Source organism: Oceanicola sp. 22II-s10i (assembly GCF_002210105.1).
In the GTDB taxonomy this organism is placed as follows: domain Bacteria; phylum Pseudomonadota; class Alphaproteobacteria; order Rhodobacterales; family Rhodobacteraceae; genus Pseudooceanicola.
On the sequence record NZ_AQQU01000009.1, the window covers coordinates 112085 to 168566 of the forward strand.

The 56482-nt window shown below is 67.7% G+C and carries 53 protein-coding genes and 1 other RNA gene (2 of these 54 cut by a window edge); 19 read left to right on the top strand and 35 right to left on the bottom strand.

The window, feature by feature from the left end; translation table 11 throughout:
- From ATO6_RS19575 to ATO6_RS19635, 13 genes are all read right to left on the bottom strand, one after another.
- Nucleotides 1–20, bottom strand: partial view of an ABC transporter permease gene (locus ATO6_RS19575; protein ID WP_088625734.1) — the beginning only. 949 nt of this gene lie to the left of the window's left edge; 20 of the gene's 969 nt are visible here — the first part of the coding sequence; it begins with the start codon at nucleotides 18–20; its stop codon lies off the left edge, out of view.
- 3 nt (nucleotides 21–23) lie between these two features.
- Complete coding sequence (locus ATO6_RS19580) at nucleotides 24–647, bottom strand: LysE family translocator (protein ID WP_088625735.1); 624 nt, start codon at nucleotides 645–647, stop codon at nucleotides 24–26.
- A gap of 2 nt (nucleotides 648–649) precedes the next feature.
- A complete protein-coding gene (locus ATO6_RS19585) occupies nucleotides 650–1744 on the bottom strand; it encodes an ABC transporter permease (RefSeq protein ID WP_088625736.1) in 1095 nt (364 codons plus the stop codon).
- A gap of 57 nt (nucleotides 1745–1801) precedes the next feature.
- The gene (locus ATO6_RS19590; RefSeq protein ID WP_088625737.1) at nucleotides 1802–3406 is read right to left on the bottom strand and encodes an ABC transporter ATP-binding protein; all 1605 of its coding nucleotides are present in this window, start codon (nucleotides 3404–3406) and stop codon (nucleotides 1802–1804) included.
- A gap of 100 nt (nucleotides 3407–3506) precedes the next feature.
- Nucleotides 3507–4502, bottom strand: a complete 996-nt coding sequence (locus tag ATO6_RS19595; protein WP_088625738.1) for a BMP family protein — start codon at nucleotides 4500–4502, stop codon at nucleotides 3507–3509.
- Nucleotides 4503–4660: 158 nt separating this feature from the next.
- Complete coding sequence (locus tag ATO6_RS19600; protein WP_088625739.1) at nucleotides 4661–5074, bottom strand: GNAT family N-acetyltransferase; 414 nt, start codon at nucleotides 5072–5074, stop codon at nucleotides 4661–4663.
- Nucleotides 5064–5648 (bottom strand): tRNA (adenosine(37)-N6)-threonylcarbamoyltransferase complex dimerization subunit type 1 TsaB, encoded by a 585-nt coding sequence (gene tsaB, locus ATO6_RS19605; RefSeq protein WP_088625740.1) that lies wholly within the window; start codon nucleotides 5646–5648, stop codon nucleotides 5064–5066. The genes ATO6_RS19600 and tsaB overlap by 11 nt, the downstream gene beginning before the upstream one ends.
- Nucleotides 5638–6201 carry a NifU family protein gene (locus tag ATO6_RS19610; protein WP_088625741.1) on the bottom strand — a complete coding sequence of 188 codons (564 nt, stop codon included), beginning with the start codon at nucleotides 6199–6201 and terminating at the stop codon, nucleotides 5638–5640. The genes tsaB and ATO6_RS19610 overlap by 11 nt, the downstream gene beginning before the upstream one ends.
- A 135-nt stretch (nucleotides 6202–6336) precedes the next feature.
- On the bottom strand, nucleotides 6337–6978 hold the full coding sequence (locus ATO6_RS19615; RefSeq protein ID WP_176441019.1) for an MSMEG_1061 family FMN-dependent PPOX-type flavoprotein: 642 nt from the start codon (nucleotides 6976–6978) through the stop codon (nucleotides 6337–6339).
- A 126-nt stretch (nucleotides 6979–7104) separates the two neighbouring features.
- A complete protein-coding gene (locus ATO6_RS19620; RefSeq protein WP_254919214.1) occupies nucleotides 7105–7554 on the bottom strand; it encodes a DUF2267 domain-containing protein in 450 nt (149 codons plus the stop codon).
- 9 nt (nucleotides 7555–7563) lie between these two features.
- The gene (locus tag ATO6_RS19625) at nucleotides 7564–8085 is read right to left on the bottom strand and encodes an alpha/beta fold hydrolase (protein ID WP_088625744.1); all 522 of its coding nucleotides are present in this window, start codon (nucleotides 8083–8085) and stop codon (nucleotides 7564–7566) included.
- Entirely contained in the window at nucleotides 8082–8537 is a 456-nt protein-coding gene (locus ATO6_RS19630) for a universal stress protein (RefSeq protein ID WP_088625745.1), read from the bottom strand. The genes ATO6_RS19625 and ATO6_RS19630 overlap by 4 nt, the downstream gene beginning before the upstream one ends.
- A 70-nt stretch (nucleotides 8538–8607) precedes the next feature.
- Entirely contained in the window at nucleotides 8608–8949 is a 342-nt protein-coding gene (locus ATO6_RS19635) for a hypothetical protein (protein ID WP_088625746.1), read from the bottom strand.
- A gap of 126 nt (nucleotides 8950–9075) precedes the next feature.
- Between ATO6_RS19635 and rnpB the strand changes: the two genes are divergently transcribed.
- The 5 genes from rnpB to ATO6_RS19655 all read left to right on the top strand — a co-directional run bounded on the left by rnpB (nucleotide 9076) and on the right by ATO6_RS19655 (nucleotide 11512).
- Nucleotides 9076–9470, top strand: an RNA gene (rnpB, locus tag ATO6_RS19640) — RNase P RNA component class A.
- Nucleotides 9471–9655: 185 nt separating this feature from the next.
- On the top strand, nucleotides 9656–9769 hold the full coding sequence (locus tag ATO6_RS25505) for a HupE/UreJ family protein (RefSeq protein WP_176441027.1): 114 nt from the start codon (nucleotides 9656–9658) through the stop codon (nucleotides 9767–9769).
- A gap of 12 nt (nucleotides 9770–9781) precedes the next feature.
- Entirely contained in the window at nucleotides 9782–10066 is a 285-nt protein-coding gene (locus ATO6_RS19645) for a HupE/UreJ family protein (protein ID WP_176441020.1), read from the top strand.
- Nucleotides 10041–10232: a hypothetical protein gene (locus ATO6_RS19650; RefSeq protein WP_088625747.1), complete on the top strand. Its 192-nt coding sequence runs from the start codon at nucleotides 10041–10043 to the stop codon at nucleotides 10230–10232. Before ATO6_RS19645 ends, ATO6_RS19650 begins: the two co-directional genes overlap by 26 nt.
- 119 nt (nucleotides 10233–10351) lie before the next feature.
- On the top strand, nucleotides 10352–11512 hold the full coding sequence (locus ATO6_RS19655) for a sialidase family protein (protein ID WP_088625748.1): 1161 nt from the start codon (nucleotides 10352–10354) through the stop codon (nucleotides 11510–11512).
- Between the two features lie 44 nt (nucleotides 11513–11556).
- Here ATO6_RS19655 and ATO6_RS19660 read toward each other — a convergent pair whose 3' ends face one another.
- Nucleotides 11557–12264, bottom strand: coding sequence for a hypothetical protein (locus ATO6_RS19660; protein WP_141102044.1), 708 nt, complete (start codon nucleotides 12262–12264; stop codon nucleotides 11557–11559).
- A gap of 52 nt (nucleotides 12265–12316) precedes the next feature.
- Here ATO6_RS19660 and ATO6_RS19665 point away from each other — a divergent pair, with 52 nt between their 5' ends.
- Both ATO6_RS19665 and ATO6_RS19670 read left to right on the top strand, forming a co-directional pair.
- The gene (locus ATO6_RS19665; protein ID WP_176441021.1) at nucleotides 12317–12910 is read left to right on the top strand and encodes a TetR/AcrR family transcriptional regulator; all 594 of its coding nucleotides are present in this window, start codon (nucleotides 12317–12319) and stop codon (nucleotides 12908–12910) included.
- A 205-nt stretch (nucleotides 12911–13115) separates the two neighbouring features.
- Nucleotides 13116–13547 carry a hypothetical protein gene (locus ATO6_RS19670; RefSeq protein WP_141102045.1) on the top strand — a complete coding sequence of 144 codons (432 nt, stop codon included), beginning with the start codon at nucleotides 13116–13118 and terminating at the stop codon, nucleotides 13545–13547.
- 74 nt (nucleotides 13548–13621) lie between these two features.
- On the opposite strand, the gene urtE is transcribed toward ATO6_RS19670, so the two are convergent.
- The 9 genes from urtE to ATO6_RS19715 all read right to left on the bottom strand — a co-directional run bounded on the left by urtE (nucleotide 13622) and on the right by ATO6_RS19715 (nucleotide 24157).
- Nucleotides 13622–14317 carry an urea ABC transporter ATP-binding subunit UrtE gene (gene urtE / locus ATO6_RS19675; RefSeq protein ID WP_088625752.1) on the bottom strand — a complete coding sequence of 232 codons (696 nt, stop codon included), beginning with the start codon at nucleotides 14315–14317 and terminating at the stop codon, nucleotides 13622–13624.
- A gap of 4 nt (nucleotides 14318–14321) precedes the next feature.
- Nucleotides 14322–15062, bottom strand: coding sequence for an urea ABC transporter ATP-binding protein UrtD (urtD, locus tag ATO6_RS19680; protein ID WP_088625753.1), 741 nt, complete (start codon nucleotides 15060–15062; stop codon nucleotides 14322–14324).
- Nucleotides 15059–16288, bottom strand: a complete 1230-nt coding sequence (gene urtC, locus ATO6_RS19685; RefSeq protein ID WP_088625754.1) for an urea ABC transporter permease subunit UrtC — start codon at nucleotides 16286–16288, stop codon at nucleotides 15059–15061. The genes urtD and urtC overlap by 4 nt, the downstream gene beginning before the upstream one ends.
- A gap of 160 nt (nucleotides 16289–16448) precedes the next feature.
- On the bottom strand, nucleotides 16449–18407 hold the full coding sequence (gene urtB, locus ATO6_RS19690) for an urea ABC transporter permease subunit UrtB (RefSeq protein WP_088625755.1): 1959 nt from the start codon (nucleotides 18405–18407) through the stop codon (nucleotides 16449–16451).
- Nucleotides 18408–18485: 78 nt separating this feature from the next.
- Complete coding sequence (urtA, locus tag ATO6_RS19695; protein WP_254919217.1) at nucleotides 18486–19748, bottom strand: urea ABC transporter substrate-binding protein; 1263 nt, start codon at nucleotides 19746–19748, stop codon at nucleotides 18486–18488.
- A 421-nt stretch (nucleotides 19749–20169) separates the two neighbouring features.
- Entirely contained in the window at nucleotides 20170–20913 is a 744-nt protein-coding gene (locus tag ATO6_RS19700) for a proteasome-type protease (protein ID WP_088625757.1), read from the bottom strand.
- Nucleotides 20914–20955: 42 nt separating this feature from the next.
- Nucleotides 20956–21756, bottom strand: coding sequence for a transglutaminase family protein (locus ATO6_RS19705; protein WP_088625758.1), 801 nt, complete (start codon nucleotides 21754–21756; stop codon nucleotides 20956–20958).
- Between the two features lie 26 nt (nucleotides 21757–21782).
- Nucleotides 21783–22724, bottom strand: a complete 942-nt coding sequence (locus ATO6_RS19710; RefSeq protein WP_088625759.1) for an alpha-E domain-containing protein — start codon at nucleotides 22722–22724, stop codon at nucleotides 21783–21785.
- 5 nt (nucleotides 22725–22729) lie between these two features.
- Entirely contained in the window at nucleotides 22730–24157 is a 1428-nt protein-coding gene (locus ATO6_RS19715) for a circularly permuted type 2 ATP-grasp protein (RefSeq protein ID WP_088625760.1), read from the bottom strand.
- Nucleotides 24158–24427: 270 nt separating this feature from the next.
- On the opposite strand from ATO6_RS19715, the gene ATO6_RS19720 reads away from it, so the two are divergent.
- From ATO6_RS19720 to ATO6_RS19730, 3 genes are read left to right on the top strand one after another with little or no spacing between them, the layout of a single operon-like run.
- Nucleotides 24428–27769 carry a DUF2126 domain-containing protein gene (locus tag ATO6_RS19720; RefSeq protein ID WP_088625761.1) on the top strand — a complete coding sequence of 1114 codons (3342 nt, stop codon included), beginning with the start codon at nucleotides 24428–24430 and terminating at the stop codon, nucleotides 27767–27769.
- A gap of 6 nt (nucleotides 27770–27775) precedes the next feature.
- On the top strand, nucleotides 27776–30205 hold the full coding sequence (locus tag ATO6_RS19725) for a circularly permuted type 2 ATP-grasp protein (protein ID WP_088625762.1): 2430 nt from the start codon (nucleotides 27776–27778) through the stop codon (nucleotides 30203–30205).
- Nucleotides 30206–30209: 4 nt separating this feature from the next.
- Nucleotides 30210–31106 carry a transglutaminase family protein gene (locus ATO6_RS19730; protein ID WP_088625763.1) on the top strand — a complete coding sequence of 299 codons (897 nt, stop codon included), beginning with the start codon at nucleotides 30210–30212 and terminating at the stop codon, nucleotides 31104–31106.
- On the opposite strand, the gene ATO6_RS19735 is transcribed toward ATO6_RS19730, so the two are convergent.
- On the bottom strand, nucleotides 31094–32047 hold the full coding sequence (locus tag ATO6_RS19735; RefSeq protein WP_176441022.1) for an alpha/beta hydrolase: 954 nt from the start codon (nucleotides 32045–32047) through the stop codon (nucleotides 31094–31096). The two genes, ATO6_RS19730 and ATO6_RS19735, sit on opposite strands and share 13 nt — an antisense overlap.
- Before the next feature lie 126 nt (nucleotides 32048–32173).
- Here ATO6_RS19735 and ATO6_RS19740 point away from each other — a divergent pair, with 126 nt between their 5' ends.
- A complete protein-coding gene (locus ATO6_RS19740) occupies nucleotides 32174–32854 on the top strand; it encodes an isochorismatase family protein (protein ID WP_088625765.1) in 681 nt (226 codons plus the stop codon).
- On the opposite strand, the gene ATO6_RS19745 is transcribed toward ATO6_RS19740, so the two are convergent.
- The gene (locus ATO6_RS19745; protein ID WP_088625766.1) at nucleotides 32851–33780 is read right to left on the bottom strand and encodes a hypothetical protein; all 930 of its coding nucleotides are present in this window, start codon (nucleotides 33778–33780) and stop codon (nucleotides 32851–32853) included. The genes ATO6_RS19740 and ATO6_RS19745 overlap by 4 nt on opposite strands.
- 185 nt (nucleotides 33781–33965) lie before the next feature.
- Here ATO6_RS19745 and ATO6_RS19750 point away from each other — a divergent pair, with 185 nt between their 5' ends.
- Nucleotides 33966–35744 (top strand): autotransporter assembly complex family protein, encoded by a 1779-nt coding sequence (locus ATO6_RS19750; protein WP_088625767.1) that lies wholly within the window; start codon nucleotides 33966–33968, stop codon nucleotides 35742–35744.
- Complete coding sequence (locus ATO6_RS19755) at nucleotides 35744–39853, top strand: translocation/assembly module TamB domain-containing protein (protein WP_088625768.1); 4110 nt, start codon at nucleotides 35744–35746, stop codon at nucleotides 39851–39853. The genes ATO6_RS19750 and ATO6_RS19755 overlap by 1 nt, the downstream gene beginning before the upstream one ends.
- Nucleotides 39854–39856: 3 nt before the next feature.
- Here the strand turns inward: ATO6_RS19755 and ATO6_RS19760 are convergent, their stop codons facing one another.
- Both ATO6_RS19760 and ATO6_RS19765 read right to left on the bottom strand, forming a co-directional pair.
- Nucleotides 39857–40663 (bottom strand): DUF2189 domain-containing protein, encoded by an 807-nt coding sequence (locus ATO6_RS19760; RefSeq protein ID WP_088625769.1) that lies wholly within the window; start codon nucleotides 40661–40663, stop codon nucleotides 39857–39859.
- A gap of 83 nt (nucleotides 40664–40746) precedes the next feature.
- The gene (locus tag ATO6_RS19765) at nucleotides 40747–41940 is read right to left on the bottom strand and encodes an N-acetylmuramoyl-L-alanine amidase (protein WP_254919215.1); all 1194 of its coding nucleotides are present in this window, start codon (nucleotides 41938–41940) and stop codon (nucleotides 40747–40749) included.
- Nucleotides 41941–42097: 157 nt separating this feature from the next.
- Between ATO6_RS19765 and ATO6_RS19770 the strand changes: the two genes are divergently transcribed.
- Nucleotides 42098–42463, top strand: a complete 366-nt coding sequence (locus ATO6_RS19770; RefSeq protein ID WP_088625771.1) for a hypothetical protein — start codon at nucleotides 42098–42100, stop codon at nucleotides 42461–42463.
- On the top strand, nucleotides 42460–43308 hold the full coding sequence (locus ATO6_RS19775; protein ID WP_088625772.1) for an alpha/beta fold hydrolase: 849 nt from the start codon (nucleotides 42460–42462) through the stop codon (nucleotides 43306–43308). Before ATO6_RS19770 ends, ATO6_RS19775 begins: the two co-directional genes overlap by 4 nt.
- Nucleotides 43309–43642: 334 nt before the next feature.
- Here ATO6_RS19775 and ATO6_RS19780 read toward each other — a convergent pair whose 3' ends face one another.
- The 5 genes from ATO6_RS19780 to ATO6_RS19800 all read right to left on the bottom strand — a co-directional run bounded on the left by ATO6_RS19780 (nucleotide 43643) and on the right by ATO6_RS19800 (nucleotide 49401).
- Nucleotides 43643–45670, bottom strand: a complete 2028-nt coding sequence (locus tag ATO6_RS19780) for a M3 family metallopeptidase (protein ID WP_088625773.1) — start codon at nucleotides 45668–45670, stop codon at nucleotides 43643–43645.
- 27 nt (nucleotides 45671–45697) lie between these two features.
- Nucleotides 45698–46756: a HesA/MoeB/ThiF family protein gene (locus tag ATO6_RS19785; protein ID WP_088625774.1), complete on the bottom strand. Its 1059-nt coding sequence runs from the start codon at nucleotides 46754–46756 to the stop codon at nucleotides 45698–45700.
- Entirely contained in the window at nucleotides 46756–47226 is a 471-nt protein-coding gene (dut, locus tag ATO6_RS19790; protein WP_088625775.1) for a dUTP diphosphatase, read from the bottom strand. The genes ATO6_RS19785 and dut overlap by 1 nt, the downstream gene beginning before the upstream one ends.
- Nucleotides 47227–47259: 33 nt before the next feature.
- Nucleotides 47260–48453 carry a bifunctional phosphopantothenoylcysteine decarboxylase/phosphopantothenate--cysteine ligase CoaBC gene (gene coaBC / locus ATO6_RS19795; RefSeq protein ID WP_088625776.1) on the bottom strand — a complete coding sequence of 398 codons (1194 nt, stop codon included), beginning with the start codon at nucleotides 48451–48453 and terminating at the stop codon, nucleotides 47260–47262.
- Nucleotides 48454–48519: 66 nt separating this feature from the next.
- Nucleotides 48520–49401, bottom strand: a complete 882-nt coding sequence (locus tag ATO6_RS19800) for an RNA polymerase factor sigma-32 (protein ID WP_088625777.1) — start codon at nucleotides 49399–49401, stop codon at nucleotides 48520–48522.
- A gap of 125 nt (nucleotides 49402–49526) precedes the next feature.
- Between ATO6_RS19800 and cobU the strand changes: the two genes are divergently transcribed.
- The 3 genes from cobU to ATO6_RS19815 all read left to right on the top strand — a co-directional run bounded on the left by cobU (nucleotide 49527) and on the right by ATO6_RS19815 (nucleotide 51570).
- On the top strand, nucleotides 49527–50045 hold the full coding sequence (cobU, locus tag ATO6_RS19805; RefSeq protein WP_088625778.1) for a bifunctional adenosylcobinamide kinase/adenosylcobinamide-phosphate guanylyltransferase: 519 nt from the start codon (nucleotides 49527–49529) through the stop codon (nucleotides 50043–50045).
- Nucleotides 50045–50620 carry a histidine phosphatase family protein gene (locus ATO6_RS19810; protein ID WP_369597075.1) on the top strand — a complete coding sequence of 192 codons (576 nt, stop codon included), beginning with the start codon at nucleotides 50045–50047 and terminating at the stop codon, nucleotides 50618–50620. The genes cobU and ATO6_RS19810 overlap by 1 nt, the downstream gene beginning before the upstream one ends.
- An 80-nt stretch (nucleotides 50621–50700) precedes the next feature.
- A complete protein-coding gene (locus ATO6_RS19815) occupies nucleotides 50701–51570 on the top strand; it encodes a glutathione S-transferase (RefSeq protein WP_088625780.1) in 870 nt (289 codons plus the stop codon).
- A gap of 42 nt (nucleotides 51571–51612) precedes the next feature.
- Here the strand turns inward: ATO6_RS19815 and ATO6_RS19820 are convergent, their stop codons facing one another.
- Nucleotides 51613–53910: a xanthine dehydrogenase family protein molybdopterin-binding subunit gene (locus ATO6_RS19820; protein WP_088625781.1), complete on the bottom strand. Its 2298-nt coding sequence runs from the start codon at nucleotides 53908–53910 to the stop codon at nucleotides 51613–51615.
- 222 nt (nucleotides 53911–54132) lie between these two features.
- Between ATO6_RS19820 and ATO6_RS19825 the strand changes: the two genes are divergently transcribed.
- Nucleotides 54133–54939 (top strand): IclR family transcriptional regulator, encoded by an 807-nt coding sequence (locus tag ATO6_RS19825; protein WP_088625782.1) that lies wholly within the window; start codon nucleotides 54133–54135, stop codon nucleotides 54937–54939.
- Between the two features lie 25 nt (nucleotides 54940–54964).
- On the opposite strand, the gene ATO6_RS19830 is transcribed toward ATO6_RS19825, so the two are convergent.
- A complete protein-coding gene (locus ATO6_RS19830) occupies nucleotides 54965–55777 on the bottom strand; it encodes a MaoC/PaaZ C-terminal domain-containing protein (protein ID WP_088625783.1) in 813 nt (270 codons plus the stop codon).
- Nucleotides 55778–55893: 116 nt separating this feature from the next.
- On the bottom strand, nucleotides 55894–56482 hold the 3' portion of the coding sequence (locus ATO6_RS19835; RefSeq protein WP_088625784.1) for an FkbM family methyltransferase. The gene runs 92 nt beyond the window's last position; the window shows 589 of its 681 coding nt (coding positions 93–681); its start codon lies off the right edge, out of view — the gene reads right to left on this strand; its stop codon occupies nucleotides 55894–55896.

The window sequence follows — 56482 nt, forward strand, 5'->3', positions numbered from 1 at the left end:
AGGAGCGTTGCGAAATCCATGCCTCAGCTCCTCGACGTGGCCAGCTTGAACGCGAAGAAGGTGAACAGCACGCCCAGCGTCGCCTCCACCCCGCGCCGCGCCTTCAGGTAGACCGCGCGGACGGGCGAGGACGACAGCGCCAGCGCATAGCCCATGTGCCCGGCCAGCGACATCACGAAGGACCCGGCGAGGAACAGCGCGATCAGGTGCACCGGTGCCTCGTGGGTGGCCCCGACCGAGGCGATGGCGACCCAGAACACTGCCGCCTTGGGGTTGGTGATCTGCATCAGGTAGCCGGTCAGGAAGGCACGGGGCCGCGACAGCGGCGGCATCTCGGCGGGCCGGATCGCGCCGGGCTGCGCCGCCTTGCGGAACGCGCCATATGCCATCCACAGCAGGTAGGCCGAGCCGAGGATGCGCATCACCGTCAGCGTCCACGCCGCCTGCGCGACCAGCACGCCAAGGCCGATGACCGCCAGCGTGCCCATGGTGATCGAACCGGCGGCAACGCCTATGGCCGCGACGACGGCCGAGGCGCGACCGCGCGACATCGAGATGCCGAGCAGCATCGCCACCGCCGGGCCGGGTGACATGACGGCCACCAGCAGGATCGAATAGGCGGTCAGGAAACCGGGCAGATATTCCATCGTCACGCCTCCCGCTTGCGCATGGCCATGAAGACCCGCTCCAGCGGGATCCGCACCATGTTGTCGAGCGCGCCGGTGAACAGGATCACCAGCGCCTGGATCACCACGATCAGTTCGCGCGGGATCGACGTCCACAGCGCCAGAACCGCCCCGCCCTGATAGAGGAACCCGAACAGCAGCGCCGCCAGCAGCACCCCGAACGGATGGTTCCGCCCCATCAGCGCCACCGCGATGCCGATGAAACCCGCACCCTCGGTCATGTTCAGGATCAGCCGCTCGGCCTCGCCCTGCGTCGTGTTGACGGCCATCATCCCGGCCAGCCCGCCCGAGATCAGCATGGTAACCACGATGATCCAAGTGGGCGAAATCCCGGCATAGCGCGCCCCGCTTTCCGAAAAGCCCTGCGCCCGGATCTCGTAGCCGAGCCTCGTCCGCCACAGCAGCAGCCAGACCGCCAGACAGGCCAGCAGCGCCACGAAGAACGTCACGTTCGCGGGCGCGCCACGGAACATGATCGTCTCGGCGGTCGAGAACATGTCGCGGAAGGTCGGCAGGTGCGTGGGTTCGGGGAACTTGGCGGTGGCCGTGTCCATGGACCCCACGGGCTTCATCACGCCGACCAGAAGGTAGTTCAGCAGTGCGGCGGCGATGAAGTTGAACATGATAGTCGTGATGACGATGTGACTGCCCCGCTTGGCCTGCAGGATGGCCGGCAGGAACGCCCAAGCCGCGCCAAAGGCCGCCGCCCCGATGCACGACCCGATGATCGCAAGCGACCAGTGCGGCCAGGGGATGTAGAGACAGGCCAGCGCCACGCCGAGCCCGCCGAGTGTCGCCTGCCCCTCGCCCCCGATGTTGAAGAGTCTTGCGTGGAAGGCGACCGAAACGGCGAGGCCGGTGAAGATGAAGTTGGTCGCGTAATAGAGCATGTAGCCCCAGCCCGACGACTTCATCACCGTGCCGTTCCACATCAGCGCGAAGGCCTCGACCGGGTTTTCCCCGATGGCGAGGATCACCAGCGCCGACAGGATCGCGGCCAGCAGCAGCGAGATCAGCGGGATCAGGACCACGTCGGCCCATGCGGGCATTCTATCCATTCCGCGTCCCCCGGTCCCGTTGCGCGGGCGTGGCCCTCGGTTCGTCCTGCACCACGCTCAATGCCCCTTCTCCGCCGCCACCTCGGCGGTCTTCTGTTCCAGTTGCCGGTCCACGGCCTTCCAGTCGGCCTCGCCCGGCTCGCCCTCGATCCCGGCCATCAACAGCCCCAGCTCGCGCTCGTCCGTCTGCGCGGGGTCGCGGAAGCCCATGATCCGGCCGTCGAACATCACCGCGATCCGGTCGCTGAGCGACATGATCTCGTCCAGTTCGACCGAAACCAGCAGGATCGCCGCGCCCTGATCGCGCAGGCGGACGATTTCCTGATGGATGAACTCGATCGCCCCGATGTCCACGCCGCGCGTCGGCTGGCCGACCAGCAGGAGGTCCGGGTTCTGTTCGATCTCGCGCGCCAGCACGATCTTCTGCTGGTTCCCGCCCGAGAAGTTGCGCGCGGCAAGGCGCGGGTTCGGTGGACGCACGTCGAACCGCTGCATCTTGCCCTCGGCCTCTTCGACGATGGCCGCGTTGTTCATCAGCGGACCGCGCCGCCACTTGGGATCGTCGTGGTAGCCGAAGATCGTGTTTTCCCACGCGGTGTATTCCATGATGAGCCCTTCGCGCTGCCGGTCCTCCGGCACATGCGCGATGCTCTTGCGGCGGCGCGACCGGCCGTCGGACCTGGCCCCCGACAGCGCGATCTCCTCGCCCAGCATCCGGACGCGGCCGGTGCCGCTCAGGATGCCGCCCAGAACCTGCATCAGTTCGGACTGCCCGTTCCCGGCCACCCCGGCGATGCCGAGGATTTCACCCCGACGTATTTCGAACCCGATGCCCTTGACCCGCTCGACCCCGTCGTCGTCGGTGACGCGCAGGTCCTCGACGGACAGCACCGTCTCGCCGGGTATCGCGGGTTTCTTGTCCACCCGCAGCAGCACCTTGCGGCCGACCATCAGCTCGGCCAGTTCCTCGGGGCTGGTCTCGGCGGTCTTGACCGTCGCCGTCATCTCGCCCCGCCGCATGACGCTGACGGTGTCGGTGATCTCCATGATCTCGCGCAGCTTGTGGGTGATCAGGATGATCGTCTTGCCCTCGGACCGCAGGTTGTCGAGGATCCGGAACAGGTGATCCGCCTCGGCGGGTGTCAGCACGCCCGTGGGTTCGTCGAGGATCAGGATATCGGCCTGCCGATACAGCGCCTTGAGGATCTCGACCCGCTGCTGGTGGCCGACGGACAGGTCCTCGATCAGCGCATCGGGATCGACGTTCAGCTCGTATTCCTCGGCCATCTGCCTGAGCGTCTTGCGCGCCTTGGCCAGCGACGGGCGCAGCAGCCGCCCTTCCTCGGCGCCGAGGATGACGTTTTCCAGGACGGTGAAGTTCTCGACCAGCTTGAAGTGCTGGAACACCATGCCGATGCCCGCGCGGATCGCGGCCTGGCTGTCGGGGATCTCGGTCTTCTTCCCGCTGATGAAAATCTCGCCCCGGTCGGCGCGGTAAAAGCCGTAGAGGATCGACATCAGCGTCGATTTCCCCGCCCCGTTTTCGCCGATGATCCCGTGGATCGTGCCCGGCATCACGCGGATGGAAATGTCCTTGTTCGCCTGAACAGGGCCGAAGGCTTTGGATATGCCCTTGAGTTCGATGGCGGGAGTGTCGGTCATGTGGTCAGGTCCCCGGACTGACGCGGCGCGGCCCGGCATCCGGGCCCCGCCTACATGGGAGCGGAGCGGCCCGCGAAGGCCGCCCCGTCAGGTCGTGCGATCAGAACGTCAGCGCCGGGCAGCTGTCGTCGGTCGTGTAGTCGTGCACCTTGATCTCGCCCGCGATGATCTTGGCCTTGGCGTCGTCCACCGCCGCCGTCATCTCGTCCGTGACGAGCGATGCGTTGTTCTCGTCCATCGCGACGCCAACGCCCTCTTCGGCGAGGCCGAGGATCTGGATGCCGGGTTCGAGGTTCTCGCCCGCCATCATCATCTCGTAAACGGCCACGTCGACGCGCTTGAGCATCGAGGTCAGGACCTTGCCGGGATGCAGGTGGTTCTGGTTGCTGTCCACGCCGATCGACAGGATGCCCTCGTCGGCCGCGGCCTGAAGGACGCCCACGCCGGTGCCGCCCGCCGCCGCATAGACGACGTCGGCGCCCTGCGAGATCTGCGCCTTGGTCAGCTCGGAGCCCTTGACCGGGTCGTTCCAGGCCGCCGGGGTGGTGCCGGTCATGTTGGCGATGATCTTGGCATCCGGGTTGGCCGCCTTGACGCCCTGCGCATAGCCGCAGGCGAACTTGCGGATGAGCGGAACGTCCATCCCGCCGATGAAGCCGACGGTGCCGGATTCGGACTTCATGCCCGCCATCATGCCGACGAGGTAGGAGCCCTCATGCTCGGTGAAGCCGATGACGTGCACGTTCGGCTGTTCGACCCAGCCGTCGATGGTGACGAACTTGGTGTCGGGATAATCCGGTGCGACCTCGGCCAGCGGCGAGGACATCTGGAAGCCGGTGGTGATGATCGGGTTCGCGCCCGCTTCGGCGAACTGGCGCAGGGCCTGTTCGCGCTGCGCTTCGGACTGCATCTCGATCTCGAGGTACTTGCCGCCGGTTTCCTGCGCCCAGCGTTCCGCACCGTTGAAGGCGGCTTCGTTGAAGGATTTGTCGTATTTCCCGCCGAGATCGTAGATCAGCGCGGGCTCAGCCGATGCGGCACCCGTCATCAGGGCGGCGGCGGCGGCAGCGCCAAGAAACTTGGTCATCAGGGTCATTGTAGTCTCCCGGTTGGTCGGGACGCGCGGTTGTGTCCGGCGCCCGGTTGGTCATCCGTTTCGGATTTGATCACGCGGTCAAGTTAGGACCATGCCGCGAAACGGCGTCAATAGCGAATTGGAATGACACGGGATCACGATCCGCAAGCGGCGCAACGTCAGGCAAGCGGACGGGTCAGAACCAGTGCATCCGCGACAGCGCCATCCGGTCCGCGATAGTAGGCACGACGTCGTCCGGCCTCGGTCCAGCCCGCCCCGCGATAAAGCGCGATGGCCGCATCATTGCCCGCTGCGACCTCCAGAAAGGCCGTCGCCGCGCCATTTTGGCGGGCGGTCTCGGCGAAGTCCGCCAGCAGGGCGGCGGCCCGGCCCTGCCTGCGGTATTCCGGTGCGACGGCAAGGGTCAGCAGTTCGGCCTCGTCCGCCACGACCCGGCCCAGCAGGAACCCGCCGGCATCGCCAAGCGCAAAGACATCCGTCCGCGCAAGCAGCGCATCGAACTCGGCGGCAGACCACGACCGGGGCATCGTGAAGCAGCGCGCGTGGAGCGACGCCATCTCGTCAGGCGTCATCGACGATCACCGGCGGCGCGTCCCGCGCGGGCGCCGCGTCGGCGGCCCTTAGATAGAGCGGCGCGGGCGGCGGACTGTCGGTCACGTCGGCCCCCGCCGCGATCCGCGCGATGCGTTCGGCCACGCTTGCGGGATCGGGGGGATACATCAATCCCTCCAGCCCCTCGGGATCGCGCAGGACCGGATCGGTGCCGGGCGCCTTGACATAGGCCAGCCCGCGCGGCGCGGGCACAGCCGCGATGGCCCGCGGATCGGCATGGTGGATGGCGTCGAAGCTTGAGACCCCGACCGCAGGCACGCCGAGCGACAGCGCCAGCCCGCGGGCCGATGCGACCGAGATGCGGATGCCGGTGAAGTTCCCCGGCCCCACGCCCACGCCGATGCGGGTCAGGTCGCGCCAGCCGATCCCGGCCTCGGCCAGCACCTCTTCGATCAGCGGGAACAGCCGTTCGGCCTGCCCGCGGCCCATCTCCTCGGCCCGGACGACGAGGATGCGGTCGCCGGACAAGACAGCGGCCGCGCAATGCGCGGCCGACGTGTCGAACCCCAGTATGTAGCCTGTGTCAGACGGCAACGGGCCTGACCTCGGTCACTTCGGGAATGTAGTGCCGCAGCAGGTTCTCGATCCCCATTTTCAGCGTCAGGGTCGAGGAGGGGCAGCCTGCGCAGGCGCCCTGCATGTGCAGATAGACGACGCCCCGGTCGAAGCCGTGGAAGGTGATGTCGCCACCGTCCTGCGCCACGGCGGGACGCACGCGGGTGTCGAGCAGTTCCTTGATCTGGCCCACGATCTCGCCATCCTCGCCGGTGTGTTCGGCATGGCCGGAGGCGGCGCCGCCTTCACCTGCCATGACCGGATCGCCGGACTGGAAATGCTCCATGATCGCGCCCAGCAGGGCGGGCTTGATGTGGTCCCATTCGACCGTATCGGCCTTGGTCACGGTGACGAAATCGGTGCCGAAGAACACGCCGCGCACGCCGTCCACGGCAAAGATGCGCTGTGCCAGCGGCGAACCGCCGGCCGCTTCGGCCGCCGGGAAATCTGCTGTGCCCGCGTCCAGCACGGACTGACCCGGCAGGAACTTCAGCGTGGCGGGATTGGGGGTGGATTCGGTCTGAATGAACATCTCTGGCGCCCCTTTTCGGCTGAGGGCTCCGATATGCGCCCCATGACCCCGGAAGTCAAGAATTAGAACCGTTCTAAAGGGTGCGCCCGCGAACAATGTGATACGGCGCGGCCTCTTCGGCCCTTGCCGGCCCGTTCAGTAAAGGCGCTCTTTGCCGTCGTTGCTGACCAGAGCCTCGAGATCGGCGATACTGTCCGACAAGCTGCCATGCACGCGCATCATCTCGGCCAGCGTGGGAACCTCCGACGTGTCGGGCCACTTGTCCTCGGACCACACACCGCCCCGGACAAAGGCCTTCGGGCAGTGGCTGAGAAGCCGGTTCACCTTGATCAGCAGCACCGTCTGGGGCGCCTTGCCGGAAACCGAGAGCATGTCGGCAAGACCGTCATCACGCACGAGGCGGGCCTCGCCCGATATCCGCAGGGTGTCGCGATGTCCCGGAATGACGCAGATCAGGCCGACCTGCGGGTTGCGGACGATGTTCTCGAACGCGTCGACACGGTTGTTGCCCAGCCTGTCCGGCAGGGCCAGCAGCGACGGGCCGAGCACCTTGAGGAACCCCGGCGGATCGCCCCGAGGGCTGACGTCGATCTGGCCATCGGGCCGCTGCGTCGACAGGAAGACAAGGGCCGTCTGTGCGATGAAGCGCGCGGCCAGTTCGTCGATATGGTCGATCACTTTGTTGCCCACGAACCGGGACGGCGCGTTGTAGAGCCTGCGCAGATCCGCCGGTGTCTCGACGACTTCACCGACGTCGTAGCCGAAAACGCTGGGCATGATCGTTACTCCTAGGACAGTGCCGGGCCAGCATGGCCTGTGCATGCCATCCGATCCAGTGCCGGGTTCGCAAATCGGCCGATCTAGGCAGTCCCGGCGGTTCGGACCGACCCGGCGCCGCAACCTTCACCTGATGCCGGGGGCGAGATCCTCGGGTGCGTATCCCTCCAGCCGCCAGAACGCCTGCGCCTCCGGCCCGATCCGGGCCAGCGCGCGGTCCAGGTCGCCGGGGCGGAGCGCGCGGTGCAGCGCGTATGAAACGGCCTCGACCGCGTTGTCGGAGACGAAGTTGTGATCGGCCCTCAGCGCGCGCACTTCGGCCAGATAGTCATCGGGCCCCGCCCATGGCAGCGGATCGGCGACACGCCAGCCCTGCACGAACAGCGCCCGCGGGACCGATGGCAGGACCTGTGCGAAATCCAGCGCCGTCTGGATGGACAGCCGTGCCCTGAAGGCGGCGAAGACACCTTCGGCAGCGGTATAGGCGACGTTGGAAGACGGGGTGTCCATGATCTCGCGGATGTCGTCGAGGAAGGCGGTCCATTCCTTGCCGGGGTGGCGGAAGGTCCACGGCATCGGCATGGCCTAGAGCTCAGCTATGGCCACCGCGACGGGCGAAAGCGCACCGGTCAGCGCGTGCCCGCCCGAGGGCAGTGGATAGCACCGGGCGTTCGGCAACGCCGCACCGAGGGCGGCGAGATGCGCGAAGGGCACCACCTCGTCGTCGCGGGCGTGGAACAGTCGGATGGGCAGGCGCGCCAGCGCCTCGGGGGCCCAGTCGGGCAGGGCATAGCCGGAGGCATCCCAGCCTGCGCCGGACCAGTCCGGGCAGGCCAGCCCGATCATGCCGCGCGGGGCGACCATGGGGCCCAGTTCGGCAAGGCATTTCAGCAGGTGCGAGGCGCCGAGTGAATGGCCCACAAGTATCGTGCTCGGCGGCAGGTCCGTCAGCGCGGCCTTGAGCCTGCGGCTCCAATGGGCGGGGTCGGGATCACCGAGGGACGGTGCGGTGATCGCGTAACCGTTCCCGAGCGCCGCCGTGAGTTCGGGCAGCGGCGCATCGGCGGGCGTGGCCCCTGCCCCATGGGCAAAGAACACGGGTGTCATGTGATCGCTTCGAGCCGTTCCTTGGACAGGTCGCCCGGCACGATGGTGACGGGAATGGGCAGGCTGCCCGAAGATTTGGCCATCTGGCTGACCAGCGGACCGGGACCGGACTTGTCGGTTCCCGCGCCAAGGACGAGGACGCCGATCTCGGGGTCGGACTTGATGTGGGCGAGGATCTCGGGCACCGCCTCGCCCTCGCGGATGATGAGTTCCGGGTCGATGCCCTGCCGGTCGCGCATCCACTTGGCGAAGACCTCGAAATGCGCCTCGATCCGTTCGCGGGCCTCTTCGCGCATCACCTCGCCCACGCCGATCCAGTGGCTGAACTCTTCGGGTGGAATGATCGACAGGATGGCCACACCGCCGCCGCTGCCGGCCGCGCGCATCGCGGCGAAGCGCATGGCGTTCAGGCATTCGCGGCTGTCATCGAGGATGACGAGAAACTTGCGCATGACGCGGCCCCTTCCTTGGAGCGCGATCATGGCCCAAGCGATCGTCAGCGTCCATCGGGAATGCGCGCCGCTACTGACTCCAGCGGAACGAGCCCGTCGGCTTGCCCTTCAGGTCATAGAACGTGCCCTTGCCCCCGGGCTGCACCAGATAGATCACGCCGAAGGCGCGGTAGGTAACCTGAAGGCCGTGCGCGGTCTTCTGCATCTGCGTGTCCCGCGGGGTCATCCGCGCATCCCGTAGGCACAGGCCGGAACTCGATTTGCAGGCCACGACCATGGGACTGTAGGGACCGCCGTTCCTGTCATGCCAGTCCGACCGGAAGGTGAGCGGCTTGCCCGCCGCGACATCCTGCGCGGCCAACGGACCGGCGAGGCCGATCATGGCGCAGGCGACAATGAAACCGCTTTTCATCCTGGAGATCCTCGCTGTCATTCCATCCGCCGACCCAGATAATCCGGAAAGACGACCCTGCGTCAACCGCGCGGACCCATGACGCGGCTTGACCGCAATGCGCACTCCGGGCTACCGGCAATGCGCGCGGAGGGCCGGATGGCCGCGGGCCCCTAGGGGTCCGAGGAAAGTCCGGACTCCACAAGGCAACGGTGCCGGGTAACGCCCGGCGGGGGCAACCCCAGGGACAGCGCCACAGAGAACAGACCGCCGCGCCTGTCGCGGCAAGGGTGAAACGGTGCGGTAAGAGCGCACCGGGGGACGGGCAACCGGACCCGCATGGCAAGCCCCACCGGGAGCAATGCCGAATAGGGATCCCGCGCGGGCCGGTCGCGTCAGCGATACCGCCGCAGGGCCGCCTTGGCCCAGGGGATCCGGGTTGGCAGCTTGAGGCGCCGGGGCAACCCGGCGTCCAGAGGAATGGTCATCGAACCGGGGGCGACTCCGGGGAACAGAATCCGGCTTACAGGCCCTCCGCGCATATGATCCATCGAAGACCGCGGGCCGGTGATGGCACTTGCCGCCACGACCGTTTGCGTCGGGCTGTCCGAAGCTTCCAGTCATGGAATACCCCATGCCGGATTCCCGCCTGCCCGACCGTGCCACGCTGGTGGCTCTGAGCTTCTCCCTCTTGGCGGGCGCGGACGTGGTCCATGCAGGCTAGGGCATCAACGGAGGCTTCGCCCCTGGCCTCTGGCGTCCGATCCTCGACTGGGACCACGTGGTGGCGATGGTGGCGGTCGGCCTTTGGGGCGCGTTCCTCGGCGTGCCCGCGATTTGACTGTTGCCTGTGGTGTTCCCGCTGATCATGGCCTTCGGCGGCGCTCTCGGGATCTTCCACGGCCATGCCCATGGCACCGAACTGCCGGAGGTCTTCAGCGCCTATGGCAATGCGGTCGGCCTCGTGATCGGAACCGGGCTGCTGCTCCTCGCGGGCATCGGTTTCGGCTTAATGACCCGCAGCGGGGCCGGCACGGCGGCCGTGCGCATGGCCGATGCTGATCGCGGGATTGCTTGTCGGCCTCCCGTTCGCGCTGACCGGGCAGAACGGCATGCTGATCATGGCGGTCGCGCTTGAGGGGCATGCGTTCACGGGGGTGCCACCGCTGACGCAGGCTGGCGTTCTGCTGATGGCCAACCTTGTTCCGCCACGCATCGCGGGACGGTGCCGGGTGGCGATGGAACAGGTCCCTGCCCCGTGGATGTGCATCATTCTGCTGGCACTCGAACTGCGCCCGAACTGACCTCACAGGTCATAAAGGTGTATATCAACGCAACGGCGCCTTCTCGCCGATGCGCGACCGCCGCACTGTTGCGAAAATCCGACCGCTGCTAGGCTCCGCCCAGTTCCGGGAGGTTCCGCATGTCACTGTCACCCATCACCCTGCTCGTCGGCACCACCAAGGGTGCCTTCCTCATCTCCGGCGCGTCCGACCGCACCGGCTGGACCGTCCGCGGGCCGTTCTGCGGCGGCTGGACGATCAACCACATGGGCGGCGATCCCGAGACCGGCACCATCTGGGCCGGCGGCGGCGGGGACTGGTCGGGCGCGGGCGTCTGGCGGTCCTCGGACGGCGGCGCGACATGGGAGGTCGCCAAGCTGACCAAGGGCCAGATGGACGACTGGGCGGCGAACGATCCCGACTTCGCCAAGATGATCGGCTGGACCGACACGCCGCCGCCCTTCGGCACGGATTTCTCGCAGATCTGGTCGCTGAGCCATGCGCACGGCACGCTCTACGCGGGGACCAAGCCCGCGAGCCTGCTGGCCAGCCGCGACGGCGGGGTGACGTGGGACAAGGTCGAGGGGCTGACCGATCACCCCTCCTCCGGCAACTGGGACGGCGGCGCGGCGGGGCTGGTGCTGCATTCCATCGTATCCGACCCCGGCGATCCGGCGAAGCTCTGGGTCGGCATCTCGGCCGCCGGGGTCTTCGCGACCGAGGACGGCGGCGCGACATGGGACCGGCGCAACCGGCTGGCCAATGCCGAGGCCTGCGCTCACACCGACCATCCCGCCGGACCCCGCGACGGCGAGACCGGGCATTGCGTCCACAACATCGTCCGCGCGCCGGGGGACAGCGACCTGCTCTACCAGCAGAACCACCACGGCGTCTGGCGGTCCTCGGACGGCGGGCGGAGTTGGGAGGACATCAACGCCGGCCTGCCCTCGACCTTCGGCTTTCCGATCCGGGTGCATCCGCGCGATGCCAGCACGATCTGGACCCTGCCGCTGAACGGCGACATGGAGGGCCGTTTCCCGCCCGATGCCGCCTGCGCGGTCTGGCGGTCCCGCGACGGCGGCGCCTCGTGGCAGGCGATGCGCGAGGGGCTGCCGCAGGAGGCGTGCTTCTTCACCGTGCTGCGGCAGGCGATGGCGGGCGACACGCGCGATCCGGCGGGGGTCTATTTCGGGACGAACTCAGGGTCGGTGTTCGGGACCACGGACGAAGGCGAGACCTGGCATGAGATCGCGCGGCACCTGCCGACGGTACTGTGCGTGGAGGTGCTGGAAGCCGTGTGAGACAGGCACATCCCGGCGACCCGAACCCCGACCGCCAACGCGGGCTAGGACGGCCCCGGCCTGAGCATCGCACGGCCCGGTCCGAACCCGAGCGGCGCACCATACTTCTGACCGAACCACACCCGCATCGCCAGTGCCGCGACCACGGTCAGGACCTGAAACGCCGCCTGCACGGTCGCGCCGTCGGGGACCAGCCCAGCCCATCGGAACAGGACGTAGAGCACCGTGCCGTGCACGGCGTTGAACAGCGCGGACACCGCGTTCAGGTGCCAGCCGAGCCACCAGCGCGGGTGCAAAGGCGCCCGGTACCGGGCGAAGGCGATCATGCCCGTGCCGAATGCCAGTCCGACCCATGACAGGGTCAGGGCGACGGGGTCCGGTTTCGCGAGTCCCGCGATCAGGACAACACCCCCGAGCAGCAGCATCACCGGGCCGAGGATACGGAACCACCGCCCCCGGAACCGCTCCGGCTCTCGCTTGAAGCGGATCGCGGTGTAGGCCAACATCGACACCGTTCCGATGCAGACCGTCAGATAGACCATCTGGACGACGAAGCCGGGATCGAACGGCCCCGGCCGACTGAACAGGATCGGTCCGACGGACAGGATGACGAAGATGAGCACGGCGAGGCAGATCTTGCCCGCCCCGCGATGCAGCGGCGACCCCTTCCGCGATCCGAGCGCCGCCCAGTAGGCCGCGAAGGCGATCCCTCCGATCACGATATGAACAATGAGTGCGGCGCCATGGGTCATGGCCATGCCTCCCGAAAATGGTTAACAAGCGTAAACTACACCAATGGTTAACATGCGTAAACCAAAATCCATATCCGATGAAACCAAGGGCGCGATCCTGGGCGCGGCGTGGCAGCTGATCGTCGAGCGGGGTCGGACCGACATCGGCATGGCCGAGATCGCGGGCGCGGCCGGGGTCAGCCGTCAGGCGGTGTTCTACGCCTTTGGCGGGCGCCCCGGCCTCCTGCTGGCCATGGTGCGGCAGAAGGACCGGATGAGCGATCATGTCGAACGGCTGGGGCGGCTTGCGGCGACACCCGATCCGGATCGCGAAACGCTGGCGGCCTATGCCGGGGTCTGGCTGGACTACCTGCCGATCATCTACCCGGTCGGCATCCTGCTCGACGCCGCCAGCCTGACCGACGAAGACGCCGCCGCCGCGTGGCGCGACAGGATGATCGACAGCCTGCTCGGCGGTTTCCGAAGGCTTGCGGCGGCTGTCCATGCGAAACAGCCCTTCGATGACGACCCGCTGAGACTGGCCGACGCACTTTGGGCGCAGGTGCATCCGACAATGTGGCGGCGGCTGGTCGCGGAATGCGGCTGGAGCCCCGAGGACTTCCGCAAGAGGCAGATGGAGATGTGCCGAGGACTGATCGGACTTTGAATGGTGCGTGTGAGGCCTGACACCCGGATCTCAGGCCCACAAGGGATTTCGTTCGACTCCTGTCGCCGACCAGCCGGATCGAACGCCTGTGTATTACCCCGGCAGATGTCTTGATCATGTCCGGCCACATGCCCCGGTCTGGCACACCCCGTAGCGCAGCAGCGCCGGCCTTGCTCCGGAAATGCAGGTTGCTAGACTCCGTTGCATGTTCAGACTCTTCCGCAGGAAAGCCGCTCCGGCAACGTCCGAAAGGCCGTCCATCACGCTGACGCTCGCCTTCGACCGGTTCGAAGAGGGCAGGAACGGCGTGCGATTGGGATGGCAGGCGACGGGCGCGCCGGAGGACGTGATCTTCGACCTCGACTTCGTGGGAACCCCCTCGGGAGTTACCACAGGCTTTCTCTGGGACGCGCAGAGGCCGGAACTGGAGAATGTGTTCGCGGTTACAGGGGACACGTCGCTCAGGATCGGTGCGGCATTCGCCTATAGTGAAGCCAGTCAGGACGTATCCAACGCGGTCGGTGCGGTCTGGACATGCACACCAGGGGCCGCCGATGTCCTGACCTTCAACGCCGGGTCGGCAATCACTCTGAGCCTGCACTTCGATCCGGCGCAAAAGAGCGTTCGGGCTGTGTGACTCGCGGAACGTCGGACCGGGTCAGATCGTGACCCTACCGGAAATGGCGCAGCCGACGGAGCGGGTGATGACCCTCAGACCGACACCTCGGCCATCAGCCGTTCCTTGGCGATCTCGCCCTTAGCGCCCGAGGCCGTCACCGCCCCGCGCTTCATGACGTAGAAGTGGTCGGCCAGCCCGTAGGCAAACTCGAAATACTGCTCGACGAGGATGATCGCCATGTCGCCCTTGTCGCGCAGGTATTCGATGACCCGGCCGATCTGCTGGATGATGTTGGGCTGGATGCCCTCGGTCGGCTCGTCCAGCAGCAGGAGCTTGGGCTTGGTCAGCATCGCCCGCGCGATGGCAAGTTGCTGCTGCTGCCCGCCGGACAGGTCGCCGCCCCGGCGGCCTATGAAATCCTTGAGGATCGGGAACAGCTCGTAGATTTCATCCGGGATGAAATGCTCGGACTTGGGCAGACAGGCATAGGCCGTCTCCATGTTCTCCTTCACCGTCAGCAGCGGAAAGATCATCCGGCCCTGCGGGACATAGCCGATCCCCTTGTGCGCCAGCACGTGGGAGGGCACGCGTCCGATCTCCTCGCCGTCCAGCCACATCTGACCGCCCGAGCGCGGGTGCGTCCCCGAGATCGCCTTGAGCAGTGATGTCTTGCCGACCCCGTTGGTGCCGGTGATGACCGTGACCTTGCCGGTCGCGGCCTCCATGTCGATCCCCTGCAGGATCTGGCTCTGGCCGTAGTGGAGCGTCAGCCCCTCGATCTTCAGCATCGCCTCACCTTCCCAGATAGACTTCGATGACCTGCGGGTTCGCGGTGACGTGGTCGAGGCTGCCCTCGGCCAGAACCGAACCTTCGTGCAGGACGGTCACCTTGCACTCCAGCCGCCGGACGAATTCCATGTCGTGTTCGACCACCACCACGGCGCGGGTCTTGGCGGCCTCCTTGAGCAGGTCGGTGGTGTGCTCGCGCTCGGCCAGCGTCATCCCCGCCGCAGGTTCATCGACCAGCAGCAGGCGCGGTTCCTGCGCCAGCAGCATCCCGATCTCCAGCCATTGCTTCTGGCCGTGGCTCAGCTCGCCCGACTTGCGCGACAGCTCGTCCGCCAGCCCGATTTCGGACGCCAGTTCCTCGACCCTCGAATGGTCCTCGAAGCTGGGCCGCCAGAACAGGACCGGGAACGGCGCGCGCTTGTTGCGGAGCGCCATCATCAGGTTGGCCTGCACCGTCTGGTCCTCGAACACCGTGGGGCGCTGGAACTTGCGGCCGATGCCGATCTGGGCGATCCGCGCCTCGTTCAGGCGCAGCAGGTTGGTGGATTTCTCGCCCCAGATGACCTTGCCCTCGTCGGGCTTGGTCTTGCCGGTGACGATGTCCATGAAGGTCGTCTTGCCCGCCCCGTTCGGCCCGATGATCGCGCGCAGCTCCGCCTCGCCGATGGAAAAGCTGAGGTTGCGGATGGCGCGGTAGCCGTCGAAGGTGACCGAGATGCCCGAGACTTCGAGAAGCGAACTCATTTCCGGCCCTCCTTCTCAAGCAGCGATCCCTGATCCGGCCCGTAGTTGGCGCCATGCCGGTTCGGGGCGAAGCGTTCGGTCACGAGGTCGAACAGACCGCCGATGCCCTTGGGCGCGAAGAGCGTGACCAGAACGAAGGTCAGGCCGAGCAGCACCAGCCACCAGTCCACCCAGTCGATCCGGTAGAAGCCGAGGTTGACTGACGGCACCTGCCCGCCGGTGAACCACGTCGAGACCAGCGACACCAGCGCCGCGCCGATGACCGCCCCGTAGAGCCGCCCGCGTCCGCCGATGGCGACCCAGACCGCAAGGTAGATCGACGCGATCGGCGCGACCTCGCCCGGGTTGATGATCCCGGCCTGCGGGTAGTAGAGCGCGCCCGCGATGCCAGCAATGATGGCGGTGAGGGTGAAGACGAACAGCTTGTAGCCCTCGACCGAGTAGCCGAGGAACCGCACCCGCGCCTCGTCGTCGCGGATGCCCCGCACGACCGAGCCGAACTTGCCCGACACGACCCATGCGGCCAGCACGTAGCCGAGACCAAGCGCGACCGCCGAGGCCCAGAGGAACCAGACCGAGATATAGTCCTGCGAGGCGCTGACGCCGGGCAGGTTCTGCAGGCCGGACAGGCCGTTGTTGCCGCGCAGGCCGCTTTCGTTCTGGAACAGGTAGAGAGACAGCGCCAGCGTCATCGCCTGCGTCAGGATCGACAGGTAGACGCCCGTCACCCGCGACCGGAACGCCAGCCAGCCGAACACCAGCGCCAGCGCGCCGGGGATCAGCACGACCAGCGCCATCTGCGCCCAGAAGCTGTGCGCGAACATCCATATGGGTGGAAACTCGGACGAGCCGACGACGCCGAAGATCTGGGTGCCGATCGCGTCGCGCACCTCCTGCGGGGTCGGCGGGATCGCGGCATTGGCCATGCTGCCCGCGACGATCAGTTCCGTCCGCGCATACATCAGCCACATGCCGACCATGTAGCCGCCCAGCCCGAAGAAGGCGAAATGCCCGAGGCTGAGGATGCCGCAGTAGCCCCAGACGAGATCCATCGCGATGGCGACGAGGCAGAGGCACAGCGTTTTGCCCAGCGTCTTGACGAAGGAGGTCGAGATGAAGGCCGTGCCGTAGGCATGGCTGAGCAGCGTGACGATCACCGTGAAGGCCGCGAGGCAGGCCAGGAAGATCAGGATCGACGGGTTGCGGAGGATGAAGCTCTGTCTCATGACGTGCGGTCCCGGCGGCTGGTATCCGAGGGGGCGCTGCCCCCGTCGCGGCCTTGCCGCGACTCCCCCGGCATATTTTGGGCAAGATGAAGCTGGGGAGCTTTGCCAGCGAGGCGCAGCGGCGGTCGGTTGAGGTTGGCGGGAGGCGGCTGGACCATGATCAGTCTCCTGCCGCCCGTCCCTTGAGCGCGATGATGCCGCGCGGCCGGAACTGGATGAAGATGATGATGAAGACGATCATGTAGGTCTGTGCCGCCAGCGTGTTGGACGGGTTGAACCATTCGATCCCCTTCTGCAGGAAGCCGATCATCGTGGCGCCCAGAAGCGTGCCCCAGATGTTGCCCACGCCGCCGACGACCACGGTCATGAAGCTCTGGACGATGTAGTCGGAGCCAAGCTCGGACGTGACCTTGGCGTAGAGGCCGATGGCCACGCCGGCGATCCCGGCGATGCCGGAGCCGAGGCCGAAGGTCAGCATGTTGACGCGGTCGGGGTTGATGCCCATCGACGAGGCCATGCGCGGGTTCTGGGTGACCGCGCGGGTTTCGAGACCAAGGCGGGTCTTCTTCATCAGGAACAGGAAGAAGGCGAGGAAGATCAGCGCCAGCACGAAGATCGCGATCCGGATGTAGGAAATCGCCACGATGTCATTGAAGGCCATCTGCCCGTCCAGCCAGGACGGCGAGGTCAGCGGCCGCGCCTGAGTGCCGAAGATGTTCTTGGCGATCTGCTGCAGCGCGATGGACACGCCGAAAGTCGCCAGCAGCGTCTCCAGCGGGCGGGAATAGAGCCAGCGGATGATCAGCCGTTCCATCGCGACGCCCGCCGCGAAGGTGACGGCAAAGGCCATCGGGATCGCGACGATGATCGAGACGGTGTAGTTCGGAATGATCTGCTGGACGACATAGCCGGTGTAGGCGCCCATCATGATGAACTCGCCATGCGCCATGTTGATGACGCCCATCACCCCGAAGGTGATGGCGAGGCCGATGGCGGCGAGGAAGTAGATCGAGGCGAGCGACAGCGCGTCGAGCGTCAGGTCGATGAACTGGTTCATCGCGACCTTGAGCTCGATCGAGGTCAGCACGTCGTTCGCCGCGTCGGTCACGGCGGCGGACCGTTCGTTGTAGGCGTCGAAGAAGACGTGACCCGCCAGCGCCGCGTCGACTTCGTCGGTGGTGGCGGCGGACGGGACGGTCCCGGCGGCCTCCAGAGCGGCGTAGGCGCGGTCACGGGCGGCGGGGCTGTCGAGGTCCGCAACGGGAACCCCGCCGACGCTGCCGTCGACGATGTTGGCCTGCAGCGCGTTGCGCTGGTCGGAGTTGGTCAGCCGCGCGGGGGCGAGATTGGCCGCGACGAGCATGTCATAGGCCGCCTCGCGCGACAGTTCCTCGCCGCCGGGGCGGAGCCGGGCGGCCAGGTTGACGTCCGCGGGCACTTCGGTGCCCGGCGCGACGCGGCGCGTGGTGGTGAGGATCGGGTTGAGGGCCGCGCGGGCATCGACACCGAGGTCGCCCTCGAAATAGGTCATCGCCTCGATCCGCTCGTCGTCCGAGGCGCCGAACTGGATGGTCAGAAGTCGTTCCAGACGCTCCATCTGCTGGCGGATCCCGACCGAGGGTTCCTCGGCGATCGCGTCACGCAGGATCGGCAGGTGTCCGGCATTGCCGTTGCGGGCCAGCGCGGCCAGCGCGTCACGGCGCTTGGACGCGTCCGGGTCGGTCAGCTGGAACTTCACGAGCGCCGAGGCGATCAGCGCGCGGATGCCCGAGTTGGGCTTGAGCTGGTCGAAACCGTCCTTGGAGAATACCCCGATCTCGGAGGCGGTGTCGAAATCGAAGACCTTGAGATCGTTCCGTCCCTCGGGCTCGACATAGAAGAACAGGCCATCCTCGGTCCGCTGCCACATGTCGCGAGCTTCCCACTTCTCCAGCACCAGCGGTGCGGCGGGGTGGCCGCTGTCGCGGATGGCGTCGATGGCGGGCTGGATGGTGCGGCGCGACGAGGCTTCAATGGTCTCGCGGTGCGCCTGCAGGACCTCCTGGATGGTGTCCTGTGCCGTCGCGGGAAAGGCAGTCAGCGCAAGAAACAGCAGCGCCGCGCGGAGAATGCGGATCATGAATGTCTGCCCGTGTCCCAAGGGTCTTTTTTGGACCGGCGGGGTTTGCCCCCGCCGGCAGTTCGCTTGGCCGTCAGATCAGTAGTTCGACTTGATCTGGACGCAGGACTTGGTCTCGGTGTTGTACATACCGCATTCCAGGTCTTTCCAGTCGGCTTCCAGAACCGCGGATTCCGGCAGGAAGTCGGTCCATGCATCGCCCGGAACCGGATCGGTCGAGGAGATGATGTCGAACTGGCCGTCTGCGAGGATCTCGCCGATCAGGACCGGCTTGGACAGGTGGTGGTTGGTGCCCATCACGGCGGTGCCGCCGGTCAGGTTCGGGAACTCCTGCCCCCACATCGCTTCGCGCACGGCGTCGACGTCGGTGGTGCCGGCCTGCTCGACCGCGTTCACCCACATGTTGAAGCCGATGTAGTGGGCTTCCATCGGGTCGTTGGTCACGCGCTTGTCGTCGCCGATGAACGCTTTCCAAGCCGCGATGAACGCGTCGTTCTCGGGGCTTTCGGCGGACATGAAGTAGTTCCACGCGGCCAGGTGGCCGACGAGGTTCGAGGTGTCGAGGCCGGAGAGTTCTTCTTCACCCACCGAGAAAGCGACAACGGGGATGTCCTCGGCGGACACGCCTGCTGCGGCCAGTTCCTTGTAGAAGCCGATGTTCGCGTCACCGTTGATGGTGGACACGACGCCGACCTTCTTGCCGTCCGCGCCGAGGGCCACGACGTCAGCGACGATCTTGGACCAGTCGGAGTGACCGAAGGGGGTGTAGTTGACGAAGATGTCCTCGGCCGCGATGCCCTTGTCCTTCAGGTAGGACTCGAGAATGTTGTTCGTGGTCCGGGGATAGACGTAGTCGGTGCCGAGCAGCGCGAACTTCTCGACGCCCAGTTCCTCGAGGTAGTAATCCACGGCCGGGATCGCCTGCTGGTTCGGCGCGGCGCCGGTGTAGAAGACGTTCTTGGAGGACTCTTCGCCCTCGTACTGGACCGGGTAGAACAGCAGGCCGTTCAGTTCCTCGATCACGGGCAGCACGGATTTACGCGACACCGAGGTCCAGCAGCCGAACATCACGTCGACGTTGGACACGGTCAGCAGCTCGCGCGCCTTTTCGGCGAAGAGCGGCCAGTCGGACGCCGGGTCGACAACGACGGCCTCGAGCTGTTTGCCCAGAACGCCGCCCTTCTTGTTCTGCTCTTCGATGAGCATCAGCATCGTGTCTTTCAGCGTCGTCTCGGAGATCGCCATCGTGCCCGAGAGAGAGTGCAGGACGCCGACCTTGATCGTGTCCTGTGCGAACGCGGCGGCGCTGAACATCAGCGAACCGGCGGCAGCGCCCAGCATGGTTTTCAGAAAATGCGACATAGTGAAGAAACATCCCTTCGTTTCCGTCGCTGACCACGGTCAGGCAGCCCCCGGTTGAAACCGGCGGTCTCCCCCCTTAGATCGCGGAGCGCGACGTATTTGTTTGCGTCCGTGCGGTGGTGGGGCTGGCTGTAACTCGTCCCGCCACCGCAGTCCTTACGCGCCCTGCTGGCGCCGCCATACCTGAGCGGCTTTGCGAATTGGGGGGAACGGATCACCCGCCTGCGATGCTTTACGCGGTCGTAAACCGGGGCGATCTGCACATTTATCAGGCAGAGATTCGGCCAAATGCCCGCCATTTATGCGGCCAAGGTAACGCCACGTCACATTCGGCGGCGGAAATGCCGCTTGTGGCAACAGATGAGTCGGGAATGGAAACAGGCCGACCGGCCCGCCGCGCTCAGGCGGTGGCGGGCATTTCGAACTCGGGCAGCGCGGCGAATGCGTCGCGCAGGGCGCCGCCCCAGCCGTTCGACACGATCTCGAAATAGGGATCGTCGCGTTCGATCCGGCCCATGCGGCCTGTCTTGCAGCTGTCCTTTTCGTAGACGTGCCAGTCCAGCGGCAGCGCCACCGAGAGGTTCGCCTTGATCGTGCTGTCGAAGGACACGAGCAGCAGCTTGATCGCCTCTTCGAACGACATCTGCCGATCGTAGGCGCGGATCATGATCGGGCGGCCGTACTTCGTCTCGCCGATCTGGAAGAAGGGCGTGTCGTCGCTGGCCTCGATGAAGTTGCCCTCGGGATAGACGAGGTAGAGCCGCGGCTCGCCGCCGTGGATCTGGCCGCCGACGATCAGCGTCGCGCCAAAGGTGCCGGATGCCTGCTGGCCGTTCTGGGCGTGTTCCTCGATCACTTCCTTCAGCGTCGCGCCGACAAGCCGGGCGACCTGGAACATCGATTCGCAGCGCAGGATGTCCGGGGCCCGGTCGGAAGGATGCTTGGAGCGTTCCTGAAGCAGCGAAATCACCGCCTGCGTGGTCGCGAGGTTGCCCGAAGTCATGACCGTGATCGAGCGGTCGCCGGGCTGTTCGAAGGTGAACATCTTGCGAAACGTGGAAATATTGTCGACGCCCGAGTTCGTCCGGGTGTCCGACATGAACACGATACCGCGATCCAGCTGGATCCCCACGCAATACGTCATCCGGACGTTCCCCAAACGCTCACAGGTTAAGACCGGCGAAGTCTATTGCTGAACCTGAAGGGAAACGCAAAGCTCTTCTTTCGCCTCGCCCTGCCAGATGCCGTGGACTGGTGCCGCATCAGCATAGTCGCGCCCGATGGCCACGCGCACATAGCGGTCGTCGGGGCACATCGCGTTCGACACGTCGAAGCCGACCCAGCCCAGACCGTCCACCCAGACCTCGCACCAGGCGTGGCTGGCTTCCTGCGTATCGACGCCGTCCATCATCAGGTAGCCCGAAACATAGCGCGCGGGCCGGTTCAGATGCCGCGCGGCGGAGATCATGACATGCGCGTGGTCCTGACAGACCCCCGTGCCCGCCGTCACCGCCTCTTCGGCCGTGGTCGATGCGCCCGTCGTGCCCTTTTCATAGGCCACGGCCTCGGCCACGGCGGCGGACAGCGCATGCATGGCGCTGAGCTGGTTCTCGGCCAGATCCTTTTCGACCGATTTGGCCAGCTTGCGGATCTGCGCACCCGGCGTGGTCGCGGGCGTCTTGTGCAGGAACAGCCACAGGGGGGCAAAGCTCTTGCCCATGCCGATCACGCCGGCGCGGTCTTCGACCTCGACCTCGCCTTCGCTGACGATCTCCAGCCGTTCGGCATCCTCCATCAGGACCAGATCGACATGGTTCCGGAATTCGTCGTCAAAGGTGCACTGCTTGGACCCGCCCGTGATGGTCGAGTTCCACGACAGCACCTTCTGGCCGACCGCGTCGCGCGGAGTCAGTCGGACCTGCTGCAACGCGTAATGCACCGGCCGGTCATAGGTGTAGACGGTCTTGTGAGATATTCTGAGCCGCATGTCACTTCCCCCCGATTTCCCCGGCCTCAGCCGTAGAACCGGAAATCTTCCTGTATCTGGCTTGCCAGACGCGCGGTGTCGCTGATCCTGTTTTCAAGGAATTCGTGCAGGCCTTCCTCGAACACCGTCTCGATCTGCCGGTTGTCGATCTTGGCGTAGATTTCCTGCGCCAGGTCGAGGCTGGGCAACCCGCCGACGTGTTTCTGCGCCAGGTAGCCCAGGTTGCCCGTCAGCTTCGAATAGCAGAACGCCAGCGACCGCGGCATCCGCTTGTCGAGGATCAGGAACTGCGCTATCGCCATCGGCGTCGTCTCGGCCTCGTTCAGCCAGCGGAACGACCGGAACGCGCTGACAGACCGCAGGATCGTTTCCCACTGCGCGTTGTCCATGCTGGAGCCGACGAAGGCGGCGGACGGCAGCAGGACGTAATACTTCACGTCGAGGATGCGGGCCGTGTTGTCCGCCCGTTCCACGAAGGTGCCGATGCGGGCGAAATCGAAGATCTCGTTGCGCAGCATCGTGCCGTGCAGCGCCCCGCGCACGAGGCTGGAATGCTGACGGATCGAGGTCAGCACATCGCCGAGGTTCTTGACCGTCACGGGCCGGGCCAGCGCGGTCTTCATCGCCATCCAGGATTCGTTCGTGGCCTCCCACACGTCCGAGGACAGCGCCGTCCGGACCATCCGCGCGTTCGACCGCGCGGCTTCGATCACCGACATGACCGAGGACGGGTTATCCTTGTCGCGCAGCAGGAAGTTGATCACATGCCCCTGCTCGAACGTGTCATATTTCTGAAGGTACAGCTCGCGCACACCGGCGGTGGTCACGATGCTCTCCCATTCGCTTTCGGCGGTTTCCGAGCCGGTCAGCGCGATGCGGAACCCGGTGTCGAGAAGGCGCGCGGTGTTCTCGCTCCGCTCAAGGTAGCGGAACATCCAGAACAGGCCACCTGCGGTGCGTCCAAGCATAGGCATCAGTCCCCCAGCACCCAGGTGTCTTTCGTCCCGCCGCCCTGCGACGAGTTCACGACCAGCGATCCTTCCTTCAGCGCGACGCGGGTCAGGCCGCCTGCGGTGATGAAGATGGATTTCGGGCTGACCAGCACGAAGGGCCTCAGGTCCACGTGTCGCGGCGCGAGTCCGGACTTGGTCATGATCGGCACCGTCGACAGCGCCAGCGTCGGCTGGGCGATGTAGTTCGCGGGCTTGGCGCGCAGCTTGGCCTCGAACTCCGCCAGTTCCTTCTTGGACGCGGCGGGGCCGACCAGCATGCCGTAGCCGCCGGAGCCGTGGACTTCCTTGACCACCAGTTCGGCCAGATGCTCCAGCACGTAGGACAGGCTGTCCGGCTCTGAACAGCGCCATGTCGGCACGTTCTGCAGGATCGCCTTTTCGCCGGTGTAGAACTCAACGATATCAGGCATGTAGGAATACAGCGCCTTGTCGTCCGCGATCCCCGTCCCCGGCGCGTTGGCGATGGTGATATTGCCCGCACGGTAGACGTCGAGGATGCCCGGCACGCCCAGCAGGCTGTCGGGATTGAAGTTCAGCGGATCGAGATAGGCGTCGTCCACCCGGCGATAGATCACGTCGATCGGCTTGTAGCCCCGGATCGTGCGCATCGCGACGCGGCCGTCGACGATCTTGAGATCGCCCGCCTCCACCAGTTCCGCGCCCATCTGGTCGGCTAGGAAGCTGTGTTCGAAATAGGCCGAGTTGTGCAGGCCCGGCGTCAGCACGGCGAGGCAGGGCTTGGACCCGTTGAACCCCGGCGGCGCGGCTTCGGACAGGGACCGGCGCAGTTCCATCGGGTAGTTCGACACCGGACGCACCCGCATCTGGGTGAACAGCTCCGGGAACATCTGCAGCATCGTCTCGCGGTTTTCCAGCATGTAGCTGACGCCCGACGGCGTGCGGCAGTTGTCCTCCAGCACGTAGAACTCGTTCTCGCCCGTGCGGACGAGGTCGGTGCCGACGATGTGGGTATAGACCCCGCCCGGCGGCTGCACGCCGATCATCTGCGGCAGGAAGGCCTCGTTGTTGGCGATGATCTCGGCCGGGATGCGCCCGGCCTTCAGGATCTCCTGCCGGTGGTAGATGTCGTTCAGGAAGGCGTTGATCGCACGGACCCGCTGTTCGATCCCCTTCTCCAGCTGCCGCCATTCCTGCGCCGCTATGATGCGGGGCACGATGTCGAAGGGGATCAGCCGTTCGTCCGCCTCCTGCTGGCCGTAGACGTTGAAGGTAATCCCGATCTTCCGGAAAAACGCCTCTGCCTCGCTGGATTTCTTGAGCAGTGTCTTGGGATCCTCGCCGGCGAACCAGTCGGCATATGCCGCATAGGGTGCCCGCGCCGCATCCCCGGCACCGGTCATCTCGTTGAAGAATCGTTCGTTTGTCATTCCACCCTGCGGATTGTTGGGCACCGCCCCCTTATTCACATAGCCGGGCCGGGGGCCGTGGCCAGCGAGAGCTTGAGCGCCTTGCAAGCAGTTGCCTTGATGTTGCTCAAATCCTTTCAATCAGACAACCCTGACCATGAAAAACCTGCGGAACCGCCCATTAATCAGGCAGATGCCTGCCGTGCCTTCGGCCTCCTTCGGGCCGCAAAGCTTGTTATGCGGGGCACGGAATGTCATTGAATACGGACGCTTCCTTACAGACGAAGACCCATGGCGATTCACGCAGCTATCCATCACCTGACCCACTACAAGTACGACCGTCCCGTGACGCTCGGCCCGCAGATCATCCGCCTGCGGCCTGCGCCGCACTCGCGGACACGGGTGATCAGCCACTCGCTCAAGGTCGGGCCGGAACCGCATTTCGTGAACCACCAGCAGGACCCCTACGGCAACTGGCTGGCGCGCTTCGTCTTTCCCGAACCGGTCAGGGAATTCCGGATCGAGGTCGACCTCGTCGCGGACATGTCGGTCTACAACCCGTTCGACTTCTTCGTCGAGGAACACGCCGAGGAATGGCCCTTCGACTATCCTGCCGACCTGCGCGAGGATCTGTCGATCTACCGCACGCCCGAACCGCTGACGCCCGCGCTGGAACGCTTCATGGCGACCCTGCCGCGCGACCAGAAGCGGACGGTGGATTTCCTCGTCTCGCTGAACATGCATGTCGCGAACCACGTCAACTACGTGATCCGCATGGAACCCGGCGTGCAGACGCCGGACGAGACGCTGGAACGCGTCTCGGGCTCGTGCCGCGACTCGTCGTGGCTGCTGGTCCAGATCCTGCGCAACCTCGGCTTCGCCGCGCGCTTCGTGTCGGGCTACCTGATCCAGCTGAAGCCCGATCTCGTGTCGCTCGACGGCCCGCCGGGCACCGATCACGACTTCACCGATCTGCACGCATGGGTCGAGGTCTATATCCCCGGCGCGGGCTGGATCGGTTTCGATCCGACCTCGGGCCTCCTGGCGGGTGAAAGCCACATCCCGCTGGCCGCGACGCCCCACTACCGCAATGCCGCCCCGATCGCCGGCATGGCATCCTATGCCGAGGTCGATTTCTCGTTCGACATGAAGGTCACGCGGGTCAGCGAGCATCCCCGGATCACCAAGCCGTTCTCGGACGAGGCATGGGACCGGCTGAACGTGCTGGGCCGCAAGGTGGACGAGAGCCTGGCCAAGGGCGACGTGCGCCTGACGATGGGGGGCGAGCCGACCTTCGTGTCCATCGACGATTTCGAGTCGGCGGAATGGAACACCGCCGCCGTCGGTCCGATGAAACGCGGGCTGGCCGACCAGATGATCCGCCGCCTGCGCGAACGCTTCGCGCCCGGCGGCTTCCTGCACTACGGGCAGGGCAAGTGGTATCCGGGCGAGACGCTGCCGCGCTGGACCTTCTCGCTCTACTGGCGCCGCGACGGCAAGCCGATCTGGTCCGACGCCGACCTCGTCGCGACCGAGGACGCGCAGACCGGCGCGGGCCCGAAAGAGGCCGAGGCGCTGATGGCCGAGATCGCCGAGGACCTCGGCGTCGGGGCGGAATACGTGAACCCGGCCTACGAGGATCCGGCGGAATGGCTGCTGAAGGAAGCCAACCTGCCCGAGAACGTCACGCCCGAGAATTCCAAGCTAAAAGACCCCGAGGAACGTCACCGCATGGCCCGCGTCTTTGAACGTGGCCTGACCGAACCCTCGGGCTTCATCCTGCCGATACAGGCCTGGCAGTCCAAGGCATCCGGCCGCCGCTGGCGGTCCGAGAAGTGGAAACTGCGGCGCGGCAAGATCTTCCTCGTGCCCGGCGACAGCCCGGTCGGCTATCGCCTGCCGCTCGGTACGCTGCCCTACGTGCCGCCCGCGCAGTATCCCTACACCTACATCGTCGACCCCACCGTCGAACGCGGCCCCCTGCCCGACTACCACGACGAAGAGGGCATGCCGGAGACGACCAAGGAACGCGAACAGCCTGTCAGCCGGCCGAAACCGGCGGGCGACGTGCAGGACGTGATCGAACAGGAGATCACCGAGATGGGCGGCGCGGTGCGCACCGCCCTGTCGATCGAACCCCGCGACGGCCGTCTCTGCGTCTTCATGCCCCCGGTCGAGGCGCTGGAGGATTACCTCGACCTGATCGCCGCCGCAGAACGCGCGGCCAAGAAGCTCGGCCTGCCGGTCCATATCGAAGGCTACGCCCCGCCCCACGATCCGCGCATGAACGTCATCCGCGTCGCCCCCGATCCGGGCGTGATCGAGGTGAACATCCACCCGGCGCATTCGTGGGAGGAATGCGTCGCGACCACGCAAGCCGTCTACGAGGAAGCGCGCCAGTGCCGCCTCGGCGCCGACAAGTTCATGATCGACGGGCGCCACACCGGCACCGGCGGCGGCAACCACGTCGTCGTGGGCGGCGAGACGCCGAACGATTCGCCCTTCCTGCGCCGCCCGGATCTGCTGCGTTCGCTGATCCTCTACTGGCTGCGGCACCCCTCCCTCAGCTACCTGTTCTCGGGCCTGTTCATCGGCCCGACGTCGCAGGCGCCCCGCATCGACGAGGCCCGCCACGACACGCTCTACGAGCTGGAGATGGCGCTGGCGCAGGTCCCCGATCCGGGCGACGACTACCCGCAGCCGCTGCCGTGGCTGGTCGACCGGCTGTTCCGCAACATGCTGACCGACGTCACCGGCAACACCCACCGGGCCGAGATCTGCATCGACAAGATGTATTCCCCCGACGGCCCGACCGGCCGCCTCGGCCTGATCGAGTTCCGCGGCTTCGAAATGCCGCCCGACGCCAAGATGAGCCTCGCCCAGCAGGTGCTGATCCGCGCGATCATCGCCCGGCTCTGGCACAACCCGATCAAGGGCAAGCCGGTCCGCTGGGGCACCGTGCTGCACGACCGCTTCATGCTGCCGCATTTCGTGTGGGAGGATTTCAAGGACGTCCTGCGCGACCTCAACGACCACGGCTTCGAGGTCGAGCCGGAATGGTTCGTCGCCCAGCAGGAATTCCGCTTCCCGTTCTGCGGCGAAGTCACCTACGAGGGCGTGCACCTCGAACTGCGGCAGGCGCTGGAGCCCTGGCACGTGCTGGGTGAAACCGGCGCGATCGGCGGCACCGTGCGCTATACCGACAGCTCGGTCGAGCGGCTGCAGGCCAAGGTCACGACGATCCATCCGGGCCGGTATGCGCTGCACTGCAACGGCCGCAAGGTCCCCCTGACCGCCACTGGTACCACCGGCGATTACGTCGGCGGCATCCGCTACAAGGCGTGGCAACCGCCCGAGGCGCTGCACCCGGTCCTGCCGGTCAACGCGCCGCTGCATTTCGACGTCTACGACACCTGGACGGGCCGCGCGCTCGGCGGCTGCACCTATCACGTCGCGCATCCGGGCGGGCGCAACTACGACACCTTCCCCGTCAACGGCAACGAGGCCGAGGCGCGGCGTCTGGCGCGGTTCGAACCGATGGGCCACGTGCCCGGCGCGTATTTCCCCGCCCCCGACGAAGGCCATCCGGAGTTTCCGACCACCCTCGACCTGCGAAGATCCCCCGGCGTGTGACCTTCGATGTCGGAACAGGCCCCCCTTGTCACCAGCCGTGATGCCGCCAGGTCCCTGATACGGGCCTACGCGCCCCGCGACGGTGTCGCAGACGAACTCGTCGCCTCGGACGGCCGGATGCGGCCCGGCTGGGATGTGTTCGTCAACCAGCTTGCCGCACTGGCACCCGAACAGGTGGCGGCGCGGTTTGCCCGTGGCGACCTCTACCTGCGCGACGCGGGCGTCTACTTCCGCCAGTATTCCGCCGATGCGCGGGCCGAACGCGACTGGCCGCTCAGCCACATCCCGGTGATCCTGCACGCCGACGAATGGCAGCACATCAGCGATGGCCTGATCCAGCGCGCCGATCTGCTGGAACGGATCGCCGCCGACCTCTATGGCACGCAGCGGCTGGTCGCCGACGGCCACCTGCCGCCCGAGATCGTCGCATCCAGCCCCGAATGGCTGCGCCCGATGGTGGGCGTGCAGCCGCTGTCCGGACACTACCTGCACTTCCTCGCGTTCGAAATCGCCCGCTCGCCCGACGGGTCGTGGTTCGTCCTCGGCGACCGCACGCAGGCCCCGTCCGGCGCGGGTTTCGCGCTGGAAAACCGGATGGCGACCAGCCGGTCCTTCCCCGACGCCTTCGCGAAATCCAACGTCTCGCGCCTCGCCTCGTTCTTCCGCGACTTCCGCGACACGCTGGAAGGGATGCGGGAAGAGGCCGCCGACCTCGGCATCGCCCCGCGCGATTCCCGCCCCGCGATCCTGACGCCCGGCCTGTCGACGGACACCTATTTCGAACACACCTACATCGCCCGCTACCTCGGCCTGATGCTGCTGGAGGGCGAGGACCTGACCGTCCGCCACGGCCGCGTCATGGTGCGCACCGTCGACGGACTACAGCCGGTTTCGGTGCTGTGGCGCAGGCTCGACGCGAACTTCGCCGACCCGCTGGAGCTTGACGGCAACTCGCGCATCGGCACCTCCGGCCTCGTCTCCGCCCTCAGGCAGGGGACGGTGAACATGGTCAACGCGCTCGGCGCCGGGGTGCTGGAGACGCGGGCGCTGATGGCCTTCATGCCCCGCATCGCGCAGGCGCTGACCGGCGCGCCGCTGGCGCTGCCCAATATCGCGACATGGTGGTGCGGCCAGCCGACCGAACAGGCGCATGTGCTGGCCAATGCCGAGAAGCTGATGATCGGGCGCGCCATGTCCACCGCCCTGCCGTTCTCGGGCGCGGCCGACCTCGCCCTCGGCGGGCGGTTCCGCGGTGGCGCGCCGGATGGCGGCGTGTCGTCCTGGATCGAGAACCAAGCCGGCGCGCTCGTGGGGCAGGAGGCCGTGCGCCTGTCGACCACCCCGGTGTGGGAGGACGACCGCCTCGTCCCCCGTCCGATGACCGTCCGCGTCTTTGCCGCGCGCACACGTTCAGGCTGGCAGATCATGCCCGGCGGCTACGCCCGGATCGGGCGCGGCGACGCCTCGGCGCTGGCGATGCAGCAGGGCGGACAGGTGGCCGACGTCTGGGTCGTCAACGACGCGCCGGTGCCGCAGGACACGCTGATGGCGCGCAAGGGCCCTTACCTGCGCGAGGCGCCGTCGGTCCTGCCGTCCCGCGCCGCCGACAACCTGTTCTGGCTGGGCCGCTATGTCGAACGGTGCGAGAACACGATCCGCCTGCTGCGCTCGTGGCACCTGCGCATGGCCGAGATCGGCGATCCCGACGCGCCGCAGGTCGCGCTGCTGAAGGAACATCTCGAAGCGCTCGGCATCGACCCGGCACGGCGTGTCCCGCAGGTGCTGACCGACCAGATCGCCGCCGCCGAAAGCTGCGCCGGCAAGGTCCGCGACCGGTTCTCGGTCGACGCATGGGCCGCGCTGCGCGATCTGGCGCGGTCGGCGGCCAGCCTCGACGGCCCCGCCTTTGCCGGGGACGACACCGCGCGCGCCATGGGGGTGCTGCTGCACAAGATCACGGGCTTCGCGGGTCTGGTGCACGAGAACATGTATCGCTTCTCCGGCTGGCGGTTCCTCAGTTTCGGCCGGGCGCTTGAGCGTGCCGACAACATGGCGCACCTGCTGTCGGTCTTTGCCGCCGAGGAGGTTCCGGCGGGCAGCTACGACATCCTCGTCGAACTGGGCGACAGCGTCATGACGCACCGCCGCCGCTACCGCATCGACACCACGCGCGAGACGGTGGTCGACCTGCTGGCGCTAGACGGCAACAACCCCCGGTCGATCCTGTTTCAGGTCAACGCGATGCGTGACCAGGCAGACCATTTCCCCCACGCCCGAATCCGCGGCAAGGTCCAGCCCCTCGGGCGCGAACTGCTGCGGATCGAGACCGAACTGACCGTCGACGACCCCGAGGAATGGCCGGCGGACCGCTTCATCGTCCTGCGCGGCCTGCTGGTGACGGTCGCCGGGCACCTCGCCACGGCCTACCTCGGATAGCGCCATGCTCTACGACGTCAGCCTCACCATCACCCACGGCTATGCCGTCCCTGCGGAAAGTGCCCGGACGGTGGCGCATCTGATGCCCCTGTCGCGTCCGGGCGAGCAGATGCTGATCACCGGCATGATCCAGGCCGACCCCTGGCCGGACGAGCGGCTGGACCGGTTCGACTTCTTCGGCAACGCGGTGACCGAATTCGCGTGGCGCAACCCGGTCGAGGCGCTGACCCTGACCCTTCAGGCGCGTGTCGAACGGATCGCGATGCCCACGACGCTGGACCTGTCGCCCCCGGTCGAGGGGCTGGCGCGGGAACTGCAGAGCGTCGCCAGCCTGAACCCCGGTTCGCCGCACCATTTCCGCCATGGCTCGCCCCGCGTGCGGCTGGTGCCCGAGATGACGGCCTTTGCCCGCGGCTGCCTGTGGCCCGGCATCACCGCGCAGCAGGCGGTGATCGCGATCGGCCGCGCGCTTTATGCCGAGATGACCTTCGACGCCGAGGCGACCGATGTGAACACGCGCCCCGAAGACGCCTTCGCCCTGCGCCACGGCGTCTGCCAGGATTTCACCCATATCATGATCGCCTGCCTGCGCGGGATCGGCATTCCCGCCGCCTATGCCTCGGGCTTCCTGCGGACGCTGCCGCCCAAGGGCAAGGAGCGTCTGGCAGGCGCCGACGCGATGCACGCATGGGTCCGTGCATGGGTTGGCGTGGATGGCGGCTGGATCGAGTTCGATCCGACCAACGACCAGCTTGTCGGCACCGATCACATCGTGGTGGCCTATGGCCGCGATTACGACGACGTCGCGCCGGACCGGGGCGTGCTGAAGACCTGGGGCGAACAGGAAAGCACGCAGGCCGTGGACGTGATCCCGGTCGTTCCCGCCGCTCAGCCCGCCTGAGCCTTGCGGAACGCCCGCCGCAGCGCCTCCATGTAACTCGCCTCGAAATCCCTGGTGATCTTCGCCTCGGGCGCGATGCGCTGGAAGGCGTGGCAGCCGCCGGGCACCACCGTGACCTCGCACTCCACCCCCGCCGCGAGCAGGCGCTTGGCGTAGTCGAGGTTCTCGCCCACGAACAGGTCGACCGAGCCGACCCCGATCCACGCGGGCGGCAGGCCCGACAGGTCCGCCCGTCGCGCGGGCACCGCCCCATCCGGCGGCGTCTCGCCCGGACCTGTGCCCAGATAGACCCGCCACGCCCAGCGGTTCGAGGTCTCGGTCCAGACGTGGCACTCCTGATCCTCGGGGATCGCATCCTGCCCCGTCCGGTCGTCCAGCATCGGATAGACCAGCCCCTGGAACACCGGCGCAGGCCCGCCGCCGCGCTCATGCGCGATGATCGCCAGCGTCGCGGCCATCAGCCCCCCGGCGCTTTCGCCGAGGATCGCGATGGACCCCGCGTCGATGCCGAGCGCCCCGGCCTGATCCCGCATCCAGACGAGCGTGGCCCAGCCGTCCTCCGGCCCCGCCGGAAACGGATCCTCGGGCGCCTTGCGGTAGTCGACCGAGACGATCACGCAGCCCAGTTCCCGCACCAGCCAGCCGTTCCGTTCGTGCACCTGTTCGGGACAGCCCAGAACCAGCCCCCCGCCATGCAGGTGCAGGATCGCCGGGCGACCCTCCACCGCGGCCTCGGGGCGATAGACCAGCACCCGCACCTCCGGCGCGCCTTCGGGACCCGGAATGAACCGTTCCTCCCAGACCACGCCCTCCAGCGGACCCGGCTCGGGCACCCCCGCCCGCCGCGCGGCGCGGATGGCGAGGTAATTGCCGTCGTTCAGCCGCGCCACGGGATAGGCCCCGATGCCCGCCACAAGGTCTTCGTGCAACGCTCCGGTCATGTCTCGATCCTCCCGCCCCGGATCAGACAGGGGGTCGCGGGCGGGGTCAACTCTGTCGCGATCCGGCGGGCGCAAAGGACAGCATACGGAAATGATCGCCCCCGACACGCCACCGGGACACCGCCGATGCATCAGGACCTGACCCTGCCCAAGGACCGCACCGCCCTGCTGCTGATCGACATGCAGGAGGAGCACCGGCAGGACGAGCGCTACCTCGTCCACGGCTACGACACCGTCCTCGCCAATGCCGCCCGCCTTGCCGCCAGTGCCCGCGCGACCGGGGTGCCGGTCCTGCACGCCGCCTACCTGCGCGACTTCACCCTCGTGCCGCCGCGCCCGTTCGAACCGGTGGACGCCAGCGGCGCGCCTGCCTTCTCGGCCCCCGGCACATCGCTCACCGACATCTGCGCCGAGGTCGCGCCCGAGGGCGACGAGATGGTGTTCTACAAGAACGACCTGTCATGCTTCACCGACGCGGCCTTCCTCGACCACCTGCGGCAGCTGCCCGAATGGCTGATCGTCTGCGGGGTCTGGGCCGAGGCCTGCGTCGCCGCCACCATCCGCGACGCCATCGCGCGGGGTGTCCGCGTGCTGCTGGTCAAGGACGCCACCGGCAGCGGGACGGAGGCGATGCAGCAGACCGCCGTGCTGAACCTCGCCAACCGGCTCTACGGCGGGGCGGTCTGCGATACGGCGGCGGCCTGCGCGATGCTCGAAGGCCGGTCCGCCAGCGTCTGGCGCCTGCAGGGCGCGGCGCCGTTGCGCTACGAGCCCGACACCATCGGGTCGGAATACGCGAAGCTCTAGCCGCCCGGCACCGGCACGACGCCGAGCCAGCCCATCAGGGCGTCGATGATCTGGCCCTGAACAGCCGCCGCGCCGTGCTGCACCTCGATGTTGTAGTAGGGCCCGCCGCGCACCAGGGTGACGTGGTGCGACAGCGAGCAGTCCGACCGCCCGACCCGTTCGTAGATCACGTTGATCCCCAGCCCGTCGAAATAGCGCGCCGCCGCCTGCGCCGCCCGGTTCTCGACATAGGGCACCCGCCCCGGAATAAGCACCACGTTGTCCGGGTCCGACAGCGCCCCCTTGGGTGAGCCGGTCGGCAGCCCGTGCCGCCCGCCCGCGCTGACCGCGGCCGAGATGTCGCCCAAGCCCCCGGTCAGCCGGTGTCCCTCGTGGTTCGAATGCAGCGACAGCACCGGTGCGCCGGGCGGAAACATATCCAGCACCTCGGCTGTATAGGCCGGGGCGGCCCGCACCCGGCAGGGCGCGGCCTGCCCTGCCGTCGCGGCGAAACTGTGGTTCGGATCCAGCCCGCCGTTGAACCGTGCCTCGTCCGTATCGACGGCGATCATCGCCCCGCCATAGCGGCGGACGGCGTGGACCCCGGCCTCGAAGGCCGCGTCCTCGTCGTCATGCAGCACCGCCCAGACCGGGCCGTCGGGATGAGTGCGATTGCGGATGATCGTGAACCGCCACGCCACCGGCCCGTCCGCCACCCGCCGCAACTGCAGGCACAGATCGCGCCCCGCGCCGATGACATCCGCCATCCGCCGCGTGTCCAGATCACGGACCGTCCGGGGGCGGTAGCAGCGGTCTTCCGCCCCCTTGCGGACGACGTCCCGTGCCCCCGGCGGCACCGGTGGCGGCTGCTGTGCCACGACCGGCGCGGCCAGCGCGGCGCACAGTACGTACAGCGCGATCAGTGGCATGGGCAGGAAAACCTTCATCGCGCATCCATGTTTCTGCAGCCCGGCATCACATAGCCCGGTTCGGACCGCTCACAAACTTGTGCATACGGGCGATTTCCCGCCCCGCGCCCATGTTTCGGCCATGCAGCGGCTGGCCTATCCCGCAGGGAATGCTATCCTCACCCGAGATGAAATTTCCCCCAGCCAGAGGCCGACGCTTCCTCATGTTTCGCCCCCTCGCGGCCTCGCTCATTGCCGGTCTGACCCTTTCCACAGCATCCCTCGCAGCCGAGGTCGACGTCGTCGTTCCCGGCAATTACGGCGACCTCACCGACGACCTGCGCGCCGCCTCGCTCAGCGTGCGGACCGTGGACGAAGGCACCACCGACGGGCAGGACCTGATCGCGGCCGCCAAGGCCGATTACCGCCGGATGCTGGCCGCGCTCTACGAAGCCGGGCACTTCTCGGGCGCCGTGTCGATCAAGGTCGACGGGCGGGAGGCGGCGAACCTGTCGGTCCTGAACCGGGTGCCGTCGGTGAACCGCATCGAGATCCAGGTCACGCCCGGCCCGACCTTCCGCTTTTCCCGCGCGCAGATCGCCCCGCTGCCGCAGGGCGAAACCCCGGCCGAGGGCTATGCGGCGGGCGAACTCGCCACCACCCCCGTCATGCGCGAAGCGGCCGAAAAGGGCGTGACCGACTGGCGCGAGGACGGCCACGCCAAGGCCGCCGTGTCCGGACAGCAGATCACCGCGAACCACGCCGCCAACACCATCGCCGCCGATATCCGGCTGGCCCCCGGCCCGCGCCTGAGCTTCGGGCGCACGCTGCTGACGCCCGAGACGGCGAACAGCTCCGTCCGCGCCGAACGCATCCGCGCCATCGCCGGCCTGCCCGAGGGCGAGGTCTTTTCGCCCCAGGAAGTCACGACCGCCGAACGCCGCCTGCGCCGCACCGGCGCGTTCCGTTCGGCGGTGGTGAACGAGGCCGAGACGCCGAACGCCGACGGCACGCTCGACATGATCGTCGACGTGGAGGACGCCAAGCCCCGCCGTTTCGGCGCGGGGGTGGAGCTGTCCAGCACCGAAGGGGTTGCCGTCACAGGCTACTGGATGCACCGCAACTTCTTCGGCGGGGCGGAACGGTTCCGCGTCGACGGCAACATCGGCGGCTACAACGGTGATCTGGATGGGATCGACTACGGTATCTCGGCCTCGCTGACCCGGCCCGCCTTCCGCCATCCCGACATGAACCTGCGCTTCGGCGCGCTGCTGCAGCACCTCGACGAACCGGGCTACCGGGCCGACCTGGCCGAGGCGACGGTGGGCATCGAACGCTTCATCACGGAAAATCTGACGGCGGAACTCGATTTCGGCGTGCGGCTCAGCAGCGTCGATGACGCCTTTGGTTCGCGCAACTTCAACCACATCATCGGTCGCGGCAAGCTGCAGTGGGACCGCCGCGACGACGATCTGGATCCCCGCCGCGGCCTGTTTGCCGAGGTCGAGGCCGAACCGTTCATCGGCTTCGACGGGTCCGACACCGGCGCGCGGCTCTACGGCGATTTCCGCGGCTACTATCCCCTGGGCGAGTCCTTCTCGCTGGCGGGCCGTGTGCAGGCGGGGTCAGTCCTCGCCTCGACGCTGGCGCAAACGCCGCCGGATTACCTGTTCTTCTCGGGCGGCGGCGGCACCGTGCGCGGTCAGGACTACCAGTCGCTCGGCGGTTCCGTCGTCGGCGGCGAGGTCGTGGGCGGGCGCAGCTTCGTCGGCCTGTCGGGCGAGATACGCACCAAGATCACCCAGAACATCGGCCTCGTCGGCTTTGTCGACTACGGCTATGTCGCCTCCGGCCCCGACTTCACCGGCGGCGACTGGCATGCGGGCGCCGGGGTCGGCGGCCGCTACTACACCCCCATTGGCCCCATCCGCTTTGACGTGGCCGTCCCGATCTCGGGCGAATCCGGCTTCGGCGTCTATGTCGGGATCGGGCAGAGTTTCTGATGACACGCTTCCTCTCTCTCCTCGCCCTGCTGTTTGCCCTCGCCCTGCCCGCGCCTGTCGCGGCGCAGTCGGATGACGACGGCGAAGGCTTCCTGACCCGCCTGATCCAGGATTCGCTGTCCTCGGACGGCCGCGTGGTCGACATCACCGGCTTTCGCGGCGCGCTGTCTTCGCGCGCCACGCTGGAACGGATGACCATCGCCGACGATCAGGGTGTCTGGCTGGAACTGAACAACGCGGTGCTGGACTGGAACCGATCCGCGCTCCTGTCCGGGCGGCTGGAGGTGAACACCCTCTCCGCCGAAAGCGTCACCCTGACCCGCCTGCCCGCGGGCGGCGAGGAGGCCCCTGCCCCCGAAGCGTCGGGCTTCGCGATCCCGGAACTGCCGGTCTCCGTTCGTATCGGCGAAATCTCCGTCTCCACTGTTACGCTGGGCGAGTCGGTCATCGGCGAACCGGTGACCCTGTCGCTGGCGGGCAGCGCGGCGCTGGCGGACGGCGGGGCGGACGTGGACATCACCGTCACCCGCACCGACAAGCAGGGCCGGTTCGCGCTGGACGCCAGCTATGATCCGGCGTCGCAGGCACTGGCCGTGAACCTTGCCCTGTCCGAACCGTCCGAAGGCATCGCGGCCCGGCTGATCGACCTGCCCGGCCTGCCCTCGGTCGACCTGACCATCGCGGGCACCGGCCCGCTGGACGACTACCGGGCCGAGATCGACCTGAACACCGACGGTGACGACCGGCTGGCCGGGGCCGTGACGCTGACCGGCCAGACCGACGGCGGGCGCGCCTTCACGGCGGACCTCGGCGGTGACGTGACCGCGCTGTTCCTGCCCGCCTATCGCGACTTCTTCGGCCCCGACATCCGCCTGACCGCCAGCGGCACCCGCAGTTCGGACGGCGCGCTGGCGCTGGACGCCTTCGACCTGACCGCCGCCGCGATCCGCCTGCAGGGCAAGGCCGACATCTCGGCCGCCGGACAGCCGGAACGCTTCGCCGTCAGCGGGCGCATCGCGGCCGCCGACGGATCGCGCGTGCAGCTGCCGCTCGGCGACGGGATCTCGGTCGCCACCACGACGCTGGACGTGTCTTTCGACGCGACCGATGGCGACGCCGTGATCGGCGCTTTCCAGATCGCCGAGCTGGCCGTGCCCGGCTACCGCTTCGAGTCGCTTGGACTGGCGCTGGACGGCAGCATCGCCATCGGCGAGACGCCCCGTTTCGGCGGGGACGTCACATTTGCCGCGCAGGGCATCGCCGCCGACGACCCGAACGTCGCACAGGCGATCGGGCAGGACGTGAACGGCGGCGCCCGGATCGACTGGGCGGGCGAAGGCCCGATCCGGATCGCGGGCCTGACCCTGAACGGCGCGACCTACGGCGCGGAAGTGGACGCCGACATCACCCCCGGCGACGGCACCACCACGCTTGTCGCCAATGGCCGGGCCGAGGCGCGTGACCTGTCCGCCTTCGCGCCCCTGACCGGCACCGACCTGCGTGGCGCCGCCGATCTGACCCTCGAGGTGACCGCCGACCTGCTGGGCGGCACCTTCGACATCCGGGCCGATGGCGCGACCGAAGGGCTGGCGCTCGGGATCGAACAGGTCGATCCGCTGATCGCCCCGCCCGCGACGCTCCGCGTCGATGCCTCGCGCACCACCGAAGCGCTGGAGATCCGCGAACTCGCCCTCTCCAACGCCGAGATGAACGCCACCGCCTCGGGCACCCTGTCGAGCGAGACGGGCACCATCGCCTATGACGCGCGGCTCGGGAACGCGGGCATCTTCACCGGCACCGAAAGCGGCCCCGTCACCCTGACCGGCACGCTGGAACAGCGGGCGGACGGCCTGCACGTTAACGGCAACGGCGCGGGCCGTGACCTGAACCTCGGGATCGAGGCGGCGGATCTGGTGCTCGACGGTGCGGTCGACTTCTCCTACGCGCTGGTCGCGGGCAACCGCCTGCTGCTGGACAGCGCCGAGGTGCGGACCAACCAGGCGCGGATCACCGCCTCGGGCGACCTGACGGCGGGCCGCCGCGCGATTGACCTGACCACGCGGCTCAACAACTCGGCCCTGTTCACCGGCGGCACCGCCGGCGCGATCGACCTGACCGCCACGGTCGAGGAAACCGGCGCGGGCTGGCGGGTCGAGGCGCAGGGCGGCGGGCAGAACATCGGCATCGGCAATCCGACCGTCGATCCGCTGTTCGCGGGCCGCACCGACCTGACGCTCGCGCTGGTCGCGGGCGAGCGGATCCTGCTGGAAAGCCTGTCGCTGGCGACACCGCAGGCCGATCTGGCGCTGACCGGCGAACTGACCGCCGGGGCACGGCGGATCGAAGCGAACGGGCGGCTGGAGAACTCCGGCATCTTCACCGGCGGGCGCGGCGGTCCGCTGGACCTGGTCGCAACCGCGGCGCAGGAGGGCGAGGAGACCTATCGCCTCAGCCTCGACGGCACCGGCAGCAGCCTCGGGATCGGAAATCCCGCCGTCGACGACCTGCTGGCCGGAACCAGCCAGATCACCCTGCGCGCGGTGCTCGAAGGTCAGACGCTGGCGATCAGCCAGTTCGAATTCGACGGCGCCGCAGTGGACGCGGGCGCTTCGGGTCGCGTGTCGGCCGAAACCATCGACCTGACCCTGAACGCACGGCTCGACAACGTCGCCCGGCTGCAAAGCGGTCTGTCCGGCCCGCTGACCGTGTCCGGCGACGTCGGCCGTGCCGGCGACACCACCCGGCTGGACCTGCAGGCCACCGGACCGGGCGGCACCACCGCCACCGTCGCGGGGCGCGTCGCCATGCCGGACGGCGCGGTCGACCTGACCATCGGCGGGCAGGCCCCGCTAGCGCTGGCCAACGCCTTCATCGAACCGCAGTCGCTGACCGGCACGGCCAGCTTCGACCTGCGGATGAACGGCCAGCCGGGCCTCGATGCGCTGTCCGGGCGGATCACCACCGCCGGCGCACGTCTTGCGCTGCCGGAACTGTTCCTCGTGGTCGAGAACCTGAACGGCAGCGTCGCCCTTGGCGGCGGCCGGGCCGACGTGGTGCTGAACGGCACGCTCGGCGGGGGTGAACTGTCGGTCAACGGGCCGGTCACGCTGTCCGCGCCCTTCAATTCGGACATCGCGGTGCGGCTTGTGAACGCCCGGATCGAACGCAAGGGCCTGGTCTCGACCCGCGTCAACGCCGACATCGGCCTGCAGGGCCCGATCACGGGCGGCGCGCGGCTGACGGGCACCGTCGGGCTGTCGGACACCGAGATGCGGATCCCGTCGGGCGGCTTCGGCGGGGTCGAGGCGATCCCCGACATCACCCATGTCGCGGAACCGGCGGCCAGCCGCACCGCGCGCAGCCGCGCCGGTCTGATCGCGGAACAGAACGGTGGTGGCGGCGGGTCGTCCCGTCCTATCGCGCTCGACCTGCTGATCCGCACCGACGACTCGATCTTCATCCGCGGGCGCGGGCTGGACGCGGAACTGCGCGGCGACCTGCGCGTCGGGGGCACCACCGCCGACGTCCGCCCTGTCGGCCAGTTCGACCTCGTCCGGGGCCGCCTCAACATCCTGACCAAGCGCCTCGATCTGGTCGAGGGCCGCCTGCGCCTGCAGGGCGCGTTCGAGCCCACGATCCGTCTCGTCGCGCGCAATCAGGGGACCGACTATATCGTCGATATCGTGGTCGAGGGCGAGGCCTCCGCCCCCGAGGTGACTTTCTCGTCCCAGCCGGAACTGCCGCAGGACGAGGTGCTGTCGCAGCTCTTCTTCGACCGCGAACTGTCGCAGCTTTCGGTCCTGCAGGCCGCCAAGCTGGCCGCCGCCGTGGCCGAATTGACCGGCAGCGGCGATGGCGGGGTGGTCGGCAAGATCCGCGGATCGTTCGGGCTGGACGATCTGGACGTCAGCCAGACGGCCGACGGCGACACCTCGATCCGGGCGGGGAAATACCTGTCCGACAACGTCTACACGGATGTCGAGGTTACCTCGAAGGGCGAGACCAACCTGTCCATCAACCTCGACATCTCGGACAACGTGACGGCCCGCGGCAAGGTCACCGACAAGGGCGACACCAGCCTCGGCATCTTCTTCCAGAAGGACTACTGACGCTCAGCCGATCGCCACCGGACGCCCCGGATCGCCGCCCGTCTCGGCGGCGATCTGGTCATAGAGGTGCCACGTCGCATGCCCCAGCAGCGGCAGGGCGATGAACAGCCCGAGGAAGTAGGGCATCATCGCGACGAAGGTCAGGACCGCGATGAACAGCGCCCAGGCCAGCATCGGCACCGGGTTCACCGTCACTGTGGTGAAGGACACGATCATCGCCGTCACGAAATCCACCTCGCGGTCCAGAAGCAGCGGCAGCGAGATCACGGTGATCATGTAGAGCAGCACCGCGAAGCCCGCGCCCACGACCGACCCGACCGCCAGCATGGTCAGGCCGTTCATCGTCAGGAAGACCTCGTAGGAGGATGACACGTTGGTCATCACCGACAGACCCATGAACAGGGCGAATATCATGTGGCCGATGAAGAACCAGACGAGGAACAGGAACACGATGATCGCGCAGATCGACGGCAGCTGACGCCGGCTCTGCCGGGTCACGACGGTCAGGATTTCCGACATCACCAGCGGCCGCCCCTGCTCGATCCGGCGCGACACGTCGTAGAGCCCCACGGCAGCGAAGGGCCCGATCAGGGGGAACGAGACGGCGGCGAAGATCAGCCAGTAGCTCTGGCCCGTGACAAGCGTGATCCACCCCAGCACCCAGCCGGTCAGCACATAGGGCGCGCTGAACAGGATCGCGTAGACCGGCGCCTGTATCATGTCGCGGGCGCCGCGTTTCAGCGCGGTGCGCAGCATGTCGAAGGTCACCCGGCGGATCGGCGGCAGTCCCGGTTTCGGCGTGTCCGGCATGATGCGCTCTCCCTCCCTCGCGTCAGGACAGCAGAGCGGCTTTTCCCCGCGGGATCAACCGCATTGCGGATGCATCTTTGCGCCTAGCGCCGGATCAGCGGGGCCAGCGCCGCGTCTTCCTTCATCCACGCCAGCAGCGCGTCGCGCACCGCCCCGGCGAAATGGCCACGGAAATCCGGGTTGGTCAGGTTGCCGCGATCCCGGCGGTCGGACAGGAAGCCGACCTCGATCAGCACCGACGGGATGTCCGCGGCCTTGAGAACCGAGAACCCCGCCGACCGGATGGGCTTGGAATTGCGCGGCACCCCCGCCGCGTTCAGCCCCGTCACCAGCGCCTGCGCCAGCCGGGCCGTGCGGGGCGTCGTCTCCTGCCGGGCGAGGTCCAGCAGGACATCCGCGATCTGGTCGTCCTTGCCGGTCAGGTCGACGCCCGACAGCAGGTCGTCCCGGTCGTGCCGCTCGGCCAGCAGGGCCGAGGCCTCGTCGCTCGCGGTGTCGGACAGCGTGTGCACCACCGCGCCCCGCGCCCGCCCCTCGGCCAGCGCATCGGCGTGGAGCGAGATGAACACATGCGCCCCGACTTCGTGCGCGATCTCGACCCGCCGTTCGAGCGAGACGAAACTGTCGTCCGCCCGGGTCAGGATCACGTCGATGCCGCCCGCGCGGATCAGCGTCTCAGACAGCTCGCGCGCCAGTGTCAGCATGAGGTCCTTTTCGACGATCCCCTCGCGCTCGGCCCCCGGATCGATCCCGCCGTGGCCGGGGTCGATCACCACCACCAGCGGGCCGTCCCCGATGCCCTTCGGACGCTCGGAGCCTGCCGTGTCCCAGACCGGATCGTCCGCCGGGGCGCCCGAAGCGGCCGCGAAGTCCGACGGGGTCGCCGCAATGAACCGCGCCGTCAGCCGCGCGCGGCCCGTCACCTCGTCCACCTGCATTCCCGCGCGGTCCAGCGCCAGCGGCCCGCCGAGGTCGATCACCAGACGCGACCAGCCCGGCCTGACCGTGCCGAACCGCACCGCCGTCGCCGCCCCAGGCTCGAACAGCGCGGCATTGTCCACGCCCGTCCAGTCCACCTCGCGGAAGTCGAAGACCGCCCGTGCCGGATCGTCCAGCGTGAAGACCCGCCACGGCACGCCCTGGCTCAGGTTCAGGTCCACCGACAGACCGCCGCGCATGTCCTCGATCGCGCTCTCGGTCACGTCCACCCGTGCCAGAGCGGTGAAATCGCGCCCCTGCCCCGCCACGGCCCCCGCCGTCAGAACGAAAAGCGCCACTGCGCCGATTTGGGAAAGATGCCGCCTGATCATCCGCTCGCCCCGGTTCCGGGTGTTTGCGCGGAGGCTACAGGAACCCGTGCCCGCCCGCATCATCTTTTCTGTCGCGCCCGCCCCTGCGCCCGCTAGACTGGCGCCCGAGATCAAGGGAGGATCCATGTTCACGAACCTGACCCGAACCGCCGGGCCGGGCAGCAAGGTGGCCGCGATGGCCCCGCTGCTCGACATGAAGCTGATGCTCAGCTCCGACACCGACGACGTGCTCGTCACCATCCGCGAAGGCGCGGTGACGCAGTGCACCCCCGGCCCGCATGTGATGGCGTCCTATGACACCCGCCTCGTCGCCACGACGGAGGCCTGGACCGAATACCTCGCCGCCGTGCCGCGTCCCGGCTATCACGACATCTTCGCCCTGCTCCGCGCCGGGTCGATCCGGTTCGAGGGGAACCTGCTGCCGATGATGCAGAACCTGCTCTACATCAAGCGCCTGCTCGCCTCCCTCCGCCCCGAGGTGACCGCATGAGCCTGCACATCGAACCGATCCTCGGCCGCTACGCCCATATCGACATCGAGGGCGTGAATCACCGCATCTACTGGGAGGAAGCGGGGGAAGGCATTCCGCTGGTCTGCCTGCATACGGCGGGCAGCGACGGCCGACAGTTCCGCGCGGTCCTGAACGACCCCGAGGTGACGGCGCAATACCGCGTCATGGTCTTCGACATGCCCCGCCACGGCAAATCCAGCCCCGCGCCCGGCACGGTGGACGAGGATTACAACCTGACTTCCGACGCCTACGTCGCCCAGATCATGGCCTTCGTTTCCGCCATGGGGCTGGAGAAGCCCGTCGCCATGGGCTGCTCCATCGGCGGGCGCATCGTGCTGCACCTCGCCAAGCGCCACCCCGAGGCGTTCCGCGCCCTGATCGGCCTGCAGTCGGCGGCCTACGTGCCCCGCTACTACGACACGGCCTGGCTGGACCGGCCCGACGTGCACGGAGGCCGCGTCTGCGGCGCCTTCGCGGACGGGCTGATGGCGCCGACCTCGCCCAAGGACCAGAAGGACGAAACCCGCTGGCACTACCAGCAGGGCGGGCCGGGCGTGTTCAAGGGGGACCTGTGGTTCTACCAGATCGACGGGGATTTCCGGTCGGAGGTGGACAAGATCGACACCTCGAAGGTCGCGCTGCACCTGCTGACCGGGGAATATGATTATTCCTGCCGTCCCGCGGACACACAGGCGCTGGCGGATCAGCTGGGGATCGCGCCGGTGATCATGCCGAACATGGGGCATTTCCCGATGTCCGAGAACCCGGAGGTCTTCCTGACCTACCTGAAACCGGTGCTGGAGAAGATCCGCGCGGCGGGGTGAGCGTCGCGCCACGCGCGCGTTGATCAGAGTGTCATCCTCGGGCTCGACCCGAGGATCTCCAGTCACGAGGTCCTCGGGTCGAGCCCGAGGATGACGCGCCCATTACCGCCAGCACCCCGGTTGGAACGCCTGCCCGTGGGTGGGCGCCCGCAACAGTTGAACGGCGCGATTTATCCCCGCCACGTAACTCCTCCGCCAAAGGTCATCGCGCGGATGACACAGCGCCTACCCGCCGGGACGGGCAGGCGCTCGGCGCGGCGGCTTCGCCTCGATTCCGCGCCCGGTCGGACATTGCACCCGGCCGGGCACGGCTTCAGCGTCCCGAACCGCCCCCTCAGGCGACCTTGTCCAGCCCCCGCCCCTTGAGCAGCGCCTCCACGCCAGGCAGCCGCCCCCGGAACCGGGTGTAAAGCTCGTCCGCTTCGACCGAGCCGCCCTTGGACAGGATGTTCTCCTCCAGCGACTTCGCGACCGCCGGATCGAACGCCCCCCCGGCCTCCTCGAAAGCGGCGAAGGCGTCGGCGTCCATCACCTCGGACCACATGTAGGAATAGTACCCGGACGAATAGCCGTCCCCACTGAAAACATGGGCGAAATGCGGGGTCGCATGGCGCATCCTGATGGCCTTCGGCATCCCGAGATCGGCCAGGATCTCCGCCTGTTTCGCCATCGGATCGGCAGGTGCGGGCCCGTCATGGAATTCCAGATCCACCAGCGCCGAGGCGACGTATTCCACCGTCTGGAACCCCTGGTCGAAGTTCGCCGCCGTCAGCACCTTTTCCAGCATGTCGCGCGGCATCACCTCGCCCGTGTCCACATGGGTCGCGAATTTCTCCAGCACCTCGGGCACTTCCAGCCAGTGCTCATACAACTGGCTCGGCAGCTCGACAAAGTCCCGCGCCACCGAGGTCCCCGAGACGCTTTCATATTTCACGTCCGACAGCATCTGGTGCAGCGCATGCCCGAACTCATGGAACAGCGTCCGCGCGTCGTCATAGGACAAGAGCGCCGCCTGCCCCTTCGGCGGCTTGGAGAAGTTGCATACGTTGATGACCACCGGGATCTGCACCTCCGGCACCTTCGCCTGCGCCCGCATCGCCGAGCACCACGCGCCCGACCGCTTGGACCCGCGCGCGAAGTAATCGCCGATGAAGACCGCCACGTCCGCGCCGCCCCGCGTCACGTGCCACGCCCGGCAGTCGGGGTGGTAAAGCGGCACGTCGAGCGGCGAAAACTCCAGCCCGAACAGGCGGTTCGCACAGTCGAACGCCGCCTCGATCATCCGGTCGAGTTGCAGGTAAGGCTTCAGCGCCGCCTCATCCAGATCGTGTTCGGCCTTGCGCCGCTTCTCCGCGTAATAGCGCCAGTCCCACGCCTCCAGATCGCCGTTGATCCCGTCCGCATGCATCATCTCGGCCAGCACCGCCTGATCCGCCAGCGCCTGCGCCTTGGCGGGCCGCCAGACATTGTGCAGCAACTCCCGCACCTTGCCCGGCTCCCCCGCCATCTCCGTCTCAAGCTTGTAGTCGGCGAAGTTATCGTAGCCCAACAGCTTCGCCCGCTCCTCGCGCAGCGTCAGGATCTCCGCGACCGCCTCGCGATTGTCCGTCGCGCCGCCATTCTCGCCACGTGCGGCCCATGCCCGGAACGCGGTCTCGCGCAGGTCCCGGCGCGGCGAGAACTGAAGGAACGGAACGATCAGCGACCGCGACAGGGTCACGACCGGCCCGTCCTTGCCCTTTTCCTCGCCCGCCGCCCGCGCGGCTTCGACGACAAAGCCCGGCAGCCCCTCCAGATCGGCCTCGTCCAGTTCCATGAACCACTCGCGCTCATCCGCCAGCAGGTTCTGCGTGAACGATGTGCCAAGTGTCGCGAGCCGGCCCTTGATCTCCTTCATCCGCTCGGCCTCGGCCCCGTCCAGAGCCGCACCCGACCGGACGAAACCGCGATGGCTGAGGTAGAGAATCCGCGCCTGATCGGCGTCCAGACCCAGCTCGTCCTTGCGCGCCCAGAGGTCCGCAACCCGCTGAAACAGCGCCTTGTTCGCCGAGATCTCAGCGTAATGCGCCGCGATCTTCGGCGAGAACGCGCGCTGCAGTTCCTCGCGCCTCGGGTTGCTGTCCGCGCCGGCGACGGTGAAGAAGACCGACAGCACCTTCTCCAGCGCCTTGCCGCCGTTCTCCAGCGCCTCGACGGTGTTCGCGAAGGTCGGCGGTTCGGGGTTCTCGGCGATCGCCTTGATCTCGGCCTTGTGCGCGGTCAGCGCCTCATCCAGCGCGGGGGCGAAATCCTCGTCGGAAATCGCGTCGAAGGGGGCCAGTTCGAACGGGCCGGTCCAGTCGGACAGCAGGGGATTGGTCATGTGGGGCATCTCCTTTGCCCCTGAAACCTATGCCTCCGGCGCGTGGCTTTCCAGCCCGCAGACCGGGCAATCGGGGCGCTTCTTCAACGTGATCTTGCGGGTTTCGCCCCAGAGCGCATCGTAAATCAGCATCTCACCCCTCAGTGCCGCGCCCGCGCCCGTGATGACCTTCACCGCCTCGACCGCCATCATCGACCCCACGACCCCCGGCAACGGCCCCAACACCCCCGCCACGGCGCAGGACGGCGCGAGGCCCGGCGCGGGGGCCTGAGGGAAAATGCACTGGTAACACGGTCCGCCGCGCGCGGGGTCGAACACGCTCACCTGCCCCTCCCATTGGGAGAGCGCGCCGGAAATCAGCGGCTTTCCGAGCGCCACGGCGGTGCGGTTCGCCAGATAGCGCGTCTCGAAATTGTCGGTGCCGTCGAGGATCAGGTCATACTCGGCGAACAGCTCCGCCGCGATGTCTTCGGTCAGGTCACGGTGATAGGGCCGGACATGCGTCCTGGGGTTCTGCGCGTTCAGCGTTTCCTCGGCGGAGAAGACCTTTGGCTGCTGGATCGCGTCGTCCATGTGGATCACCTGCCGCTGCAGGTTGGCGTTGTCGACCCGGTCGCCGTCGATGATCCCCAGCGTCCCGACCCCCGCCGCCCCGAGGTAGAGCAGCGCGGGCGATCCCAGCCCTCCGGCCCCGATCACCAGGACCTTGGCATCCTTCAGCTTCCGCTGCCCCGGCCCGCCCAGTTCGCGCAGGACGATGTGACGGGCATAACGCTCCAGCTCGGTCTCGGTGAACGGCCCCTGCGCCACAGGCTCCGGCGGCTCAGCCCCCTGCGCCCGCGCCTTCAGCAGTCCTAGGCCCCAGCGATAGGCCACGACTATCGCGGCCAGACCCAGCAGCATCAACCACCCGGCGATCCCGCCGCCGGTCGCTTCGCGCAGCGGATGGCCGGCGGGCAGCACCACCTGCGCCAGCAGCACCGCCATCAACAATACGCCCAGCACCGCGAGCCTCGGCCCCCGCGAAACGCCCGCCCAGCGACCACCCCACCAGAGCGCCGCCGCAAGGACCAGGACCGCCAGCATCAGCCCCGCCCCGTGGAGCCGAATCCGCCGTCGCCCCGCGCGGTGGCGTCCAGCGACGCGACCTCGGCAAAGGTCCCGCGTGTCACCGGCGCAACCACAAGCTGCGCGATCCGGTCCCCGTGCGAGACGTGGAATGGCTCATGCCCCAGGTTGACCAGAATGACCCCGACCGGCCCGCGATAGTCGCTGTCGATGGTCCCCGGCGCGTTCACCAGCGCGATCCCGTGCTTCAGCGCCAGACCCGAACGCGGCCGCACCTGCACCTCGAACCCCTCGGGGATCGCCATGCTCAGCCCGGTCGGCACCAGCGCCCGTGCGCCGGGTCCGATCACCACGCCGTCGCGGTCCGCCGCCGGGAAGTTGGCCCGCACGTCAGCGCCCGCAGCCCCCGCCGTCGCGTAGGACGGCAGCGGCACGTCGGGATCGGCCCAGTCGAGCCGCGCAATCTCTATCTTCACATGATCCTTCATCTGGCCAGACAAACTCCCGCCGGAGGCAAAATTCTATGCCAAGGCCCCGGCCACACGCTCCGCCAGCCGGGCGGCGACCGCATCCTTGCCCATGCGCGGCCATTCCTCGGCCCCGTCGTCCGAGATCAGGATCACCGCGTTCTCCGTCCCGCCCATGATCCCCGTCGCCGGGCTGACATCGTTCGCCACGATCCAGTCGCAGCCCTTGCGCTGCCGTTTGGCGGTGGCATGGGCGACCACGTCGTCCGTCTCGGCGGCGAAGCCCACGACCAGCCCCGGCCGCCCCGTCTGCATCTGGCTGACGGTGGCGAGGATGTCGGGGTTCTCGGCGAATTCCAGCGTTGGCAGCGCGCCCTTCACCTTCTTGATCTTGGAACCGGAGGCAGAGGCCACCCGCCAGTCCGCAACCGCCGCCGCGAATACCGCAGCGTCGACCGGCAGCGCGGCTTGAACCGCCTCCAGCATCTCCTTCGCGGTCTCGACCTTCACCACCTGCACACCCGAGGGCGGCGGCACGGAGGCCGGGCCGGTCACGAACACCACCTCGGCCCCGAGCGCCGCCAGTGCCCTTGCGATCGCCGTGCCCTGTGCGCCCGAGGACCGGTTGGCGATGTAGCGGACCGGGTCGATGGGTTCGTGCGTGGGGCCGGATGTGACGAGGACACGCTTGCCCGTCAGCGGCCCGGCGGTGAAATGCGCCTCGATCGCCGCGACGATCTCCAGCGGTTCGCTCATGCGTCCGGGGCCGTATTCGCCGCAGGCCATGCTGCCCTCGTTCGGGCCAACCATGGCGATGCCGTCGGATTTCAGGGTCGCAAGGTTGCGCTGCGTGGCGGGGTGATCCCACATCCGCACGTTCATCGCCGGGGCGATCAGCACCGGCGTGTCGGTGGCCAGCAGCAGGGTCGAGGCCAGATCGTTCGCCAGCCCCTGCGCCATCTTGGCCATCAGGTCCGCCGTCGCCGGGGCCACGACGACCAGATCGGCGGAGCGGGACAGCTGGATGTGCCCCATCTCGGCCTCGGTCGTCAGGTCGAAGAGCGCGTTATGCACCCGTTCTCCAGCCACCGCGGAAATGGTCAGGGGGGTCACGAACTCGGCCCCGGCGGCCGTCAGAACCGGCGTGACCGAGGCCCCGCGTTCGCGCAGGCGGCGGATCAGGTCGGGCGCCTTGAACGCCGCGACCCCGCCGCCGATGATCAGCAATATCCGCTTGCCAGCCAGCATGTTCCGCCCTCGGACGCCATTTCCGGCGACACTAGGCGACCCCCGCACCGGGGGCAAGGAGCGGCGTCAGTGCAGCAGCGCCTCGACCTCGCCGCCGCCGTTGGTTTCCAGCGTGCGCCGCATCTTGCGGAACGCCCCGGCCTCGAGCTGACGCACACGCTCCTTGGACAGCCCCAGTTCCTGCCCGAGGCTTTCCAGCGTCCGCGGCTCGTCGCGCAGCTTGCGCTCGCGCACGATCATCCGCTCGCGGTCGTTCAGGTCGGACATGGCGGTGATCAGCCAGTCGCGCAGCGCCTGACGGTCGTGATCGTCGCCCACAAGCTCCGCGGCCCCGGCCGTGTCGTCCTCCAGCGTGTCGATCCACTCGCGGCCCTCGTCATCGGCGGACTGCGTGGCGTTCAGCGAGAAGTCGGAGCCGGACAGACGCCCCTCCATCATCTCGACATCGCGCAGCGGGACGCCGACTTCGGTCGCGATCATCTGGCGCAGCTGGTGGCCGTCCAGTTCCTCGCCCCGGCCCATGGCCTCGCGCTCCAGCCGGGCCTGAACCCGGCGCATGTTGAAGAACAGCGATTTCTGCGAAGAGGTCGAGCCGGTGCGCACCATCGACCAGTTGCGCATCACGTAATCCTGGATCGAGGCCTTGATCCACCAGACGGCATAGGTCGAAAAGCGGACCCCGCGGTCGGGATCGAACTTGTCGGCGGCCTTCATCAGGCCCAGCCCGGCCTCCTGGATCAGGTCGTTCATCGGTGCGCCGTAGCGGCGGTACTTGGCGGCCATCGAAATCGCCAGCCGCATGTAGGCGGTGACCAGACGGTGCAGCGCCGCCTCGTCACGCTGATCGCGCCAGGCATAGGCGAGCGAAAGCTCCGTCTCGGCGTCGAGCAATTCTGCCTTCATCGCGCGTCGCGAAAGGGAATTGTCGGAAATGCTGTCGAGCGGCATGAATGTCTCCCCGGTTGTCTCCGCCCCGTGCCGGGCGGGAGGCACGTCACGCGCGCCCTTGTCCGTTCTCTTACCCAAGCTATACGCATGAGACGCGACTTGGTTTCACGAAGGGACACGAAAAAATGCACGACTCCGTGACATTCGTTGTGGGCGGCGCGGCCTCTGGCAAATCCGCCTGGGCGGAGGATTTCGTGCGTTCCCGTGGACTGCCAAAGGCTTACATTGCCACCGCCCAGGTGTTCGATGCCGAGATGGAGGAAAAAATCGCAAGGCATCGCCGGATGCGCGGCGATGGATGGACCACATTCGAGGCGCCGGAAAATGCGGCGGACCTGCTGCCCGGCCTTGACCCCGCCACGGCGGTCCTTTTCGACTGCGCAACCATGTGGCTGAGCAATATCATGCTGACCGAAAGCGACCTGTCGGCGGAAACTGACCGGCTGCTGGATGCCATTACGGCCTGTCCGGCGGACCTGACCATCGTGTCGAACGAGGTCGGCCAGGGGATCGTCCCCGACAATGCCCTCGCACGCCGTTTCCGCGAGGCGCAGGGGCGCCTGAACATCCGTCTGGCCGCACGGGCGGACCGGGTGGTGCAGGTGGTCGCGGGCCTGCCGAACGTGTTGAAAGGGGCGATCTGATGCGGTTCTTCTGGGTGCGGCACGGGCCGACGCATTACAAGGGGCTCGTCGGCTGGTCCGACTTGCCCGCCGATCTCAGCGACACCGATCAGGTCGGCCGCCTGTCGCACTACCTGCCGTCCGACGCGCTGGTGATCTCGTCCGACCTTGTCCGCTCGGTCACCACCGCCGACGCCATCGCGGGCACCCGCCAGCGACTGCCGCATGACCCCGATTTGCGCGAGATGAACTTCGGCGAGTGGGAGCTGAAACGCTCGCCCGAGGTCAGCCAGACGCATCCGGAACTCAGCCGCGCGTTCTGGAGCGAACCGGGGCATCACGCGGCCCCCGGCGGCGAAAGCTGGTTCGACATGACCGCCCGCACGGGCCGCGCGGTCGACCGTCTGATGCAGGCGCACCGGGGGCGCGACGTGGTGGTGGTGGCGCATTTCGGTGTGATCCTCGCCCGTGTCGCGGATCACACCGGGAAACTGCCGAAACAGGTGCTGGGGCAGAAGATCGACAATCTGTCGGTCACCGAACTGACGTTCGACGGCACCGGCTGGGAGGTCGGCGCGATCAATCACTGCCCGTGATGCCGAACCTCAGGAACATTCGCTTTCCGTATCGCCGCACTGCCGCGTAACCTGTCCGGTATCGCAGCCCGGAGAGTTCAATGACCTACGAGATTTTCATAGCCGACCGCGCGTTTTCCAGCTGGTCCCTGCGCGGCTGGCTGATGTTCGAAACCTTTGGCATTCCCTGCAAGACCACGGTGCTCGGCCTCTACACCGGCACCTTCAAGGAAGACCTCGAACCGGTCTATCCCGCCCGCACGGTCCCCGTGATGCGCACCCCCGACGGCATTCTCGTCGGCGACACGCTCGCGATGGCCGAGACGCTCGCGGAACGGCATCCGGATGCCGGGATGTGGCCCGAAGACCCGGCGGCGCGCGGCCTCGCCCGCTGGATGGTGGCCGAGATGCACTCGGGCTATGGCGCGCTGCGCAGCGAATGCCCCATGCAGTTGCTGCACCAGTACGAAGGCTTCGCGGTGTCCGACGCGGTCGCCGCGGACCTCGCCCGGATCGAGGAGATGTGGGCCCTCGCCCGCAGCCGCCACGGGTCCGGGGGCGACTGGCTGTTCGGGGAATGGTCGCTGGCGGATGTCTTCTTTGCCCCGGTGGCCGCACGGATCGCGGGTTATGGCCTGCCCGTTGGCGCGGACGCTGCCGCCTATGTCGCCAACATGCTGGCCGATCCGGCCTTCCGCCGCTGGCGCGCCATGGGTCAGACGGTCAGCTATGACCCGGTGCCCTATGCCAAGGATCTGCCGACGACGGCCTGGCCCGGCCCCGCGCCAATCCCGGCCAAGGCGGTCGCTTCCGGCCCGTCCGTCAACGCGGCCTGCCCCTATTCCGGCAAGCCGGTGACCGACTTCATGGAGATGGACGGCAAGGTCTACGGCTTCTGCAACCCGTTCTGCCGCGACAAGACGGTTCAGGACCCGGCGGCATGGCCGAAGTTCATGGCGATGGCGGGCTGAGACTGACCCAGCCCCCGAAAGCACCGGGGGCTGAGCCGCAACTCAGCCCTTGGCGGCGGTGATCGCCTCCCACACCCGGCCGGGCGTGGCGGGCATGTCGAAAGACGTCACCCCGACCTGCGCCAGCGCATCCATCACCGCGCTCATCCCGGCGGCAAGGCCACCGACCGACCCCGCCTCGCCGACGCCCTTGACCCCCAGCGGGTTCTTGGCGGTCGGCACGTTGGAATATCCGGCCTTCAACGCCGGCAGGTCGATGGCGCGGGGCATCGCGTAGTCCATGAAGGACCCGGTCAACAGCTGCCCGTCGCCGGGAGTATAACGCATCTCCTCGAGGAAAATCTGGCCGAGCGCCTGCGCGACCCCGCCCTGGATCTGCCCCTCGGCCATCTGCGGCTGGATCACCCTGCCGATGTCCTCGACACCGGTGTAGCGCTCGATGGTCATGCGCCCGGTTTCGGGGTCCAGTTCGACCTCGCAGGTGTGGCAGCCGTTCGGGAAGGTCGGGCCGTCCGTCACGAACTCGCCCTTGCCGAGCAGCGGCGTGCCCCGGTCGATGGCCGTGCGCGCGATCTCGGCCAGCTCGACCTCGCGGTTGGTGCCCGCGATGCGGAACTTGCCCGCCTCGTACTCGATATCCGCCGCATCCGCCTCGAGCGTGTCCGAGGCGATGTCCTTGGCCTGTGCCAGAACCTTCTCGACCGCGTCGCGGACGGCGGAGCCGACCTTGATCGTCGCGCCCGAGCCGCCCATGCCGCCGCCCCGGTCCATCCGGTCGGTGTCCCCCTGGAAGTAGTTCACGCTCTCGACCGGCAGTTCCAGTCCTTCGGCAGCCAGATCGGACAGCAGCGTCTCCAGCCCCTGCCCCGCCGAGAACCCGCCGCCGCCCAGCGTGACGGAGCCATCCGCATTGATCGACACATCGGCGAAGTCGCGGCCCGGATTGCCCCAGAGGCCGCCGGCTGTCTCGATGCACAGCGCGAGGCCGAAGCCGCGCACCCGGCCCTTGGCCTCGGATTCGGCCTTGCGCGCGGCATAGCCCGCGTGGTCGGCCTCGCTCAGCCCGTTGTCCAGCAGCTTGGGGAAATCCCCGCTGTCGTAGTCGAAGATGAACGGCGATTTCCACGGCATCTGCGCGGGCTGGATCAGGTTGCGGCGGCGCAGTTCGATCCGGTCCATCCCGATCTCGCGCGCGGCCTGATCCAGCGCCATCTCGATGGCATAGGTCGCCTCGGGCCGCCCGGCCCCGCGATAGGGTGCGACGGGAATCGTATGGGTCAGCCAGCCCTCGATCCGGCCCGCCAGAACCGGCGTGCGGTACACCCCGGCGACCCCGCCGAAGTTCAGCACCGGCGGCAGCGACCGGGCCGAGGCATAGGCCCCCACGTTCAGACGCATCGTCGTGCCCTGCGCGAGGATGGTGCCGTCCTCGTCCAGCCCCAGCTCGACGATGATGTCCATGTCGCGCCCGGCCTCGTCGGACAGGAAATCCTCGCCCCGGTCGGCCCGCCAGCGGATCGCCCGGTTCAGGTGCTTGGCCGCCCAGAACACCGTCGTTTCCTCGCGCAGCGGCCCCGACTTCATCCCGAACGCGCCGCCGACATCGCCGGATACGCAGCGGATCTTCTCCGGCTCCATTTTCATGAAATTGGCCAGCGTCTGGCGCATGGCCACCGGGTTCTGGTGGCTGGCATAGAAGGTGATCCGACCGTCTTCATCAGGCCGGACGAAGGCATTGCGCGGCTCCATCGCGACGGCGGTCACGCGCGTCACAGGCACCCGCGCCGTCACCTTGTGCGGTGCCTTGGCGATGGCGTCGCGCACGGCCTGCCAGTCCCCGCGTTCCCACTCGGCGCTCAGGTTGCCGGGCCGGTCGTCATGGACCAGCGCCGCCCCTTCGGCGGTCGCCTCGTCGATGGTGGTGACGGCGGGCAGGTCCTCGGTCTCAAGCTCGATCGCTTCGGCGGCGTCCAGCGCTTGCGCACGGGTCTCGGCCACGATCATCGCAAGCGGTTCGCCGATATGGCGGATGACGTCCTTGGCCAGCAACGGGCGCGGCGTGGCGGTCCAGGTGCGCTCGTCCGGGCCCTTGAGGTTCATCGGGGTCTGGACCGGACCGATTCCATCGGCCTCGATATCCGCCTGCGTCAGCACGGCGACCACGCCTGGCATCTCTGCCGCATCCCCGGTTTCCATCGACACGATCCGACCCGACGCGATGGTCGAGCGCAGGAAAACCGCCACCAGCGCGCCCGGATCGGCGATATCGTCGGCGTAGCGGCCCTTGCCGGTGATGAGTCGGCGATCCTCGATCCGGCCCTTCCTGACGTGTTCGGTCATGCGTCTCTCCTTGCGGTTCGGACGTCACGTTAAACACACTGTCCGAAAGGTCAAATGCCGAAACCCCGCCTTTTCCAGTGGAGACTGGCGCTTACTTGCCGGACGGCTAAATGAAGCTTGACTTGCCGGTAAGTCGAGCCTCTACTCGGCGTCAGTCAGCCTGTCACACAGCGCTCCGGAGAGATCGCCCCGACGGGAATTGCTGACAGGGAGGAGATTGAAATGACTTACACGAACGCACGGGATCTGGACCTCGGCACCCCGGTCGAGCCGCCATCCTTTCTGACCGAACTGCCCGATTCCGTCGTGAAGTCGGCGGCCCGGACGATCCAGATTCTCGAATATCTCGATCACGTCCGCCGCGAGGTCTCCGGCTCCGAAGTCGCCGCCGCGCTGAATTTTCCGGCCTCCAGCACCTCGGCCCTGCTGCGGTCGATGGTGACGATGGGCTATCTCCAGCACGACCGTCACACCCGCACCTACCGCCTGACACGCCGGACCGGCCTGCTCGGCGCATGGGTCGATCCCTCTCTCATCCGTCAGGGCACGCTGCTGAACCTCGTGCATTCGCTGGCCAACCTGATCGGCGAAACCGTCGTTCTGGCCCGCCGCAACGAACTGAGCGTGCAGACGATCTATGTCGCCGACGGCGGCAAGAACCCTGCCGCCCCGGTGCCCGGCATGCAGCACTGCGTGTCCCGTTCGGCCCCCGGCATGGCGCTGCTGGCGATGTCCGACGACCGCGAACTCAAGCGGATCATCGGGCGCATCAACTCCGAACGCCCGCGCTCCGCGCCCGCGATCGACGCCTCGGACTATGCCACACGGCTGGGCGAAGGCCGCCGTCGCGGCAGCTTCACCGGTCCGGGCATCGGCCTTGGCACGGCAGCCGTCGCGCAGCAGGTGCGCCACCATGCGGCGGGCGATCTGCTGGTCCTGTCGGTCGAGGGCCCCTCGTCCCGCATGAATGAGCGGCTGGACGAGATCGCGACCCTGATGCGCGCGGCGCTGCACCGGCTGGCGGCCTGAGCCGCCGCCGCCCCGCGGCACCGCGTCACGAAATCGCGTTGACCTTCATCTCCATCAGCACCTTCGGACCCCGGCTGAGGCAGTAGGCGCTGCGCCGGCCGGGTTCCCCGGCGGCGCGGACGTCGAAACTCTCCTCCCAGAAGATCGGGCGGCGGAAGTAGATGTCGAGATCGACCGTCGCGGGCACCCCTTCACGCCACAACGCGGCCGTCATGTAGCGCACGCCCTGGCTGCCGCCGACGATCGGCGCGCGATAGCCCGCCCGCCGCGCGGCCTCGGGATCGACGTGGAGCAGGTTGCCGGTGCCCAGCGAATAGGTCTTCACGTCGTCGGGCGTCAGGTCGATATGGCCGAGCGCGTCCAGTGCCTCGGGGTCGGGCACCACCGGTGCGGGCTTGTCCCCGGTGCCGCGCAGCGACGGATCGGCGGTGCGGTTGGGGTCGGTCTTGAGCGCCACGCGGCGCAGCACCATGCCAAGCCGCCCGTCCGCGCCGCGATACCACGTGTCGGTCGTGGTGATCGTCCCGCGCGGGGCGTCGAAGACATCCGCGATCTCGCCCGAGACGGTGATCTCCTCGTCCAGCCGCAGCGGGCTGTCCATCCGCACCGACTGCAGCATGTTCACGCCACCATTCTCGGTGATCCCGTTGATCGCGCTTTCGCGGATGGCGTGGGGGATGAAAGCGGCCGGGTCCACGCAGTCCCGGAACAGCGCCGCGTCCGAGCCGCAGACCCGCATCATCCGGTCCTCTTCCGCCCGGTCGAATCGGAACCGGCGCGCGGCGAGTTTCAGGCCCTTCACGGGCGTGACGGGATTTGCGGGCGACATGTCGATCATCGGGGCCTCCTGTGCGGTCGATCGCAGCAGGCGGCGTGTCGTCGCTCCGGTCAACGCGGCGTCCCGGCATCGCAGGCATGTGGTGGGCAGCGCCGCCTGGACGGCCCGCCCGACCCTCAGGCGTCGTCCTTGATGCGCTTGAAGCTGACCACGCCCCCGGACGAGGCGCGCGGATCGTAGACGAGGTTCGACGCGGACATGCAGTCGAAGATCCGCTTGATGACGCGCGCCGGATAGCGGGCGGGGTGGATCTCCATCATCACGAAGCGGACATGACCCGGCCACGGCGCATCGAACAGATGTTCCTCGGCCCCTTCGATATCCATGATGACCACGTTCGGCTTGTGCTCGGCCAGAAGCGCGCTGATCCTGAGAAGTGGCACGCTGACGATGTCGCCCTCCGCGCCCTCCTCGGCGATCGACGCACCCCAGAACGCCTTGCCGCGCCGGAATTCCAGCGTCTCGCCCTCGGCCCCGTCGCCGGTGACGGCGCCGTGGATCACGGTGGCGTCCCGGTGCCCGTTGCGGTCGAAATTCGCGCGGATCACAGGGATCATGTCGGGGTTCGCCTCGACCGTCACCACGTTCGCGCCGCCGGTGATCGCCGCGCAGACCGACCCGACATAGCCCATGCCACCGCCGAGTTCGAGCACGCGGAACCCCTTCCGGACCCGGATGCGTGCCGCGCGGGCCTCGAAGCCCTCG

Coding starts and splice junctions, on each gene's coding strand:
- ATO6_RS19785 (WP_088625774.1), bottom strand. CDS start 46,756: ATGCTGGCGGTCCTGGTCCTTGCGGCGGCGCTCTGGTGGGGTGGTCGC.
- dut (WP_088625775.1), bottom strand. CDS start 47,226: ATGAAGGATCATGTGAAGATAGAGATTGCGCGGCTCGACTGGGCCGAT.
- ATO6_RS19650 (WP_088625747.1), top strand. CDS start 10,041: ATGCTGATCATGGCGGTCGCGCTTGAGGGGCATGCGTTCACGGGGGTG.
- ATO6_RS19715 (WP_088625760.1), bottom strand. CDS start 24,157: ATGACAAACGAACGATTCTTCAACGAGATGACCGGTGCCGGGGATGCG.
- ATO6_RS19635 (WP_088625746.1), bottom strand. CDS start 8,949: ATGAAAAGCGGTTTCATTGTCGCCTGCGCCATGATCGGCCTCGCCGGT.
- ATO6_RS19590 (WP_088625737.1), bottom strand. CDS start 3,406: ATGACCGACACTCCCGCCATCGAACTCAAGGGCATATCCAAAGCCTTC.
- ATO6_RS19730 (WP_088625763.1), top strand. CDS start 30,210: ATGCTCTACGACGTCAGCCTCACCATCACCCACGGCTATGCCGTCCCT.
- ATO6_RS19775 (WP_088625772.1), top strand. CDS start 42,460: ATGAGCCTGCACATCGAACCGATCCTCGGCCGCTACGCCCATATCGAC.
- ATO6_RS19710 (WP_088625759.1), bottom strand. CDS start 22,724: ATGCTTGGACGCACCGCAGGTGGCCTGTTCTGGATGTTCCGCTACCTT.
- ATO6_RS19620 (WP_254919214.1), bottom strand. CDS start 7,554: ATGCCGTGGACCTTCCGCCACCCCGGCAAGGAATGGACCGCCTTCCTC.
- cobU (WP_088625778.1), top strand. CDS start 49,527: ATGCACGACTCCGTGACATTCGTTGTGGGCGGCGCGGCCTCTGGCAAA.
- ATO6_RS19735 (WP_176441022.1), bottom strand. CDS start 32,047: ATGACCGGAGCGTTGCACGAAGACCTTGTGGCGGGCATCGGGGCCTAT.
- ATO6_RS19810 (WP_369597075.1), top strand. CDS start 50,045: ATGCGGTTCTTCTGGGTGCGGCACGGGCCGACGCATTACAAGGGGCTC.
- ATO6_RS19815 (WP_088625780.1), top strand. CDS start 50,701: ATGACCTACGAGATTTTCATAGCCGACCGCGCGTTTTCCAGCTGGTCC.
- ATO6_RS19740 (WP_088625765.1), top strand. CDS start 32,174: ATGCATCAGGACCTGACCCTGCCCAAGGACCGCACCGCCCTGCTGCTG.
- urtA (WP_254919217.1), bottom strand. CDS start 19,748: ATGCTGGGCGCTGCCGCCGGTTCGCTGATGTTCAGCGCCGCCGCGTTC.
- ATO6_RS19725 (WP_088625762.1), top strand. CDS start 27,776: ATGTCGGAACAGGCCCCCCTTGTCACCAGCCGTGATGCCGCCAGGTCC.
- ATO6_RS19745 (WP_088625766.1), bottom strand. CDS start 33,780: ATGAAGGTTTTCCTGCCCATGCCACTGATCGCGCTGTACGTACTGTGC.
- ATO6_RS19700 (WP_088625757.1), bottom strand. CDS start 20,913: ATGACGTATTGCGTGGGGATCCAGCTGGATCGCGGTATCGTGTTCATG.
- ATO6_RS19665 (WP_176441021.1), top strand. CDS start 12,317: ATGCGTAAACCAAAATCCATATCCGATGAAACCAAGGGCGCGATCCTG.
- ATO6_RS19755 (WP_088625768.1), top strand. CDS start 35,744: ATGACACGCTTCCTCTCTCTCCTCGCCCTGCTGTTTGCCCTCGCCCTG.
- ATO6_RS19615 (WP_176441019.1), bottom strand. CDS start 6,978: ATGCCCAGCGTTTTCGGCTACGACGTCGGTGAAGTCGTCGAGACACCG.
- ATO6_RS19610 (WP_088625741.1), bottom strand. CDS start 6,201: ATGTTCATTCAGACCGAATCCACCCCCAATCCCGCCACGCTGAAGTTC.
- urtD (WP_088625753.1), bottom strand. CDS start 15,062: ATGAGTTCGCTTCTCGAAGTCTCGGGCATCTCGGTCACCTTCGACGGC.
- ATO6_RS19670 (WP_141102045.1), top strand. CDS start 13,116: ATGTTCAGACTCTTCCGCAGGAAAGCCGCTCCGGCAACGTCCGAAAGG.
- ATO6_RS19595 (WP_088625738.1), bottom strand. CDS start 4,502: ATGACCCTGATGACCAAGTTTCTTGGCGCTGCCGCCGCCGCCGCCCTG.
- ATO6_RS19655 (WP_088625748.1), top strand. CDS start 10,352: ATGTCACTGTCACCCATCACCCTGCTCGTCGGCACCACCAAGGGTGCC.
- urtC (WP_088625754.1), bottom strand. CDS start 16,288: ATGAGACAGAGCTTCATCCTCCGCAACCCGTCGATCCTGATCTTCCTG.
- urtB (WP_088625755.1), bottom strand. CDS start 18,407: ATGATCCGCATTCTCCGCGCGGCGCTGCTGTTTCTTGCGCTGACTGCC.
- ATO6_RS19720 (WP_088625761.1), top strand. CDS start 24,428: ATGGCGATTCACGCAGCTATCCATCACCTGACCCACTACAAGTACGAC.
- ATO6_RS19830 (WP_088625783.1), bottom strand. CDS start 55,777: ATGATCGACATGTCGCCCGCAAATCCCGTCACGCCCGTGAAGGGCCTG.
- ATO6_RS19800 (WP_088625777.1), bottom strand. CDS start 49,401: ATGCCGCTCGACAGCATTTCCGACAATTCCCTTTCGCGACGCGCGATG.
- ATO6_RS19770 (WP_088625771.1), top strand. CDS start 42,098: ATGTTCACGAACCTGACCCGAACCGCCGGGCCGGGCAGCAAGGTGGCC.
- ATO6_RS19625 (WP_088625744.1), bottom strand. CDS start 8,085: ATGACACCCGTGTTCTTTGCCCATGGGGCAGGGGCCACGCCCGCCGAT.
- ATO6_RS19585 (WP_088625736.1), bottom strand. CDS start 1,744: ATGGATAGAATGCCCGCATGGGCCGACGTGGTCCTGATCCCGCTGATC.
- ATO6_RS19580 (WP_088625735.1), bottom strand. CDS start 647: ATGGAATATCTGCCCGGTTTCCTGACCGCCTATTCGATCCTGCTGGTG.
- ATO6_RS19630 (WP_088625745.1), bottom strand. CDS start 8,537: ATGCGCAAGTTTCTCGTCATCCTCGATGACAGCCGCGAATGCCTGAAC.
- ATO6_RS19660 (WP_141102044.1), bottom strand. CDS start 12,264: ATGACCCATGGCGCCGCACTCATTGTTCATATCGTGATCGGAGGGATC.
- ATO6_RS19750 (WP_088625767.1), top strand. CDS start 33,966: ATGTTTCGCCCCCTCGCGGCCTCGCTCATTGCCGGTCTGACCCTTTCC.
- ATO6_RS19780 (WP_088625773.1), bottom strand. CDS start 45,670: ATGACCAATCCCCTGCTGTCCGACTGGACCGGCCCGTTCGAACTGGCC.
- ATO6_RS19705 (WP_088625758.1), bottom strand. CDS start 21,756: ATGCGGCTCAGAATATCTCACAAGACCGTCTACACCTATGACCGGCCG.
- ATO6_RS19820 (WP_088625781.1), bottom strand. CDS start 53,910: ATGACCGAACACGTCAGGAAGGGCCGGATCGAGGATCGCCGACTCATC.
- ATO6_RS19760 (WP_088625769.1), bottom strand. CDS start 40,663: ATGCCGGACACGCCGAAACCGGGACTGCCGCCGATCCGCCGGGTGACC.
- urtE (WP_088625752.1), bottom strand. CDS start 14,317: ATGCTGAAGATCGAGGGGCTGACGCTCCACTACGGCCAGAGCCAGATC.
- ATO6_RS19600 (WP_088625739.1), bottom strand. CDS start 5,074: ATGACGCCTGACGAGATGGCGTCGCTCCACGCGCGCTGCTTCACGATG.
- coaBC (WP_088625776.1), bottom strand. CDS start 48,453: ATGCTGGCTGGCAAGCGGATATTGCTGATCATCGGCGGCGGGGTCGCG.
- ATO6_RS19825 (WP_088625782.1), top strand. CDS start 54,133: ATGACTTACACGAACGCACGGGATCTGGACCTCGGCACCCCGGTCGAG.